The organism is Porphyromonas miyakawae, assembly GCF_045865415.1.
Classification (GTDB): domain Bacteria; phylum Bacteroidota; class Bacteroidia; order Bacteroidales; family Porphyromonadaceae; genus Porphyromonas; species Porphyromonas miyakawae.
In genome coordinates this window covers 115,344-173,014 of the sequence record NZ_BAAFSF010000004.1, presented here as the reverse complement: position 1 = coordinate 173,014, position 57,671 = coordinate 115,344, and the positions used below count along the sequence as shown (strand labels likewise).

The window sequence follows — 57,671 nt, the reverse complement described above, 5'->3', positions numbered from 1 at the left end:
TTGTTATTTATTCACATAGAAGTATTTGAGCCGTTCGCGCAGGCAAATAGAAAGAGGCGATATGTTGCTCTTGTCGTGTAGTCATAGAGCAGCAGGGATGCGTAAAGTGCTCGGCTGAAGCTATCCGACCATAGCCGCCAAACGCCTCTTTGTCGCTATCCAACAGCAAAGTGTATTTCCCGGGAGGTAGTGCAAGCTCAAAATGATCAAACGAACGGTTCGGAGAGAAGTTGAATAGCAAGAGGAGCCTTCCCCGTGAAAAAGCCAATATTTGTGTGTCTTGCGATGCGTAGTGACAGTAGGGAATACTCTTTAGCTCTACGGCATACGCTTTAAGTATTGTGATTAAGGCTTTGTCAAAGAGAGCTAATTGCTCATATCGTAGGAAAGGATTGTCGCGGAGCGACCATTGTCGGCGAGCGTATTGGTATGAGTTGCCATTTCCCTCTCGGGGAAAATCAATCCATTCGGGATGCCCGTACTCATTGCCCATAAAGGTCAGTATTCCCCCATTGGTAGAAGAAAAGGTAACTGTCTTAATCATATTGACTAAGGCCATAGCCCGCTCGACCGCCGGAGAAGGAGCGCCTTTGTTCATGTCTGAGTACATAGCAGCATCCGCCATGCGAAAGATAAGCGTCTTGTCGCCTACAAGGGCTTGATCATGGCTCTCTACATAGCTAATAACCTTCTCATTGTGACGGCGGTTTGTCATTTCGTAGAAGATATTTCCAGGGTCCCAAGTTTCGTCAGGAAGTTCTTTGACTGTCTTGATCCAATAATCAGGTTGATTCATAGCCAGCCTGTAGTCAAATCCATAGCCTCCCTGCTCAATCGGTAGTGCTATGCCGGGCATGCCGCTCACCTCTTCTGCTATACAAATTGCCTCCGGGCGAGTGCGATGTATGAGTTCATTGGCCAGCATTAGATAGCAACCGGCCTCTTCATGGTAGTTCGGGTTATAATAATCCGCATAGGAGGTAAAGCATCTGCCCAAGCCATGATCGTGATACAGCATAGAGGTTACGCCGTCAAAGCGAAATCCATCGAAGCCATACTCCTCAAGCCAGTAGCGGCAATTACTTAGAAGAAACTCTTTTACAAAACGTTTCCCATAATTGAAGCAAAGCGAGTCCCAAAGAGTATGCTCCCCTCTGCTATCGTCATAGAAGAAGAGGGAGCGCGTACCATCGAATGCCCCTAAGCCTTCTACCGCATTCTTGACTGCATGGGAGTGTACCAAGTCCATAATCACCCGCAATCCCATAGCATGCGCCTCATCAATCAATTGCTTCAACTCATCCGGTGTACCAAAGCGACCGGAGGGAGCAAAGAAGCCGGATACGTGGTACCCGAAGCTTCCATAATAGGGATGCTCCTGAATAGCCATCAGTTGTATGCAATTGTAGCCTGCCGATACAATGCGAGGCAGGATGTGCGCTCTGAAATAGTTGTATGAAGCTACATGAAGCTCCTCACTACTCATACCGATATGACACTCGTAAATAGTAGGAAACGTGCATTTCCCACTTGGTACGCTATGTCGGAATGTATAGGGCTTTTCAGGCTCCCAGATACGCTCTGTAAAGATGCCGGTGGAGGAGTCTTGCGTTACATAGCGAGCAAAGGGAGAGATTCTCTCTCCACACCCACCATCCCATTCAACCCAAAGCTTATAGGGAGCTAAGTGAGGTAATAACTTTTCGGTGATGCTGAGTTCCCAAATCCCCGCTTCACTTCCTTTGCTAAAAGCAAAATTCCTATTCGGCTGCCAAGCAGATGCGTCACACAGGAGATAGACAGCCGTTGCGTTTGGGGCATACTCGCAGAAGTGATGCGTATTCCCCTTTAAATGTCTACCGAAGCGCGCCTCTAAGTGCGTATTATACCCTTCTTTAAGAGCAAGATCAAACAGCGATTTCCGCCGCTCAATATCCTCTTTGTAGGGGAGTAGATAGGGGTCTTGTAGAATGTCAAGAGACTTCATTCAAATGGAATTGAAGTGGCCGGTATGCGGAGCGTATCTTCACTATTCCTAAGCTCCATAATGAGTGTTGAGGGAAGGTGCTCCAGTAACTGTGGGCATTCGCTGGTGAGTCGCTGCCACGTAGCATAAGAAATAAAGAGAAAATCACTTTTGTCAGGGAATTCATCTCCTATCTCCACAGGAATACCCAGTCCTCTACTTTCTGCATATACAGCGGGTAAGGGCGCTTGCTCACTATCTAATAGAGCGCTGAAACGAAATAGCGTGACCGAGCCTCCGTTGGTCTCTGCCATACGTTGGGCAAAGGGTAGGAGCGAGAATGTTTCCTCTTCACCTACGCCTACTAAAATCTTGCCGGGCTTTGTAAAGTCACGATTGACAAATACCCCTACACTACAATCCGCTTCTCTAAAGAAACGGCGGGTCTTATCATTGAATAGCTCTCCAGCCCTTAAGATTGAAGTGGGATGGCTGATTGAAAAGCGCTTCCACTTACGTTCCAGTTGCTTATGTTGTTTTATGATTTTGCGATCCTCATCCGACCCCGACAGCTCTAATCCGGCACCTACCAGTAAGAACTGATTGCCCTCTCGGTTTGCTTCATCCATAATGGTGTGCAGCACATCGTCTGTAACGTGGTAGATGGCTTCCATATCGATGCCCAAGCGCTCTCCTTCGTGCAGGAGTGGAGAGAAGTTTTCTTCGTAATACTCCTCTTCGTCGGTCAAGCTAAGCTCACTATTGATAGTGGTGTGGAGCAGAGCAACTCCCTCATCCAATAGAGGAGGCTCCATTATTTGTTTACTGAGTTGCAGTAGGAGGCTACCTGTATCGGGGCGTCCGAAAGAGATTAGGATGGGTTTGGTATGGGATATTGCTGAGGCTTTTGGCTTATTCTTCGTACGACGCTTGAATAGGGCATTCATGAGCTGTAGAAGTGGCTGGGTCATCAAGGTGGTGATCAGCGTCATCATTACCAAAAGCACAAATATAACCGGTGGTAATACGCCCAAATCCAACCCAATCTTTAGCACAACTAACTCCATCAGTCCGCGCGTATTCATAAAAGCGCCCAGGTAGAGGCTTTCCTTCTTTGATATATTGCATAGTCGTGCCGCAATATAGGTACCGCCTACTTTTCCCACAATAGCTACTACTACCAGAAGGGTAAGCAAAGCCCATAGAGCACCGCTATTGATCAATCCCAGCTCCGTTCTCAGTCCTGAAGAAACGAAGAATAGTGGCAAAAAAATACTGAGTGAGACATCTTCAACCTTCTCTGTGATCACGTGACGGAACTTGTTGTCATCCGGCATAATCAGACCTACCATAAATGCACCGAAGAGTGCGTGCATGCTCAGTAAATTAGTTAGATATGCACTTACGAGCACTAAGATAAAGATAACTGCTACAAGCGTCTTGTTGACCAACTCATTCTTGTTGTACACACTTCCCACCAAAGCAAATAGCGGTCGGATCACGCCAAAAAAGAGCGCTATGTAGAGGATGAGGAATAAGAAGTTGAATAGGGCACTCGTAATGCTACCACTTTGTATTATAGCCATTACAGCCGCCAGTAAAAGCCAAGCTGCTATATCTGCAACTGCGGCTGTATTAAGAGCCAGTGACCCTAAGTGTGTGCGACTCATTCCACGCTCCTGAATAATGCGTGCCAGCACCGGAAAGGCGGTAATGCTCATAGCAATCCCCATAAATAGGGCAAGCGGTAAATAGGGCACGTGGAAAGAAGTGGAATCGTACAGGAAGATAGTAAGCAGCATCCCTAAGATAAAAGGTATAAAGATGCCTGACTGACTGATTATGAAGGCTTTGCGAAATTGTGACTTTATCTCAGCCGGCCGCAGCTCCATTCCTATGGTAAACATGAAGAGAATCAGTCCAAATTCGCTCAGAATCTCTATGAATGCGATACTCTCCTCCGGAAAGAGAAACGCAAAAGCCTCCGGCCACAAAGCACCCAATATGCTGGGGCCCAATAGAATACCGGCTACAATTTCGCCTATGACCTGTGGTTGTCCGATGTGTCTGAATAATGCCCCCACAAGGCGAGCGACCGTAAGTATAACGATTATCTGTAGGAGAAGCAACCCAATGGTGGAGGTGCCGTGGTGAGCTACACTGTCGGTGAAGTTTTGCCAAGCGGAAGAGGGTACTATTGGGGCTGCCGATTGCGTATTTATGTGGTAATAGGTGGCCCCAATTCTTGCGGAGAGCCATACGACCCCAACGAATAGTAGTGTAAGTACAATAGAGAACACCATAGGTGCCCTTTGCTTGGGTTTTGTGGATGCTCTACGCTTCATATACCTATTAGAATATGGGCTTGGAGGTAACTTTCCCTCCCTTTGTTGCTTTGCAAAGATAGGTATTTCGGCTTATTTGTCTGATAGAATGGTGCTCACTTAGCAGAGGGATGGTGTCGCTTTTTAGAGTACTCGGTCGGCTTAAGAATAGCGCTACTTATAGTCTTGTCTATAGAACCTTTTACAGAGAATGCGAGAAAAAGCGTATCTTTGGCGATTAGTCAGGAAGATGAATTAGAAAAAAGGATGAGAGATCCTGCCACATTATCGCAATACATAGATAAGCCCCTCTTTCACATGATTGGCTCAGCTGCCGATGAGTTGGGGGTGGATGCCTATTTAGTGGGTGGTTATGTGCGTGACCTCTTATTGGGGCGTCCCACAAACGACATAGATGTAGTCTCAGTCGGACGCGGCATTGACTTAGCTAAGGCAGTACATGCCAAGTGGGGGAGACCTGCGCATCTGAGTGTCTTTGCCAATTTCGGTACCGCACAGGTAAAAAAAGGCGATATAGAGCTTGAGTTTGTAGGCGCTCGTCGCGAAAGCTATCATCGAGATAGTCGCAAGCCGATAGTGGAGGATGGCACCCTGGAGGAGGATCAGTCACGTCGCGACTTTACGATCAACGCGATGGCACTTTGCCTTAATGCAGGACGCTTTGGGCAGCTTCTGGATCCTTTCTACGGGTTGGCGGATTTGCAAGATTGTGTATTGCGCACCCCATTGGATCCGGATGTTACTTTTAGTGATGATCCTTTGCGTATGATGCGCGGTATTCGTTTCGCCTCTCAGTTGGGTTTCTATTTGGAGGAGTACACCTTTGATGGCATTGTGCATAATGCCAAGCGAATAGAGATTGTCTCCATGGAGCGAATTGCCACCGAGCTAAACAAAATCATGCTTTCTCCGCGACCCTCTGTAGGCTTAGAATTACTTGAGAAAACAGGGCTTATGAGCATTCTCTTGCCGGAGCTTTACGCCCTCAAGGGAACCGAAATAGTGGAGGGAAAAGGACATAAGGATAACCTCACCCATACCTATAGAGTAGTGGATAATGTGGCCAAGCAGACTGATAATCTCTACCTGCGTTGGGCTGCGCTGATGCACGATATAGCTAAGCCTGTAACTAAGCGATACGATCGAAAGACCGGGTGGACATTCCACAATCACGACTATATAGGGGCTAAAATGGTCAAAAAGATCTTTCATCGACTTAGGCTCCCTCTTGATCAACCCCGTAAATATGTAGAGAAAATGGTTAGCCTGCACATGCGTCCTGCTCGTTTGGCAGATGAAGGGGTGACAGACTCTGCCGTAAGGCGTTTGCTCTTTGATGCCGGTGATGATATAGATGATTTGATGCTCCTTGTGGAAGCAGACATTACGAGTAAGAACCCTGTCAAGGTGCGACGTTATTTGGACAACTACTCTGTGGTTCGTCGTAAGCTGATCGATATAGAGGAAAAGGATCGAATCCGTAATTTCTCCCCTCCGGTCTCCGGAACAGATATTATAGAGTACTTCAATCTCAAGCCTTCTCCGATCATTGGGGAGCTCAAAGAGGCAGTAAAAACAGCCATTTTGGATGGAGTAATCCCCAATGAGCATGATGCGGCTTGGAAGTTTGTACTACAAGAGGCGGAAAAGAAAGGTCTCAAACGCAATCCATCATGACACATAGTCATACACATGAGATGGGCGCTTCTGCGCTCGCACTTGCCTTTTGGCTCTCCCTTAGCTTTGCCCTTGTAGAGCTGATCGGTGGAGTTGTCACTTCCAGCCTGGCTTTGGTTACGGACAGTTGGCACGCTGTGGGCGATACGCTTTATGTAGGGCTTGCTTGGATTCTAGACAGAGTGAGCCGCCGCAAGGAAAATGCCCATTTTACTTTTGGCTACAAGCGGTTTTCGCTTTTAGGGGCACTTCTGATTTCTCTCTTACTGATAGTGGGGTCGGTGCGTATGTCCGTCCATGCTATTGAGCATCTTGCTGAAGCTACACACGCTACAGAAGCAAATCCTCTGGGGATGCTCATTGTGGCGGTAGTGGGTATTCTGCTAAAGGGATTCGCCGTGAAGCGGCTTAGTAAAGGGCATTCCTTGAATGAGCATGCCGTAATGCTGCATATCATGGTAGATCTTTTCGGGCTATTGGCAGTCGTGCTTTCGGGTATTGTCATGCTCTTTACGGAAATAAATGAATTGGACGTAATTCTCTCCCTACTGATTGCCCTTTGGATTCTTTGGAATGCACTCAAAACGCTTTGGAATACGCTCTATATATTCATAGAGGCCGTACCCAAAGAAATTAAGCATGAGGAGGTCAGTGCGCTCATTACCTCTTTGGACGGAGTAGAGCAGATAGAGTCTCTCTACCTTTGGACGTTAGATGGGGAACAGCATTTGATGGCACTCTCTGTAAAAGTCTCGCCTCAGTTGCTAAGCGATGCAGGCAGGTATGAAGCGCTTAAAGCACAAATCAGGGCAGCGGTAGCGGATAAAAGCATCAAAGTGATTGCCATTGAAGCAAACGCATAGGAGAAATTTATTCCTCCTCTATGGGGCTCGTATCCCATCTTTTTCTCGTCTACAAATCTATTTTAGGTATTGCCACATCGGATAGAAATATAGACCTTTCAATAAGGTCTATAATATATCTGTGTGTTTATTAAAGTGAGATCGGCAAGGTTATTAGCGGTAATGAGATATTAACAAAAAAGCTATACCTTTGTTGGAGTGAAATAGGATCGGACTGTACCGTCCGTTGAAGATATTGGACCATGACACGAATAAAACTCTTTTCCCTCATATTGGTAGCATCCCTTCTTACCGCCTGTGATAAGTCGAATGATGAGATACAAACGGAGCAGATCAAGATTGTACAGGCACCTTTCCTTCAAGATGGTAAAGTACCCGGGCAGCCGGTAATTTACTTTGATGCAACGGGGAATACTGTAGAGATAGATTTTAATTCTACAAGCCCTTGGAAAGCGGAAGCCAAAGACTCCTCATGGTGTGTCCTATCTACGACCGGAGGAAAGCCCGGTAGAATAAGACTTCGTGTGTCTGTCGCTGCCAATCCTTCTGATAAATTGCGACAGACTACACTCACATTGAGTAATCGAGTAGATAAGATGGATATTGCTATACAGCAAGCTGCTGTGATCAACGGAGTGCTTACCGAGTGAATTATATCGTGATTATCTACCCATCTTTAACTTTTAAGAAACACATTGCTTACTATGCTAAATAAAAAGATCACTTATATGGTTTTCTTATTGTCGCTTTGCGCTGCTCTATGGGCTTCGTGCGATAATTCAAAGAACCCTACGACCGGCAGCGATATAGCGCAATCACTCTCTTTTAGTGCCAACTCACTACGTATGACGGATAGTAAGTGGCAGAGTGGAGATGCTATCGGTGTATTCATGCTTCCTAATGGTGCCTCTCTTGCTGAGGGTACCCAAAGGGAGAGTAATGCATGTTTTCAGACGACAGAAGACAATACTCCCTCGGCGCTATTTACAGCACACAGCACAGCCGATCAGATTACGCTACCGGAAAGTGAGGCGGTTGACTTTGTGGCATACTATCCATTTGAGGCAGCTTTCGCAAGCCAAGTAAAAAAAGAGATTGAATACATTGCCGGCAGTCCGTTACCTGATTTTCTCTATTCGGCATCGGCAAAAAATATCACTCGGTCAGCTAACGCAGGAAAGGTTATCCCTCTTCAATTTCGTCATGTGATGAGCGAAGTGGTGGTGAATCTTTTCTATAAAGACAATACCCCCGTTCAGGCTGCGTCTGTACAGCTTACTGACCTGCAGCTTAATGGAAGTTTCTCTTTGGTGGATGGGGTTGTGGGCAGTCCTTCTGCTTCGGTTAAGCGTGGCGATATTGCTCTACAGAAAAAGGAAGGAACGACGAATAGTTATACCGCTATTCTTATTCCCACTGCAAAGGGTGAACAGACGCTCTTTAGCGTACAGATCAACGGGAAACGCTTTACCTATACTCCTCCCATTGAGAGCTACGAGGGCGGTAAACGCTATACCTTCAATTTAAAGCTCAATCAAGATCAGCAGTTGGGGCTGGTGCGTGGCGTAGAGGGTATCATACAGGATCGCGACACGGGAGAGTCTGTCTCCAATAATTTGTTCCCAGATCAGGAGAATGAGCATGATGATCGCCCTAATGCAGCCAATAATTGGAAAGGCGAGAGTGGAACCACTACTTCATCGGCCCATATCAAGCGCCTTGAAATGCCGCGTCCTACAGGTGGAGCTAACAATTGGTATGTCACGCACTCAGTAAATGGTACAGTTAATTACTCTTTGGAGTACGATGTAAATCACAAGGGGCCGCGCTTTGTAGCTTTCACGTTTGATGAGGTGAATAAGCAGAATAATACGCCGCGCACCAAGGCGTGGAGTTGGGATCCTTTTATTCCGCAGAAGTATGCAGCAGGCTCAAGCAGCAATAATTTTGGATATAAAGGCTCCGGCTATAGCCGCGGACATATGGTCGCTTCTGCCGATCGACTGAGCAGTGCAGCAGCCAATAAGCAGACCTTCTACTACACTAATATGAGCCCTCAGTTACAACCCTTCAACGGAGGAGTATGGGAGCAGCTGGAAAGCCTTGTACAAGATTGGGGGCATACCGCTACCGCCACCAAAATATATTACGTAGCTAAAGGCGCGGTGTTAGATGGCCCCACAGTGAAGGGCAAAACTACCTCCGGAATCACCATACCGAAATATTATTGGATGGCTATCCTAATAAGTGATGGTGCCAATTACTACTCCATAGCTTTCTTGATGGATCACGACAAGCCTGAAAGAGTGTCCAAGGGAGGTAGGTGGAGTTCCTATGCAATGTCGGTGAATGAGCTGGAAGAGTTCACTGGTGTAGACCTCTTTTTCAATCTACCGGACAGCATAGAGGAATCTATAGAAGGGCAGAACCCGGTCAACTACACCTCTGTATGGGGTAATATATTCTAATCCCTAGTCGCCTTTGGGAGGCTCATTCCCATGTGAAGCAGTAGGGTAGGTGTAGCGGCCTGCTACAGAATAAGCGAGATGTTCCTTTTCGGGCATCTCGCTTGTTTTTTCTTCCCTTTAGGTAGTGCCGATAGCGTTATCAGTTGAAAAACTTCAGGTGGATTGCTCGCGGAAGAAAAGGCAGCCTAAGCACCGCCAAATAGATCAGAACCTTTCATTCAAAAGATCTGTATCTTTTGAATGAAAGGTATCGATGTTTTGTACAATAGGTTTAGATGTTTTGAGGGAGGCTTTACCGTAGGTTACTCAACCTCAAGGGATGCCGCTTTGAGCAACTCGGGAAGCTCCTCTATTTCGAAGGCTTCGTCCAAGGTTAGGTCTCCTACGCGTGTACGCTTAAGCTCGGTTAGGTAGCCTCCACTATTCAATGCCTTGCCCAAATCTCGTGCTAAAGAGCGTATATAAGTACCGCGACTGCATACGATGCGAAGCTGCGCATAGGGAGGCTCATAGCTCAGAAGCTCCAGCTCCTTGAGTGTAATGCGCTTTGGCGGTAGCTCGTGCTCCACGCCCTTCCGCGCCAATTCATAAGCACGTTTCCCTTTTACGGAGATCGCAGAGAAGAGAGGAGGCACTTGCATTTGCTCCCCCTGCATTTGTTGCAATTGCTCCTGAATCAATACTTGCGTGATATGATCATACGGATAGGAGGCATCCTCCTCATGCTCTGTATCAAAAGAGGGAGTAGTAGCACCTAATTTAAGCTCGGCAACATACTCTTTGCTGCCTTCCATCAGACGTTCAATGCACTTTGTAGCCCGTCCGGTAGCTAATAGGAGTACTCCGGTAGCCTTGGGGTCTAAGGTGCCGGCATGGCCCACCTTTATTTTCTTGAGTCCTAACTGCTTGCGAACGGCAATACGAAAGAAACTCACTACATTAAAGCTCGTCCAATCCAGTGGCTTATTGACCGCTATTACCTGTCCTTCAAGTAGGCGAAAGGGCTTGCCGGCTACGAAGTCGGCATGGGTATAGAGGGGAAGGGGAGAAGGTAACTGCTGTTCCTCTTTCATCTATTCGGTAATTACATGGTTAGCGGCACATTTAGTGCCATGAGCAAAAGGATTAGTGAGCCAACTACGATTCGATAATAGCCGAATAGTTTGAAGCCGTACTTTGTGAGATAGCTGATAAAAAAGCGGATTGCCAGCATAGCTACTACAAAAGCGACTAAGTTACCCAGTAGAAGCGTGGTGGCGTTATTCCTAAAAATCTCCACCCCACCTGATTTAAATAGTTTGTAGGCTTTGAGTAATGTCGCCCCCAGCATAGTGGGTACCGCTAAGAAAAAGGAGTATTCGGCAGCTGCTTTACGCGATAGACCCTGCTGCATGCCCCCCACGATAGTAGCCATGGAGCGGCTCACACCCGGTATCATGGCGATTACTTGATAGCAACCAATGAAGAAGGCTTTTAGAAGTGTGGGATGCTCTTCCCCTTCCGATGAAAAGATACGGTCAATGAAAAGCATAAATACACCGCCCAAGAGCAATATCACAGCTACTACACTTACTTTGGAGAGAAGAAGGTCGATGTATTGCTCAAAGAGTAGCCCAATGACTGCTGCCGGCAAAATACCTACCACAAGCGTCAGATAGAAGAATCCCCAGCGCTGCCACTTATTTTCAAGCTTCTTACCTCTGAAAACAGCATTAGGTGCAGCTTTTGGAGAGAAGAAACGTTTCCAATACAGCACAATTACGGACAAAATAGCCCCAAACTGTATCATCACGGTAAAGGCACGCAGATACTCATCAGACTGCATTTGCATGATACCCTGTGCCAATATCATGTGCCCTGTAGACGAGACCGGCAGAAACTCAGTAAGCCCCTCTACTATTGCGAGTACAATAGCTTGAATAATGGTCATACGTTAGGTTGAGCGGAGTATTTACTTCTCTTTGTTCCTTTTGCTCTTGTGTGGAATCATAATGGCGAAGATCACCAAAATAAACCCGATAAAAGAGATTGCAGGAGCAACCCTTATTCTAAGTGGACTGAAGATCTCAGGGTTAAAGGAGATTACATCCGGAGACTTACCCCCTGCCATTAAAATAAAACCCGTTATAATGAGTACAAGGGCTATGATAAGTAAGATTAGATTAGTACGCCCAAAGAGGTGAACTTGCGGCTCATTCCGTTTCTGTTGCTCCATAGAAAAGCTGTTTTGTTTGGTAGTTATCCACAAAAATACTTTAAGAGAGTGCTATCTTACCACTATCCATTTTGATATATCGATTGGTGGCAAATACGGCACCAAGCCAAGAAAGTACTAAGCCCAGGAGAATGAGTGCACCGCCCACATATAGCATTGCCTCATTGGAGATATAGGCAAAGAAATCCTCTCCAATGTATCTACTCGCACCCCAAGCAGAGAGCGCCAGTAACAGCAGCGCCAGCAAGGAAGCCCAAAAGCCATTCCACATACTGCGACAGACAAAGGGGCGCCTTATCAGCCGGAAGGGTGCTCCCAGTAGGGTCATGGAGCGAATGAGAGAGCGTCTGGCGTAGATCATCATATGCGTCGTATTGTTGATTTGGATACCGGCAATTAGTAGAAAGACAATAAGTATGGCAAATAAGCCCCATGAAATATGCTCCATCTGCTTATTCATAGATTGCAGCATATCCTTTTGGTAAGTGAATTGCTTAACCCCACTGAGCGATTGTATCAGACTATCTACCATGGGTAAGCTGTCGGGTGATAAGTAGGTAGCCTTAAGATGTATATCAATCTCGGGGAATAGGGGATTGTAACCCAATACAACGGTAGGATCTTCGCCCAACTCTTTCTGTAGCTCTTTGGCGGCTTCTTCCACAGAGATATAGCGAGCCTGTGCTACTGCGGGATGCTTGAGCAGGGTCTCCACCATCTTAAGACCGGCTTCTTTATCCACTTTTTTGTCTAATTCGATCGTAAATGAGAAATCCTGTTTTACTTTGCGTTCAACGCCTTGTTGAATGGACCTGATCAGTCCCATCCATCCCAATACAAAAAGCGGTAGAGCAATGCTTACAATTGCGACTATGCGGTTACGCACAAGAGAGTGATGCCGAGGCTTAGGTTGTTTCTTTGCCATTATGATTGCTTAATATCAATTGTTTTCTAAAGACAAAGGTAACGTATTCGCTACACAAATAGTAATAGGCGTGCCATGCTTTCTCTTACAGCTTATATTATTTGGAGGGTGGAGCGTGTGTGGTGAGTTAGAAATATGTTTCTCTTTACAGACTGAAGTTTCAGTATGTCGTTATTAGTTGTCTATAGGAACAAAGTGTACACATTAGTAAAATAATTGTTTTATGGGTAGTAATTATTTCGATCATTTCATTACCTTTGCTTTGATGCAAAATAAATAAAACGAAAAACTGTAATAAGAACATAGAAAGAAATGAGAGGAAGAAAATCGCTTTTTATCACCCTTTTTGTCGTGTTAGGCGCACTTCTTGCCGGAGGTTACTCAGCCCTTGCACAGGAGGCCTTTGGAGGCACGCCACCCAGCTTTGCGGCTTCGACAAGTCTGCTGCGTAGTGGTCAGCTTACACCCAATGTCGTGAGGGTGCGTCCCGACTTTAATCCGGAAGACGCTAAGGCAACTGATATGTGGAGTAGTACGCACGGGGATATCTCCGTTAAGCCGCTTCAAATTGGTAGAGTAATCGATCAGGAAATAGACTTCATCAAAGCCGCACGTAAGAGTGAAGTGGATGGTCGTACCGTGTACACGCTCCGCATTGAGTCTGAGGGAGCCAAGGGTATGGTTCTCTACTACGATGACTTCTTCATTCCGGAAGGCAGTGGAGAGCTTTTTATCTATACGCCTGACAGAGTTGAAGTTTTGGGAGCTTATACCCATGCCACTCATGCAGAGCATGGTGCTTTTGCCAATGAGCCGCTACCCGGAGATGCTGTAATCATGGAGTTCGCTCCCTATTTGGGTGCTGACGACTCTTTGCTTCCCTCCATTAAAATCTCGGGAGTGGGGCATATCTATCGTGCTGCTACTTTAGGTAAGCTTCGTGCTCAGGAAGACCCCGGTGAAGATTCTTCCGATCCTACCTGCCAGATAGATATAAACTGTCCTGAAGGAAACAACTGGCAAACCCAGAAAGCTTCCGTTGCTCAAATGATCATGGTTATAGGTAAATCAATGGGGATCTGCACCGGCTCTTTGTTGAATAATACGAATGTCGACTTTAAGCCCTACATTCTTTCCGCAGCGCACTGTATCGGCTCATCTCGCGTTCCTCAGACCGATTTGGATCAATGGATGTTTACTTTCCATTATGAAAAACCCGGTTGTAGCAAAGCAGGGGTAGGGGTTACCCGTGGTCGTACCGCAGTAGGATGTAAGCTAAGAACATTCATCGACATCCAAGGCAAGAGCGATGGTTTGCTTCTCGAACTGAAAAATGAGGTACCGAAGGCTTTCCGCGTATATTATAGCGGTTGGGATCATTCTGCAAGGATCCCCTCTAAAGTAACCGGTATTCATCACCCTCACGGTGACGCTAAAAAGATCTCTTACTGTGATGGGTACATTAAAGTTGACCAGTGGAGTAGTAGGGATGGAGTTGGAGCACCTAACGCCCACTTTGGTTTCCAATATACAAAAGGGGATACCGAAGGGGGAAGTAGTGGCTCGCCGCTCTTCAACGAAAACGGACTAATCGTAGGCTCTCTTACAGGAGGTGCCCCCGGTTGCGGAACTTATGATGCATATGGTCGTCTGCATTATCATTGGAATAAGTTCAAACAGTCGGGAAGTACGCTCTATTCGATGGATACGTTCCTTGATCCGAAGAATACGGGTGAAGAAACGCTGCAAGGTACTTGGCGTGATAACTTGCGTCCTTTGGAGGCTGTCTCTGATCTGAAGGTAGGCCTCTCAGAAGATGCAAAGACCGTGAATGTAACTTGGAAGCCTGTTTCTACTGCTAACATTCCGTCGCATTGGACCGTGAAGTATCGTATCTATCGAAACGGTATGTATCTCGATGGAAAGGATGTGACCTCAGGTACCTCGTTCAGCGAAAGCGTAGAGGATGCCAGAAGCAATACGCGTGGCGAAGGACACGTAGTCTATGCTGTTCAGGCCCGCTATCTCTATGGTGGCGATAAACTGCCCGGTGATAGCTACAATAATGGCCGTGACTACACTTTCGGTGATGCCGATAAGGTACAGAAGGGCTTGTACTTAGGCGATGTAAAGCGAGTCATGCCTGCCACAGTGAGTGCAAAAGCAAATGGCGGCGTAAATATTAGCTGGAAGAAGCCGGGTAACCTGCAGGAAATCTCACTCTTCGGCTATCCTAATGTAGAGAAACCGATCAAACTGAATTTTAGACAAATCGATTTTGGTGGGTACACCGGTGTTCCTGCCCGTATGCAGCTATTCTCTAAGTTCCGTGCTGATGAGATGGTGAATACCGACAATTCACCCGTGTATATCTCTTCAGTAAGCGTGATTCCTACCGCTAAGACCGGTGCGCTGAAAGCGTTTATTATAAACGGAAGTCCCGCTTCTACGAAAAAGGAATTCCCCATTAATATGCCTGACAATTGGAAGGAGGGTGAGTGGGTTACTGTAGACCTTGCCAAGCCTTACAAGATCGATCCTAATCAGTATCTCTTTGCCGGTGTTTCGTATGACAATAAGTCTGAAAAACTTCCCGTAAAGATTTGTTACATGAGCGGTACAGCTGACGAGTTTTCTCCCTACAGAGGTGCTTTCTTAAGCTACATGATCGGAGGAGAATTTGGTTTCTTCCCCTTGTCGGCTGCCGGGGTTTATGCCAATGGCTACTTAGCTGTTCGTCTTACTTTGTCTCCCTCTGCCGTTAAGTATACCAACGATGCAGAGAAGAGCGTCTTTGTTCGTTCCAATACACCGGTTCCTTTCCCCGTGATCAAGGGATATCGGATCAAGAAGAATGGTGCTGTATTGAAGGAGGTAGACAAGAATGTCAACTTTATTACCGACAATGACGGCTCTTCTGACGATGCTTATGAAATAGAGGTATTGTACGAAGATCCCACAAATGCAGATGCACCGGAGCTCTCTCCTGCAGTGGCTCCCTCAGTATATCCCTCACAGCTTGCTGCAGATGGAGTACTTAATATAGCAAATGCAGAGCGTGTTCAGCGGATAGCAGTGTACACCGTAGATGGTAAGCAAGTATTCTCAATGGATCGCCCCGCGTCGCAAATTGTGTTGGGCCATCTTGCTGAGGGTGCGTACATAGTTGTACTTGCCACTGAGAATGGTAATATTACGGAGCGTGTATTCCGTTAAGCAACTCCGGTCACGGTGCTTTACGGCACCGTGCTGATAAAGCGAGGAAAGCCTCGGGGCAGTGCGTCCCGGGGCTTTCCTTTTTTTGTTATTCACAGTGAGTTATATCTAATACGCTTTACCTACCCTATGTAAATTATCGGGAGGAATTTGCAAAGGATAGGGGTTTATAAATTCGATGAAATAATATATCTTTGTATTCCATGGAAGCGTTCACGCTGCATATATTAGGTGTTGGCAGTGCATTGCCCACCTTGCGTCACAACCCATCGGCTCAGGCTCTCAGTATGAGAGGTAAGATCTTCATCATCGATTGTGGAGAGGGGTGTCAGTTGTCGCTGCGGCGGAGTCGTCTTAGCTTGTCTCGTATCAGGGCAATCTTTATATCTCATCTTCACGGCGATCATGTATTCGGCCTACCCGGCCTTCTTTCTACGCTCTCTCTCTTGGGGCGTAATGGCAGCTTGGCTATCCATGGCCCTGTGGGTATAAAACACTTTGTGGAGTGTATGGGGCAAATTTTTTGGCCCGACAATCCCTATCAGATTGAGGTCTATGAGCATGAGTCCACTACGAGTCAGATGATTTATGAGGATGCCTCGCTTCGCGTTACCACGCTTCCACTACGTCACCGCCTACCGACTACGGGCTATCTCTTTGAAGAGAAGCGCCCATTGAGGCATTTGGATAAAGCAGCCGTTGATTTCTACCATGTACCTATAGCCGCTTATCGCTCCATCTTGGAAGGGGAGCCTTATACAACGGAAGAGGGTACCCATATTCCAAATTCACGACTTACGAAACCGGGCGAGCCCGCCAGAAAGTACGCTTACGTAAGCGATACAGCCTATCACGAGGCCCTTGTCCCTTTATTGCAGGGAGTGGATTTGTTGTATCATGAAGCTACCTATATGCAGCAGGATGCATCTCGAGCCGCAGAAACGTGGCACTCGACTGCAGTGGATGCTGCTACGATAGCCCGAAAGGCAGCCGTACATAAGCTCTTACTGGGGCATTATTCGGCTCGCTACGACGATCATACCCCTTTGCTCAAAGAGGCCAGGGAGGTATTTCCTAATACTGAGTTGGCGTCGGAAGGCGACAACTTCGAATTGTAGACCATTAGTTAATAGCCTATGGATTGTAAGAACAAATTAATGCAACTAAAAAGGGTACGCTTTATACTTCCTTTATGCCTGTTGCTCTTAGTACAGGCCTGTGGGGTGAAAGCACATCCGATTAAACCGGAAGTAAAGCACTCAACCCATCATTCAAAGGCCGTTTATAATGAGAAGGGTTTATTTATGCCCCACCCCGACTGTATAGCTTATGCTGAGTTAAATGTAACCCCTTCCGGGGATATGATTGAAGATTTAATCAACCTCGGAAAGCGTTATTTAGGCAAGCCATACCGTTGGCGCGGAGCTTCCTCACGACCCTTCGATTGCTCCGGCTTTGTACGCTTCTTGTTCGGCAGCTTTGATATTGAGCTACCGGCCTCTTCGTCAGCAATGTATAATGCCACTACCCCCATTAAAGATGTGCAGCCGGGTGACTTAGTCTTCTTTTCAGGATCGAGAAGAGGAGGAAGGATCGGGCATGTGGGTATAGCCATTGCGGTTGATAAGCGGGGTATTACTATGTTGCACAGCTCCACAAGTCGCGGAATTGTGATAGAGCGGATCGACGATAGTGCGTATTTTCGTTCTCGCTATGCGGGAGCGAGACGTATCCCTAAGTTGCATCGCTACTTTGATGCCAAGAATGCCCCCTCTACCGATGCGGTCATTCCGCCTCTTTTCATTTGTGATACTCAGGTGCCTACTTGCTTGGCTACACCTCAGATTCCTTGTGTAGAGGGTTAGCCACTCGTTCATGACTTTTTCTTTGGAGAGGGTACGTAGTTCCTTTTACGTTCTCTCTCCTTTTTTATAGGAGCCTTCTGTGCCTCCTTGTATCCTTTCTATTGATCATTTATTTGTATCTTTGAAGCGAGGGGAAGTTCGCTCACAGTATGATGAGAGAATAAGGGTAACCCCTTGAAAAAATACAATAGACCGAACTAAAATGAATATATTGAGTTATCCGTCACCAAAGGAGGTGGCACAGAAGTTAGCAGAGCGTATAGCTGAGGAAGTGGAAAAGAAGCCCGTGTATCACTTAGCTATAACCGGAGGTGAAGATGCCCCAATGGTGTATCAAGCCTTAGCAGCGGCAAATATCAATTGGCAGAAGGTGCGTCTTTATTTTGTCAGTGAGGTGATTAGTGGTACGCAAGCCGGGATTAACTACGATGTAGCGCGGCACCACTTAATAACGAAAGTACCTATCAGAGAAGAGCAGGTGTATAGGATTCCCATTGATGCGGATAGTGCCGCTCAGGCCGCGCAGAGCTATCAGCAGCAAGTGACCGGTGAAGTGCCTCTATTGAATGGATATCCTCTCTTTGATGCAGTACTCCTTGCGCTACATGAAGATGGTCATGTGGCAGAAATACATCCCGGGCAGGAAGAGCTTTATTATAAGGAGGACGTATATTTAGTCAATAAGCGACCGGAGAGTGGAGAAGAGACCGTAACCCTCTCCTTTCAAGCACTGAGCGAGGTTAAAAAAATCTTTCTATATGCATTTGGCGACGATATCCGCTTCGTGATAGGAAATATGGTTAATCTGATGCCTGAGGCAAAGGCCTATCCGGCGAACGTGCTTACAGCACTCAACCCGTGGAGTACGCTCTATGCAGATGCAGCTGCCATGAGGGAGAAAAGCTACGCAATATATTGATAACGACATTTTAATCACTGTAACGAACAGGCGACAATATGGCAAAGAAAATCAATTGGGAATCGATGCTTTCCTTAGCATTGAAGAATAATTTGGCGCGGATCAATCGGAATCGCTTTTTGGCAACTTCCTTAGCTCCCTTTTGCACACCCGAAGATTTGAATAAAATAGCTTTCCTCCGCCCGGAGAGCCTTGTGGAGGTGCAAGTGCTGGATCATTTAGGTAAAGAGATAGTAGAAAAGCACTTAAATCAAGCGGCTTTAATCTCTGGTGGAGCAGGCTTGCTGGGTGCCTCCGCGATGTGGCTAAGTGTGCCCGGCGATACACTCCAGTTTGTGACGCAGCTCGTTATTATGACGCAGAAGCTCGCTTACTTATATGGTTGGGATGATTTCTTCTTCAATGAAGAGCCCACCGATGAGACGATAGCTCGCCTTTCGTTAATCCTTGGGTATGGAGTTGGCGTGCATGAGGCCAAAGGGGTGATCATGTCAGTCGCCAATGATATGATGCCGAATCTGAATGAGGCTATGGCACAGGAGCAGATTGATAAGAATCATCCTATTGTAAAGAAGACAGTGTCGGCACTTTCAGAGCAGTTGCTGCGAACAGCTGTGAGTGGAGGGCTTGCCAAAGTGCTCCCGATCGTGGGAGCTGCCGCATCCGGTATATGGAGCTATAAATCGTTCCGGCCTATTGCAGAGCGCATTCGTTTGTTGCTTAGCGAAATAATGTACACGAGGTTGGGACATCAGCTTTCGCAAAAATAGAGGCATTCGTTCTCTTTAAGGAGAGTAAGGCGAGTACAAATGCTCGTTAATTGTCTATCTTTGCAGCGAACTTTTGATTAACGAAGAGATGAATAGCTGGTACGAGTGTAAGGTAAGATACCAAAAGATAACGGATGAGGGTGCTATTAAAAGTAGCCAAGAGTGCTACCTTATAGATGCCTATACGGTTACAGAGGCAGAAGCAAGGCTAATAGAGGAGATAACCCCCTTTACGTCCAATGGGGAATTTACGGTTTCATCCATTAAGAAAGAGAAGCTGACCGATCTTTTTCTTAGTGAGGACCCTGATGCTACCTATTTGTATAGGTGTAAGGTAAACTTCATCTCTATAGATGAGAAAAAGGGCGTAGAGAAGCGAGTGCCCGCTACTATGATAGTAAAAGCATCCTCTGTGTTGGAAGCTGCCAAACGTATAGAGAAGGAGATGGCTTCAAGTATCAGTGAATGGCAAATAGCCTCTGTGTCGGAAACAAATATAGTAGATATCCTCTGGGCCGATGGTCAGGGGGCAGCAAAGAGTAATGAGTAAAATTGGTGATAACATACAGGCGATCCAAAAGGCTCTTCCGGAGTCTGTTCGCTTAATAGTGGTCACTAAGTTTCATCCCGAAGAGGCTTTGATGGAGGCCTATGAAGCCGGGGCAAGGGATTTCGGGGAGAATCATGTGCAGGAGCTTGTGCCTAAGGCTGAGCACTTGCCTAAAGATATTCGTTGGCATTTTGTGGGTAATCTGCAACGTAATAAGGTGAAGCGGATCATTCCCTTTGTGTCGCTGATCCATAGTGTAGACAGCAAGCGTCTTTTTGATGAGGTACTCAAGCGGGCAGAGGAGGCGCAGCGTGTGGTGGATATCCTTTTGGAGGTACATATAGGTGGAGAAGAAACCAAAGAGGGAATAGCTCCGAGTGAGCTGGATGAGCTTACAAAGGAGTGTGTAGAAGCGATCAAAGAGCGTCCTTTTGTTCGTATTCGTGGACTAATGGGAATGGCTTCCCATACAGATGATAAGGAGCAGATCAGACGCGAGTTTGCACGCCTAAAGCGACTTTTTGAGCAGCAGAAATCGCATTACTTCACCTCAGAAGAGTCCCTCTTCGATACCCTTTCCATGGGGATGAGTAACGATTGGCCTATAGCGGTAGAGGAGGGTAGTACCATGATTCGAGTCGGTACGGCAATTATGGGCGAACGCAACTATTAAGCCCTCTTGATTGTTAACAAGGAAGAATAAGGAAATTAAAAATAAATACACATAAAAGAGCATGAAGGAGCTAACATCAAACTACGCCGGACTTATACTGCGTAACCCTGTTGTAGCCGCCAGTAGCGGCCTCACTTCGTCGGCCGCTAAAGTAAAAGCGTTAGTTGACGCCGGATGTGCAGCTGTAGTGATCAAATCACTTTTTGAGGAGCAAATCGACACTCTTTCTCAGAATGTAGTGAGTGGGGGTGAGTATTATCCGGAAGCCTTTGATTATGTAAATCATTATATCAAAGGGCATGAGGTACAGAAGCATCTTGATCTGATAAAGCAGGTTAAGGATGAAAATGAGGTGCCTATTATAGCAAGTATCAACTGCTATCACAAAGGGGATTGGGCCGAGTTCGCCAAGAATATGGAAGCGGCAGGAGCCGATGCTATAGAAGTAAATATTATGCGCCTTGAGGCCTCCTTGACGGCAGATCCGGCTGTAGTAGTCGAAGAGTACGTAAATATTGTGCGTAGTATAACGACTGCCGTGTCGCTTCCTGTGCAGGTGAAGATCTCAAAAGAGTTCTCTTGTCCTATAGCATTGATTGCCCGCTTAAAGCAAGCCGGAGCAAAGGGAGTTACTCTTTTTAATCGCTCCTATCGGATGGATATAGATGTACAAAGAGAAGAAATTACCTCCGGAAAGGTGTTTACTGAGCCGAGCGATATATCGGATACGCTTCGCTACACCGGTATTGTAGCCGCTGAGCTGAGTGATTTCCCTGTGTCGGCTTCTACCGGTATCCATGGTTCTGTATGTGCTTTGAAAGCACTCCTCGCAGGTGCTCAGACAGTGCAGATGTGTTCTGCCCTTTATCAGAATGGTGTGGAACAAGTAACCAAGACCCTTGAGGGTATTGAAGCGTGGATGGAAAACAAACAGTACCGAGCTATTGATGAGTTCCGCGGTAAGCTGAAAGCGACTGAAACAGACCATGCCCTCTATAGCCGCATGCAATTCATGCGCTATTTTGGAAATAAGGAGTAGTTTGTTCCTAAGCCTTCGAAAGAAGGCTGACAATTGGGACTATAATGGGCAAGACACACATAGCAGGGTTACGAATGACAGCTTTAGTATGGGTGTCTTGCGTTGTCTTATGCCTTGTAGGACTATCATGTAAGGGGCGTTCTGTAAGTGCTCAGCGACCTTTAGCAGTGGATACCCTCTATCGCGCTTATGTCCCCCCTTTACCTCCTCGGACGCTTGCTGATGCAGAGGCTCGAGCTTTATGGTATGTGAAGCACTATTGGGATGATTGCAATTTCTACGATTCTCAGGCGTTACTTGCGCACAAAGAGTTGCTTAGGAAGAATGTGGAGGACTTGGTCTTCGCTGCCATACAGTTGCCGGTCGACAGTGTGGCGGAATCTCTTGTTAAGCCATTAAAGGCTAGTGACGGAGATCTACTAATCTTCTTTGCTGATGCCATGGGCGAATTGCTTTATGCAGAGGGACGAGCCCCTAAGCGTTATGAGCCGTATTATCTTCCTATACTGAAGGAGCTGAGCGTCTCTGCTAAAGTGGATCTGGCGCGTTCTGAACGAGCTAAGTTTCTCTATAAAATGCTTTCACGTAATTCTCTCGGAAGTCATGCAGAAGGCTTTTTGTCGGTTGATACACTGGGGCAGATGCGTAGCTTGAAGAGTTTTGAGGGAAAACCTGCACTAATGATCTTTTTTGCCCCCGGCTGCGAGCATTGTCGTAAGATGACTAAGAAGATAGAGCGGAGTCGTATTATTAGACAGCTTGTAACCTCCGGTGAGCTTGCTCTCTTGTATGTATATCCTTTCCCCTATGAAGATATATTTCTTTCCGGTGTGGAAGAATTGCCCTCTTTTACTACCTATTATGGATACAATAAAGATGGACGAATATTAAGGGAGAATTTGTACAATATTGAAGAAACACCTGTTCTTTATATGTTAAATAAAGAAGGAGTTGTGTTGTTGAAGAATGCCTCTTTCGAGGAATTGGAGCAATTTTTAAAAAATGACTTCAAGGCACATATCTCTTTGTAGTTTAGTTGCTTAGAGGTGTATATGATGTTATGTAGTAGCCCATCTGAAAGTAAAAAAATCAAACAACAGCCACTGAAAGAACGCTTTCAAGTGAACAAAATAGGGTAAAAGTGGTTTCTATATCAGTCCTTTTATCTACCTTTGTGTAGTAGAGCAGTGATAGGATCACTGAAATTGACTAAAAACGAAAAAGAAAAGCCGGCTAGAGAACCGGCCGAGATAATTGAAAAAGAAGAAATAAAAAAATAGAAGTAACGCTAACAGTATGATTATTAAACGTATGAAGGTAAAGTACTTATTGCTCTCTCTTATGGGAGCTTTGGCACTCACAGCAAGTGCCCAGCAGCCTGAGGCAACGGAATCCCAACTGCCTGCCAACCGGACTGCTTTTGAACATAGCAAGGGTCATTGGTTTATCAGTGTACAAGGCGGTGTAGCCTCTCAGTTCGGTGGATATAACCCCGGTGAGAAGAATGGTATCAATTTCAGTACCTATATGGAAGACTGCCTTAAGGAAGGTGGTAACATTGTACCGGCTCTTTCTTTGGGTAAGTGGCATAATCCTTACTTTGCAACTCGCTTGCAGTTACAAGGTGCTTACATGCCTACTCCCTATCTGGAACAAATGGGTGGTAAATACCAGTACTTCAAAACAGCATTTGTAGGTGCTCATTTCGATTTTATGTTTGATGTAGTAAACTATTTCGCTGCATACAAGCCTAATCGTGTATTCCACTTCATTCCTTTCATGGGTCTTGGTTATCAGTTCAAGTTCTATGAAGATTTCAAGGAACCCTATCGTCATTCGGCAACTGCAAACGCAGGTCTTATCTTCTCATTCCGTTTGGCTAAGCGCGTAGATCTCTTCTTGGAAGCTCAGGCTATTTATAGTAACCTCAACTTCACAAAGCGCGATGCTATATTTGATGGAGAAAATTTGACACCGTATTTGAAGGGTACTGATGCATACAATGGTTTTGCAGCGGTAGCATCTCTCGGTCTTAACTTCAACCTCGGTCAAACAGAGTGGAACGAAGTAACCCCGATGGATTACGAGCTTATCAACGACCTCAATCGTCAGATCAACTCTTTGAAGGCTGAAAACGCTGAATTGAGCAAGCGTCCTGTAAGCTGTCCTGAATGTCCTGAAGTAGCTCCTGCAAAGGAAGTTGTTGCTTCTACAGTGATCTCTGATAAGGCTATTATCTTCGCTTTCGATAGCGATGTAATCGCTCCTAATCAGGAAATCCAAATGAGTGAAATCGCTCGTTTGATCAAAGAAAACAATACTTCCGTGCTTGTAATTGGTTATGCTGATACAACAGGCTCTTCTGAGTACAATATGGGTCTTTCTGAGCGTCGTGCTAAGGCAGTTGCTGATGCTCTTGTAAATACTTATGGAGTTGACTCTAGCTTGGTAACCACTGAATGGCAAGGTGCAACCGATCAGTTCTCACCGAAGGGCTTGAATCGCGTTGTTATCGTACGCTCTAAGTAAGTAAGGAGGAATCATTTAATTCGTAAAAAAGACAATTAGATATGAAAGCAAAAGTTTTAATGCTCACCCTGATGGGTGCATGCGCACTGACTTTCGGCGCAAAAGCGCAAGAAGAAGCTCCTGCTTCACAGCAGCTTCCCGCTCACAAGACTGTATTCAATAAGGATAAGGCCGGTGACCATTGGTTCATGGATATCCAAGGTGGTGCTGTTATGATGCCACTCAGCGAAGCTAATAACGATGCTAAGTTTGGTGATCGCATCGGTTGGGGTATGCCTAACCTCGCATTTGGTAAGTGGATCTCTCCTTACTATGCAAATCGTGTTCACTTCTATGGATGGGGTGTTCCCGGATTTGAAAGTGTACCTAATACGATCGCTAAGGATGCCGCTCTTAAGCAGTACACCAACTATTTCGTAGCTGCACAGTACGAATTTATGTTCGATGTAGTAAACTACTTCGCTGTGTACAATCCTAAGAGAGTATTCCACTTCATTCCTTTCGTAGGTGTAGGTGTAGGATGCAAGCTCCAAACTAGCGAAGGCAAGATCTTCGATAATACGGATGCTTTGGATGAGTTTACTAAGAATGACTTCTCAGGAGCTATCAATGCAGGTTTGATCTTCAAGTTCCGTTTGGGCCGTCGTGTAGACCTCAATTTGGAAGCACAGGTAATGGCTATGAAGAATAACTTCGCTGGCAGCACCTCTTCTACTCAGATGGATGTTTTGGGAAAGAGTGTTCCTGTAAGTGCTAAGGCTAGCGCAGATCTTCTCGCTATGTTAACAGCAGGTTTCTCATTCAACTTAGGTACTCCTGAATTTACTGAAGTGGTTCCTATGGACTGGGCTATGGTTAATGATCTTAACTCACAGATCAGCGACTTGCGCGCTCAGAATGCAGAACTCAGCAAGCGTCCTGTAAGCTGTCCTGAATGTCCTGAGGCTCCTGAAGCACAGGTTGTTACTAAGACAATTCTCAATAATATTGTTTACTTCCGTATCGGTAGTGCAAAGGTTGACCAGAACCAATTGATCAACATCTACAACACAGCTGAATACGCTAAGAATAACAATGAAAAGATCTATGTAACAGGTTATGCTGACGAAAAGACCGGTAGTGCTAACTGGAACCAGCGTCTCTCTGAGCTTCGTGCTAATGCTGTAAAGGATATCCTTGTTAAGCAGTATGGTGTAGATGAAAGTCGCATCGTAGTTGATTCTAAGGGTTGCACTGAACAGCCGTTCGAACGCAATGAGTGGAACCGCGTAGTAATCATGACTGCTGAATAAGTCAGTGTACTCGGTTTAAACGCTTCGTTTACACGTAGCGTTACCTAAAGAAGGCAGCTTCCTCAATATGAGGGAGCTGCTCTTTTTTTGGTATGACAGGCATGTTATACATCTGTGGTGAAAGTCCACTCGGGGCGTAGTTGCCAACGAACCCCATAGCGGCTTGCATGTTTCAAGGAGCGACCCTTGTGAGAGAAGAAGCAATAGCAAATTCGTGGTCTGACGAACAGAAACCTATTACTAAGGCGTATCAAGCGTGCAAGCTGGCCAAAGGCAGTGAAGCTCCAAAAGGCAACCCTAACCTTGATACGTAGATTAGGCAGGTAAACGATGAAAAAAGTATGTTCCACCTGTGAGGCCTTGGCAAGTCCTCAAGTATAGTAACAGCAAATGCCGAGGAGTCAGCAGAGGTCAAAGTAGCCGTTCTCGTGCAGAACAAGGCGAAGAACCGAATAATTCACAACGACAATCAAGAATGTATGTTCCGATGTCTTTTTTGCTGACGAGTGGCAACGGTCAAAACGTCAATGCGATCAACCACATATAGCTAAGCACGCAATCATCGTAAGCGGAAATTAAGAAAGAGGGAAGAAGAAGCTAATTTAACATGATTATTCACTCTTTGAATAGGAATTAGACCGCCGTATGCCAAACGGCACATACGGTGGTGTGAGAGGAAAGGAAACGAAAGTAGGTCAGAAAACTCTCGTTCCCCGACCTACTCGATGTATATCAGCTGCACTTAGCACTTCCACGGCGCGGTAAACGCACCGTAGATCGTGCTATTCGGTTATCGTTGGATGAGGAGGCGGTGCGACGCTACTTCCACCTCTCCGACTAATACTCAAGATTACGTACCCCACACCTCTAAAATACCTACATAAACTGATTTTCTAGAGAGATAGTTGATCCTACCTTTGCACTAGTATTTTCAACCATAATACGAAAAGAATATGAATCAACTTACTACCAGTTTGTTACGGAGGAGCCTATTCCTCACACTCATCATGATGCTCCTAGGAAGCATCACTCTTACATCTGCTCAAGACGGAAGTAATACGTCCGAGAGCAAAGAGTCCATCACATTTCACACGACGAGTAAAGTCGGTACTAAAGTTCGGCTCAGCGTTAAGGCAAAGACTCCTGTAAAGGCCGATGGACTAAAAGAGTCTATCGTAGCGGACGGAGCTCTTCACCAGTACACCCTCACGAAAGATAAGGTGTCCGTCAACGGAGATATCACCAACTTCACTTGCACTTTTAATGAGATCGATCAGCTTGATATCACCAAGGCTTCCTCTCTTGATACGCTCTCTTGTGGGAAAAACATCTTGACCACTCTAGATATCTCCAAGAGTAGCTCTCTGACGAACCTAGACTGTTGGAACAATAAGATTACAGCTCTAGACTTAGCATCATGTCCTCAGCTTGCAGTCGTACACTGTGCTAGAAACAATATCTCAGAGCTTGATCTATCGAAGAGCTCCAGTCTAGAGTTCCTAGACTGTGCACGCAATCAAATATCCCGTCTAGACTTCTCCAAGACACCCAAGATCCGATTCATATACTGTGCCTGCAATAAGATCAAAGCGACCGTTATGGGTCGTCTCATCTATAGTCTACCCGACCGGTCCCAAGAGAAGAAAAAAGGAGAGATACACGTTATAGACAGCTTTTTCGCCAAGAAGTTTGGGGACAACGTATGTCTCAAGAAAGATGCCCTTGAGGCTAAGCAACGTGGCTTTAAAGTCTTTGACTTCAACGCTCCCAATCCCAAGAAATACGAAGGCAGTGATCCTGTATACCCCGCTGGAGAGACCACCCTTGCGACAGCTCTCAAAGTAGGAGACAAAGTTTCTCTCAGTATGTCGGGCGAGGACAATGACGACATCATGCTAGAGGGGCTACGGGAGCCTTTTGATCCAGGAACTAAGGAGTACACCGTTGAGAATGCAACCATCACAATCCACGGCAAGCTTACCGAGCTAGACTGTAGCAAAAAGAAAGTCTCAAGCATCTCTGTATCTGCAGACCACTCCTTGCTCAAGCTAAACTGTAGCTCCAACGAACTTACTACTCTAGATCTAACCAAGGCCCCTCGACTACTCACTCTAGAGTGTCAGGGAAATAAAATTAGCGAGATTAAGATAGCTACTGCATCAAAGCTTGAGAAGCTCAGCATCTACAACAATGCCATCCACGAAAAAGCTATGAGCGAACTCATACAGGCACTTCCAGACCGCAAGGGTCAGACCGCAGGTCTACTCTATGCCATCAGCAAGACAAGCACTACCGAGCTCAACAAGTGCCCAGACGAACTTATCAAAGTAGCTAAAGACAAAAACTGGGAGCTGAAGAGCACGGACAATGTATCTGTAGAGACACCCTCTACGCTTGCTCTACGAGTCTATCCCAACCCAGCTAAGGAGTATGTCCACGTAGCAGGGCTAAGTCGTGGTGAGGTCGTAGCACTCTACTCTTCTCAGGGCGAGCTCCTACAGCGTGTCCCGGCTAATGACCTAGGGAGTGTAGAGCTAGATCTACACAGTCTGCCCGATGGAGCGTATATCCTCAAGAGCTCCTCTGAGAGCACAGTCCTACTAGTCAAGTAAGGAGCTAGACCTCGAGAGCCTGGAGGCACTGCGCAAGCAGATCACCTGCGATGAGGAGGTGGTGGTGGTGCGACGCTACTGCCATCTCTCCGACTAATCACGGTCCAAACGACCTAACTCAAGGGGCTGTATCGCGACGCTGCGGTATAGCCCCTTCATTTGTATGACGGGCATGTCATACATCTGTGGTGAAAGTCCACCCGGGGCGTAGTTGCCAACGAACCCCATAGCGACTTGCAAGTTTCAAGGGGTGAGCCTTGGGTGAGAAGAAGCAATAGCGAATGCGTGGCATGACGCCTCGAACCCTACTACTAAGGCGTATCAAGCGGACAAGCTGGCAAACGGCAGTGAAGTTCCCAAAGGCAACCGTAGCCTTGATGCGTAAATTAGGCAGGTAAACGATGAAAGATGTATGGCTTATCCCGTGAGACCTCGACAGTCCTCAAGGATAGTAACAACGAATGTCGAGGAGTCAGCAGAGGTCGAAGTAGCCGTTCTCGTGCAGAACAAGGCGAAGAACCGAATAATTCACAACGACAATCATGAATGTATGTTCCGATGTCTTTGCTGACAAGTGGCAACGGTCAAAACGTCAGAGCAATTGACCACATAGAGCTAAGCACGCGAGTATTGGAAGCGGAAATTAAGAAAGAGGGAAGAAGAAACTAATCGAACATGATTAGAGACTATTTGAAAGCGGATTAAACCGCCGTATACCGAATGGCATGTACGGTGGTGTGAGAGGTTAGGAATCGCTTATTCTTCTTCTTGACCTTGAGAATGAAGATAGCTTGCCGGTAGGCTATTTAGTTGATATACAGTAGCTGCTTTAATCGTTGGACGCGCGCAGTATTGCTATTTCTAAAGCTATATGTGCGTTTTTTTGTTTTGCTTTAGTACTCCATTACGGCCTGTTTTCCTATCTTTGTGCTATATGCCGGCAGTGGCTGATTTTTTTGAAAGGAAGGAAAAATGGATAAGAAAAAGCCCCTTGTATTAGTTTGTTTGGATACAGTAGACGAGCTATATCCAATGTTAGAGAAGCACTTTGAGGTAATTCGCCCACCGAAGGGAAGAGATTTTACCAAAGCGGAGATTATAGATCGCATCGGAGAGGTTGATGCACTCTGTAGCGTTTTCGATATCCCTATTGATAGAGAGATAATAGATGCCGGTAGAAATCTTCGTTTGATTTCTAACTATGCGGTCGGATTTAATAACATAGATATTGAGTATTCTCGCGCGAAGGGGATAGCTGTAACCAATACCCCTCAAGCCGTAATTGCGCCTACGGCAGAGCTTGCTTTTGCGCTTATGCTAAGTGCCACGCGTCGACTAGCTGAGTTGGATCGTTTGTTGAGAAAGGAGCAAAGTAATTTGCAACTCAGCCGATTGGATCGTATGGGTGTGGATGTATTTGGCAAAACCCTAGGAATAGCCGGTTTTGGCAATATAGGAAGGGCAGTGGCTATGCGTGCTCAGGCCTTTGGTATGCACATTCTCTATTATAAAAGACACCGCTTGGACACTGCCGAGGAGCAGACCTTGGGGGTGCGTTATGCGACTATAGAGGATCTATTTAGTGAAAGCGACATTCTGTCGCTGCACATGCCATATAATAAGGATTCGCATCATTTTGTAGATGCACAGAGGCTACGCATGATGAAGCCGGAGGCTATTCTGATCAATACTGCACGTGGTGCTGTGGTCGATGAAAATGCTTTGGTAGAGGCTCTTCAGAAGAGCGTAATAGCCGGAGCGGCACTGGATGTTTTTGAGGATAATGATCGACCCGACAAGCGACTATACGATTTAGATAATGTAGTAATGACTCCGCATGTGGGTACGCAAACCTACGATGCAAGGGTTGGAATGGCACGAGAGCTGTGCAACGCTATGGAGGGCTTTTTCTTCCGTAATGGAGAAGGCGTTCCCTTCGTTGTAAGGCCTTAAAATATAGATGAAGCAAGCTGTTCTCTCGTTATTCCTTTGCGGGCTCGCTCTTCTTGGGCTCTTAGGCTGTGCGCAAGAGCGTATCGTCACGGGTGCTCATCATTTGAGTTTCTCGGTTGATACCCTCCGGTTGGATACTCTTTACACACGTATATCTTCCTCAACATCAAGGTTGATAGTGTATAATACCTCTTCCGAGCAGATGCTTTTGGAGCATGTCGCTTTAGTGCAGTCGTCCAATTTCTTTAGAGCTAATGTGGATGGTAGGGCCGGTGCGCAATTTAGTGATATACTAATACCGGCGAAGGACAGCATATTTGTATTTGTAGAGGCAACTTTCCCCGAAGGGGCTTCTGATTTGCCCGAAGAAGAAATAGCGACGCTTCGTTTCCAAAGTGGTAGTCTTGTAGATACCATTCGCATTGAGGCATGGCGAATGAATACGGATCATGCTACTGCGCTGCAAATTGAGCGAGATACACTTTTCACGGGAGGACGCCCTCTCTACTTGCGTGATAGCTTAGTGGTGAAGGAAGGAGTCACTCTTCGTATGGCTGCCGGTACACACATTTTGATGGCTAATAGTGCGCACATTGAGGTGTATGGACGCATAGAGGCTCTGGGTACTCCGGAAAATCCTATAATGATTGAAGGGGTGAGAAGGGATAATCTTGTAAAAGATGTGAATTATCGCCTCATTCCCGGTCAATGGGAGGCACTTCGCTTCTACCCTTCAAGTAGGGATAATCTCCTGCAAAATACAATTGTGCGCAATGGGAGAGGGGGCGTTATTGTAGAAGGGGCTACAATACGCCTTGAAGGGTGTCAAATAACCAATATGAAAGGGGGTGCCGTCTCTGTCGTGCGTGGAGGAAAGGCAGCTTTGGTCAATTGTGAACTCTCAAATACGCTGAGTCATTCCCTTCGATTGGAGGGAGCTTCATGTAATATGTGCTATACAACGATCTGTAATTGGTATCCCTTTGACCTGCGCCAAGGAGAAGCCGTCAGTATAGTGGCTGACTCAACCGGTAAGGAAAGCGAACTCCATGCAGAGGCTTCAGTCGTAGATGGCTCTATGGCGAACGAGGTGCATTGTGATGAAGCTAGTTTAATGCAATTTAATCAGTGCTATATACGCGGTAAAGGACTCGGAGAGGGATCTATAGAAGCAAAGTTGGCGGCAGATTCTACTTATACACACGTTGGACGTAACTTAGAAAAGAACGAATATGACTTCATTTATGATTATCGTCCTTTGCCCAAGGCTCCCTTCGTAGCCCGTCCAACTACTGACCAAACCCCTTTGCATGACCGCTTCGGGGTGCCTCGTACAGCCTCTGCTGCCTGGGGTGCTTATGAGCCGTCTGAAGCGAAGGAGCCCAAAAGAAATAGGAGATGATGCGCATTAGGGAAGCTTCATTTATACTTTCTCTATTCGTGGTGTCGCTTTTCGCGCTGCGTCTCGATATGCGTGCAGGTGACTTCTTCCCCATTCGCATGTTAGATGCTCGAATGGCTACTTTATCTGTGTCCGTAGAAGGTGAGAATGGTACACTTCATAGGCCCTTCCCCTATTATTCACCTACAAAAGGGGAAAAGTTGCTCATTTCATTTGATTTGTTGGATGCTATGCCGGAGGAGATTGGCTATACACTTTCCTATTGTGACGAGTCTTGGCACCCTGTATCAGTGCCGCATGGATTAGCAGTAGTAGGCTTTGCTGAGGGGCTTTTGGCGGCTTCACAACCTTCTGTAATGACTCAGGTGCTGTATCGTCATTATTCGCTCTGTATAGATGCTTCTTCAGAGACAAGGCCTATTCTTCCGGGCAATTGGTTGCTACGCCTTCATTTGCGAAGCGATCCGTCAATCCCTATTGCTGAAGTGGGATTTGCGCTTCTTAAGAATCATTGCGCACTATCAGCCCGAGTGACTCCTTATACCCCCAAAGGCAATTACTCCTCTTACCAAGCGGTGGAGAGTAAAGTATACTTTGACGAAAGGCAAGCATTGCTTGAGAATGGCCCCTATAAGCTTGTAGTGGGACAGAACGGACGTCGCGACAATGTACAAGTGCTGGAAACACCCTCCTTCTTTTCTCCGGAAGAACTTTTTTTTGAGCGAAACGAGGCGGCTGTCTTTGAAGCCGGCAATGAGTATCATTCATTTGAGATGCTGTCAAAAGAGCATAGCAATATGGGCGTGCAGTCACTTCTACCGGGTGTGCCTGAGCAGGCTATACTCTATCCTCAGCACAATAGGAGTGCCCTATCTTATATAGAGGAAAAAGATGCTGATGGGCTTTTTGTAGTGCGCGCTCCCCGAGCTTCTTATGAAGCAGATCTAACAGCGGATTATTATGAGGTGGACTTTCGCTTTTCCTCTGAGCGATTGAAGGATAATGTACTTCTTGTGGGCGAAGCTTTTGAAGCACTTCCTAATGAGGAACGAGTACTTCAGTATAGCACTGAGCGGGGATGCTATGAAGCTACCTTACTACTCAAAGCAGGTTACTACTCCTTCCTTTATGCCTCTGCAGGTGAGCATGGGGCACTAACTACCCGTCTTACAGAAGGCAATCATTACCAAACACAAAATAGTTATACCATTTTGCTCTATCGGGGCGAAATATATCCTTTTTCTCACATGGCTCTTATAGGGGCTTACGAGTGTAGTGATATGAAGAAATAGTGCGTAATAGAACATGGATCGTATTACCCAAACCATTTATCAGGCAATGAGCTATCGCTTGAGAGCGATTGAAAAATATGCCACAAAGGCGGAATCAATACAGGCTGAGCAGTTGAATAGACTGATCGGACGCTTTAATCGCACGCGTTACGGAGAGCAGTTTGCACTTCCGGAGTGTGCCGGCTATACGGAGTGGCAGCGTCAGGTGCCCATTGTTGCCTACGAGGATATTCGCAAACACGTAGAGGAAATGACCCGAGGACAAGAGAATGAGTTGGTGCCGGGCAGTTGCTTGCGCTTTGCCGTGTCAAGTGGAACATCAGGAGGACGCAGTAAATATATACCGGTCAATTCCTTGCATCTTAATAAGTGCCACTTCCGAGGAGCCTCTGATACACTTTGGCTGTACTTGTCGACTCGCCCTGATAGTCGTTTTTTTAGAACAAAGGGGCTGGTATTAGGCGGTAGCCAAAAGCCTGTCGCTTTGACTTCTAAGGTCCGGGTTGGTGATTTAAGCTCTATCCTTGTGGAGAAAATGCCGCTATTGGGCAATCTTTCTCGAGTTCCTAAACGCAGCACACTACAAATGACCGAGTGGAATAGCAAAATAGAGGCTATAATTCATGAGGTGAAGGATGCCAATGTAGGTAGTCTGTCCGGAGTGCCCTCTTGGATGCTCGTGCTTATTAAGCGACTCCTTGAAGCCACCGGTAAAGAGACGCTCTCGGAAATATGGCCTAATTTGGAGGTCTTCTTCCACGGGGGAATCAGTTTTGCGCCCTATAGGGAAGAGTATAGGCGCTTGATCCCTTCAAATAGAATGCAATATAGAGAGACGTACAATGCTTCGGAAGGCTTCTTTGGTATACAGGACGACCCCTCAGATCCCGCGCTTTTGCTTATGCTCGATTATGGGGTTTTCTATGAGTTTATCCCTTTGGATAGCCTTGATAAGGGAAATCTTGAGGCAATTCCGCTGCAAGCAGTAGAAACAGGTAAAACGTATGCCATGCTGATTAGTACGCTGGGAGGGCTTTATCGATATATGATCGGCGATACGGTGCGCTTTACCTCTACGAATCCTTATAAAATAATCATTGCGGGTCGTACCTCTGCCTATATCAATGCCTTTGGTGAGGAGCTTATGGTATTCAATACAGACAAGGCTATAGAGGTGGTTGCTAAGGAGTGTGGCGCATTGGTAAAGGAATATACGGCAGCTCCATGCTTTTTGCCTCAGCAGGGAAAGGGTAGACATGAGTGGGTGGTGGAATTCTCCGTACAACCGGATAATTTAGCTTACTTTGCTCAGCGTCTGGATGAGGAACTTCGCAAGCTGAATAGTGATTACGATGCTAAGCGTTACGATGATATGACGCTACTTCCACTCAAGCTCCATGTCGCCGATACGGGACTATTCGAGCGCTATTTGAGTGATACAAGTCGATTAGGCGGACAGATTAAGATACCCCGTCTTAGAAATGATCGCACTATTGTAGACAAACTTTTGTCCTACGGGTGTACTACAGAGATCAGTCCGAATAAAATAGCACAGGGAGAAATTCCTCCTCTCCGAGATTAATTTAGTTATTGATTTAGTTTGTAAGGAAAAGTGGATAGAACGCCTGTTTGGTGTACAGAGCAACTCTGCCTATTCCTTCTCCTATAGTATAGCAGCATGAATCCTCTTGCTCCCCAAATAAAAGAAGAAGAGATAAATCAGCTCTTCGCTTTTGCAGCACAGCATCCTAAGATTAGGCTTTTAAAGAAGCTGAAGGAAGAGCACAAAGCGCCTTTTTCCTGCAGTGCCACAGGACTGACGGGAAGTAGCGATGCGGTCCTACTGGCTATGCTATCTCAAGCGATGCCCATTATTGCAGTGGCGGAGGACGAGGAGCATGCAGGCTATCTATACTCAGACCTGTCGCAGATCCTTGGTACGGAGTCGCTCTATTTCTTCCCATCTGCCTATCGGCGTCATATTAAATACGGGCATACAGACGAGGCAAATGAGGTAATGCGTACTGAGCTTCTGGCTCAATTGTCTACCGGTAAGAAACCTCATATTGTAACCTATGGAGCTGCATTGGCAGAGCGATTACCGGATGTTACTTTTTTTCAGCAACAATTACTTACCGTGCGAAAAGGGGAGCAGTTGGATACACAGTCGCTCCGCAAATGGTTAGTAGCAGAGGGCTTTACAATAGTTGATTATGTGTACTCTCCGGGCGAGGCGGCTTTTAGGGGGAGTATAATAGATATTTTTGGTTACGGTGGGGAAGAGCCCATACGTATTGATCTCTTTGGAGAAGTAATAGAGAGTGTACGTCGCTTCGCTGTACGGGATCAGCTCTCACTCGGTAGCGTAGACGAGGCAGTTATAGCCGGAAAAAGTAATCGGACCCCCTCTGACGAACATTCTCTTTTACATCGTTTGGCAGCGGAATATCTGGTTTATTTTAGGGATAGGGAGCTTTCTGTAGGGCAGCTTAGACAGCTGAACGCTGAGGAGGCAGTTATTGTAGAGGGCGAGGGCTTTTCTTCCAATGCAGAGATGCAGAGGTTGCTTCTTCCTGCAGAAACTGTGGTTGGCGATGCAGCAGCTTGTTGGCAACTGCTCTCAGCAAGTAGTGATAAAGGGGGTACCTGCATAAGCTTCTTTACTAAACCGCAGCCGGCTTACAATAAGAATTTTGACCTTTTTGTAAAGGCGTTAAAGACCTATTATGAAGAGGGACGAAAAGTTTTCTTCCTTACGGAGAGTGCTTCGCAGGCTGAGCGCCTGAAGGAAATAGTAATGGATATCGGAGGTCCTGAGTATGTGCCGGGGGTGCTTCCCATTACGCTGCATGAGGGATTTGAGGATAGTGAATCCGGTTTAGTATTCATCACAGACCATCAGCTTTTCGAGCGTTATCATAAATACAATATACATGCCGAGAAGATCCGAGGGAATAAGGTTGCCCTTACTTTGGAGGAGCTACAGCGCTTTGCACCGGGTGATTATATAGTACACTATGATCACGGGATAGGCCAGTTTGCCGGTCTATTCAAAACAAAAACCGGTGATGTGGAGCAGGAGGTGATTAAGATAATATACCGAGATAACGACTATATATACGTCAATCTGCACAGCCTGCATAAGCTATCGAAGTATAGAGGTAAAGAGGATGTACCGCCGGAGTTGAGCCGTTTAGGCGGAGGGGCTTGGCAGCGTCTGAAGGATCGTACCAAGAAAAAAGTAAAAGACATAGCGCGCGACTTGATCAAACTTTATGCAGCGCGTAAAGAGTCTGAAGGCTTTGCATTTAGTCCGGATAGTTACCTGCAGCATGAATTAGAAGCCTCTTTTATTTATGAAGAAACTCCCGATCAGCTTGCAGCTATGGAGGCTGTGCGGGCTGATATGGAGAGCGCACGCCCTATGGATCGTCTGATTTGTGGAGATGTGGGCTTTGGTAAGACGGAAGTGGCGATGCGGGCAGCTTTCAAGGCGGTGGCAGATAGCAAACAGGTTGCTGTATTGGTACCCACTACTATTTTAGCCTATCAGCATTATCGTACTTTTGCGGAGCGGTTCAAAGATTTTCCGGTAAATGTGGCTTACTATTCTCGAGCTAAGGGTACTAAAGAGTCAAAGGCCATTTTGGAGGATCTTAAGGCGGGGCGTGTTGATATTATTATTGGAACGCATCGTCTCGTTGGTAAAGAGGTCGTTTTTAAGGATCTTGGCTTATTGATTATAGACGAGGAACAAAAGTTTGGAGTCGCAGTAAAAGAGAAATTGCGGAAGCTTCAGGTCAATGTGGATACGCTTACCATGAGTGCCACACCGATACCCCGTACACTGCAATTCTCACTGATGGGTACGCGTGACCTTTCTAACATAATGACCCCTCCGCGCAATCGCTATCCGGTGACTACTGAGCGGGTGCGTTTTTCCATTCCTCAGATTAAGGAGGCTATTAACTATGAGCTGAGTCGCAACGGGCAGGTCTATTTTGTACATAACCGAATAGGAGATATTGAGGAGGTAGCACGGCAGATCAAGGAGGCAGTGCCGGATGCTCGCATCGCTGTAGGGCATGGACAGATCAATCAAGCAGACTTAGAGAAATTAATCTTAGACTTCTCACGCCATGAATATGATGTATTGGTCGCTACAACGATTATAGAAAATGGTATCGATGTACCGAATGCCAATACCATTTTTATTGATGGAGCAGAGCGCTATGGATTGAGCGATCTGCACCAATTGCGCGGACGTGTGGGACGTAGTAATAAGAAAGCTTTTTGTTACTTGATAACGCCTCCGCCTGAGATGCTAAGCAGTGTGGCGAGACGACGTATTAAGGCGATAGAAACCTATTCGGATTTGGGAAGTGGTATGCGTATCGCGCTGCAAGATCTGGATATACGTGGGGCGGGAAATATTTTTGGAAGCGAGCAGAGTGGCTTTATAGCCGATCTAGGCTTCGATGCGTACCACAAGCTCTTTGATGAAGCTGTACGCGAGGTCAAGGTGGAAGAGTTTCCGGACTTATTTAAGGATGAGGTGGACAAAGCTGTAAATGAAGGGGGTGAAACGCTCTTTGAAAGCGACTTGTTGCTCTCTTTTCCCCCTGAGTATGTCCCTGATGATGGCGAGCGAATTGAGCTGTATCGCCGTTTAGACACCTTGAATGAGAAAGAAGAAATAGAGCAGTTTAAGCGTGAACTTCGCGATCGCTTCGGACCCCCTCCGCAAAGTGCCAATCAGTTAATAGCGGTTCCTCGTGTGCGTACTATAGCCCGGTCATTAGGTTTCAGCAGAGTAGTGCTAAGAGAAGGAATGCTACGTCTCTTCTTACCGGATGACAAGGAGAGCCCTTACTACCATTCGCAAAACTTTGATCGAGTGATTACCTACGCCACTATACATACCGAGCGGTGCCACTTGGAAGAAAATAGGCGGGGAAATCGCTTGCTTCGAATAGAAAAAGTAATGGGGGTATCCGACGCATTGGATACGCTTCGTGCTATTGCTGCCTCAGCGCCTTCTCGTTAGTGAGAAAAACAACCCTCTCTGAGCGCATCGGCAAAGTGCCCTTTGATGAAGATGAAGCGTATAAATGAAGATTTTTTATTACCTTTGCAGCCAGTCTGCCAGCAGTAATAGCTGTAGCAGTACAGTAGTTTGATTAAGTAATAAGAAAAGAACATGTATTTAGATTCTGAAAAGAAAAAGGAAATCTTTGCTAAGTATGGTGCCAATCCGGAGGATACGGGTAGTGCAGAGAGTCAAATAGCTCTATTTAGCTATCGCATTGATCATCTTACAGAGCACCTTAAGCAAAACCCCAAGGACTATGCTACCGCTCGTAGCCTTAAGATGTTAGTAGGTAAGCGTCGTAGACTCCTTGATTATGTAGCTAAGCAAGACATCCAGCGTTACCGCGACTTGATCGCTAAGTTGGGTCTTCGTCGCTAAGCACAAGAGCTTTATCATAGCTCTATAAAAGAGCCTTTCCACATACGTGGGAAGGCTCTTTCTTTTTCTGTTATATATACACTTGTGTGCTAAGTGTTGTCTATATTCTATTAATTTGTTACTTTTGGTGATGAGGTAAATGTCTTTTCGTATCTTTTATTTATTAAAAGGCGTTGTTAAGGTCAATTAAGTTATCCTCGTATGTCCCATGTGACAGAGCATTTGAGTACAAATTATAAATAGAATAAGCCTATGAAAGTTAGTAAGAATGCACAGCACTACATAGATTTAGAAGCTCGCTACGGTGCGCATAATTACCATCCGCTGCAGGTCGTTCTCAGTAAAGGAAGGGGAGCTAAGGTATGGGATGTAGATGGGAAAGAGTATTTTGATTTCCTTTCTTCTTATAGCGCCGTTAATCAGGGGCATTGCCATCCCAAGATTGTTCAAGCACTCAAAGATCAGGCAGATAGGATTTGCCTCACCTCTCGAGCTTTCTACAACGATGCTTTAGGTGAGTGGGAAGAATTCATGCACCGTTACTTTGGTTATGACAAACTTCTTCCCATGAATACAGGAGCCGAAGCAGTAGAAACAGGGCTAAAGCTTGCCCGTCGCTGGGGGTACCGAGTGAAGGGAATCCCGGAAAATGAATCTATCATAGTAGTATGTGAAGGCAACTTCCATGGGCGTACCATTAGTATCGTATCGATGAGTAGCGATCCGGATAGCTATACGGACTACGGACCTTTCACACCGGGGTTTGTAAAAATCCCCTATAACGATGTGTCTGCCCTTGAAAAAGTACTTGAAGAAAAGGGGGATCGCGTAGCCGGCTTCATTGCTGAGCCCATACAGGGCGAAGCCGGGGTAAAAGTCCCCGATGAAGGCTATCTGAAGCGCTGCTACGAATTATGCCATAAGCATCATGCGCTTTTCATTGCCGATGAAGTGCAGACCGGTATAGCGCGTACCGGACGTCGTTTGGCTTGTGACCACGAAAATGTGCGCCCCGACATAGTAATTCTCGGAAAAGCTATCTCAGGCGGTGTACTGCCCGTGAGCTGTGTACTGGCTGATGACGAGATTATGCTTACGATTGCACCGGGAGAGCATGGCTCTACTTATGGAGGCTTCCCATTAGCTGCAAAAGTGTCGATGGCTGCTCTGCAGGTAGTTGAGGAGGAGCATTTGGCTGAGCATGCGGAAAAGTTGGGTGTAATCTTCAGAAAGGAATTGGAGGAATTCCAAACTCCTTTCATTGAGTTGGTACGAGGAAAGGGATTACTCAATGCCATTGTTATTAAACCTCATAATGGCAAAGAGGCATGGGATGTGTGTGAGGCAATGGCGGAAAACGGCCTCCTGGCAAAGCCAACCCATCGCCATATTATTCGTTTGGCTCCCCCTCTCGTTATTACGGAGACTGAGCTGTATGAGGCTCTCGATATTATCAAGAGTACTTTACTATTGCTTGAGTAGAATCGTATGATACAGAGACGTCAGAATACAGGCCGGGTGCTTATGGTGCGCCCGGCATTCTTCGGCTTTAACGAAGATACCGCCTCTAATAACCATTTCCAGCAACGCCCGCTCTCTTCCGATGACCTTACGCACAAAGCGCAAGAGGAGTTTGATGCTTATGTATCTCTGCTCCGTAATGCCGGTGTGGAGGTAATTGTGGTACAGGACAACAATGAGCCACCCACCCCCGATGCGGTCTTTCCAAACAATTGGTTCTCCACCCACGTAACCGGTGAGTTGGTATTGTATCCCATGTTTGCACCCAATAGACAGTTAGAGCGTAAGCAGCAAATATTGCTTACGATCGGCATGATGCCGGGTATCACTAAGATCTTTAATCTTAGTGGCTTTGAAAAAGAGCATCTCTTCCTTGAGGGAACAGGCAGTATGTGCTTAGACCGGGTAAATAGAGTAGTCTATTGCTGTGCATCCGAGCGCTCTGCGGCTCCCGTATTAAAGGAGTTTTGTGACGAAATGGAATACCAAACCGTGTTCTTTCATGCCTCCGACAACGAGGGAAGCCCGATTTACCATACCAACGTAATGATGAGTGTAGCCCGAGATTATGCGGTGGTCTGTATGGAGAGCATACGCAACGCAGAAGAGCGTGAAAGAGTAAGTGCCGCCTTTGCGGCAACCGGTCACGATCTGCTCCCTATATCAGTGGAGCAAATGAATCACTTTGCCGGCAATATGATAGAGCTTGTCAATCAATCCGGTGAGCGGCTCATGGTCATGTCACAAAGTGCTGAGCAGAGCCTTACCGATGAACAGAAAAGCTTTATTCTCTCAAAAGGCAGAATTATTGCGCCCAATCTACATACCATTGAAACGATCGGCGGCGGCAGTGCGCGCTGTATGATTGCTGAAATATTTGTTTGAAATAAGAAAAAGAAATATAGTATGAATAACTCCGTATATCTATTTGAAAAACCCCACAATGAGCCGGTCTATAGTTATGCACCGGGTACTCCTGAACGTAAGAAATTGCAAGAGGCACTCGCTGAATTAGCCTCTCAAAAGCAAGAGATAATGCCTATTATAGGCGGAAAGGAGATCTCCACCGGTAACATGGGTACTGTGGTGATGCCGCATGACCACCACCATGTATTGGCTAACTACCATAAGGTAGGGGAGAAGGAAGTGACTTTAGCCCTTGAGGCAGCACGTAAAGCGCATCACGACTGGAGCAATCTCCCTTGGACGGAGCGCGCTTCCGTGATGATGCGTATCGCACGCCTTATCGCTACTAAGTATCGCTATCAACTGGCTGCTGCGCTTATGCTTGGGCAAAGTAAAAATCCCATGCAGGCAGAGATAGATGCTCCCTGTGAGCTAATCGATTTCCTTACTTTCAGCACCTATTATGCAGGAAAGATTTACAGCGATCAGCCCGTGAGTGACCTGACCATGCTTAACCGAATGGAGTATCGCTCTCTGGAGGGCTTTGTATTGGCCGTTACGCCTTTCAACTTTACCAGTATTGCTTCCAACCTCAACTTAGCTCCCGCTATGATGGGGAATGTAACCGTATGGAAACCCTCTACCACCTCCCTGCTAAGTAATTGGTTACTGATGAAGATTTACAAGGAGGCCGGTCTTCCCGATGGGGTAGTTAACTTCCTACCCGGGCAGGGTGCTCTTATTGGTAGGATCACCACAGCGGCTTCGGACTTGGCCGGCTTCCACTTTACCGGCTCTACGGCTACCTTCAATAGTATTTGGAAAAGCATCGCCGGTAATATTGATCACTATCATACTTATCCACGTATTGTGGGCGAAACCGGGGGAAAGAACTTTGTGATGGTGCACCCTTCAGCTTGTCCCGAAGAAGTCGCTTGCGCTTTGGTTAGAGGCGCCTTTGAGTATCAGGGACAGAAGTGCTCAGCCGCAAGCCGTGCTTATATACCGAGGAGTCTGTGGTCTAAGGTAAAGGAGGTGATGTGCGACATGATCAAGACCATTAAGATGGGTGATGTGTGTGACTTCTCCAATTTTGTAAATGCCGTAATTGATGAAGCCTCTTTCGATAATCTGGCTGCCTACATCAATCGAGCAAAGCAAAGCACCGATGCCGAGATCCTTATCGGAGGAAATTGCGATAAGTCGGTAGGCTACTTTGTGGAGCCTACGGTGATTGTAGAGAACAAACCGGATTATGAAACCATGTGCGATGAGCTGTTTGGGCCTGTGCTAAGTGTATTTGTATATGAGGATAAGGATTACACCGATACACTTCGTTTGGTCGATAAAACATCCCCCTACGGACTTACCGGCTCTATCTTCTCCTACGATCGCTATGCCACGGAAGAGGCGCTTGCTCTCTTGCAACATGCAGCAGGTAACTTCTATATCAATGACAAGCCTACGGGAGCGGTAGTCGGGCAGCAACCTTTCGGTGGCTCGCGTGCCAGTGGAACCAACGACAAGGCCGGTGGTCCCATTAATCTGCTCAAGTGGTGCTCGCCGCGTTGTATCAAAGAAACTTATACGCCGCCTACAGATTATAGGTATCCATTCTTGGGTTAATAGTAACTTTGAAGCGACAAGAAGAAATGATGATGAAAACAGTAAAATCTTTATTACTCCTTTCCTTGCTTAGTCTGCTCCTTTGGGGAACAAAAGGCCAAAGTTTTGCCCAAAGCTCCAGAAAAGTAACGAGAGAAGTACCCATTAGCCAAGTGCGCCAAATAGAAGTAAGTGACAATATTATAGTCGATTTGACGCAAGGAAGTACCGAAAGCGCTGTCATATATACAACCGATAAATTGCTGGGATATGTAGAAGTTAAGCAGGAGGGCGACAAGCTCAGTATACGATTGAAGGAGAGCAATCCCCTGAGACGAATTCGTAAGGAACAATGCGTATTGGTATCCCTTACGCTTCCCTCCCTCAATTCTATTACTCTTACCGGTGCTGCTGAAGTGCGCAGCAAGGGAGATTTTGAGGCTGACAAATTGATCCTCTCTCTCTCCGGAGGTAGTGAACTAAAAGGGCTTAGGGTACTAACGAAAACAACGATTATCTCCCTTTCCGGAGCCTCTGAGCTGGATGGCTCTATAGTAGGAACAGTAAGCTTAGTAGCCTCTGGAAATAGTGAGGGCAATATACACATCGGCAGTGCCCCCATGGTTGTACTCAGTGTTTCGGGGAATAGTGAGATTGAACTCTCCGGAGCGGCTAACCAAACAGAGATTGTGGCCAGTGGAGCTTCGGAAATAGATGCTGATAAGTTTCGTACCGCAGAGGCCGACGTAGTGGCTTCGGGATCTTCCGAGGTGGCTATTGCCGTCTCTCGTAAGCTCGACTATACCCTCTCCGGATCAAGTGAGCTGGAAGTATATGGCAGACCTCAAATCTCGCGCGCCCAACAGACGGGAATGTCGGAATTTATGCTAAAGTAGTACAGCGCATTAGCAGCTCAGAATGCAAGAGTGTGCAAGTAGATAAACGGCTTGCACACTCTTTTTTTTTACGCCTGAGGAGGATAACCCATACGTTCTGATCTTTTCTGTCAAATATCTGTACCATTCAAGCAAAACATCTGTATCTTTCAAACGAAACATCTGTATCTTTTCCCTTCCCGATTAAATGGGGTTGCCACACAACCGGTTTGGGGAAAGAGAAGGCACGTATGCCCGGCTTTATTCGTTTATATCTATTCCATTGATACTACCGAAGTACGCCGAATTAGATCCGAATGAAAAATTTTTTTGTACCGGATGAAAAAATTTTTTCTTCGCCAACAAAAATATTTTTCTTCGTGATGAGATTTTCGTTTGCTCGTGGTGCTTTTTCTAAAGGATGGCTTACGCTGAATTATTTATAGGGATATAAAAAATGACCCTACTTCTCGTAGGAGAAATAGGGTCGTATAAAGTTTCTTTATTGACTCAACAAAGGGAGCTTAGTGAGCGCGCTCTAATTCAACGGTGAAGTGGCGCATTACAGGAAGCTCCTTAGTGATAACGAAACCGCGCGTAATGGACTCGCGACGATCGTACACATTCTTCATGGCAGCTGCAATCACATCCATGTGGTTATTGGTGTATGTACGTCTCGGAATAGCCAAACGGAGCAACTCGAGCCTCGGATAGCGGTTCTCACGGGTTACGGGATCGCGGTCTGCAAGTATCGTTCCAATTTCAACCCCACGAATGCCGGCTTCTAAGTACAATTCAATAGCTAAGGTTTGTGCAATGAACTCCTCTTTGGGGGTATGCGTAAGTACCTTCTTTGCGTCAATGAAGATAGCGTGTCCTCCGGCAGGTCGCTGGTAAGGAACTCCGTATTCGTCTAACTTAGCAGCAAGATATTCCACCTGCTTAATACGTGTTTCAAGCGTGTCGAACTCTGTACCCTCATCTAAACCTTGCGCAAGCGCATTCATATCGCGCCCCGACATACCTCCGTAAGTGATAAAGCCTTCGTTCATCACGCAGAACATCTGACATTTGCGCCAGAGAGCTTCGTCGCGGAAAGCTACGAATCCACCCATATTCACGATGGCATCCTTCTTGCTGCTCATCGTCATAATGTCTGCATACGAGAGCATTTCTTTCGTGATCTCCTTGATTGTCTTGTCCTTATACTCCGGCTCGCGCGTTTTGATGAAGTAAGCATTTTCAGCGAAACGAGCACCGTCAATCTGCACTAGAACGCCATACTTGTGGCAAAGCGCACTTGTTTCGCGTATGTTCTTCATGCTCACGGGCTGACCTCCGGCTGTGTTATTGGTGATTGTCAAAACAACGCAAGGAATATCCTTCTTGTCGCGTGACTTAAGGGCAGCCTCTAATTTGTTGAGATCCATTTCGCCCTTGAAAGGAATTTCGAGCTGTGTGTCGGCAGCTGCATCTATGGTGCAGTCCAAAGCAATAGCCTTACGGAACTCAATATGACCCTTCGTGGTGTCGAAGTGTGAGTTGCCGGGCACCAAATCACCCTCTTTCAGAATAGATGAATAGAGTACATTCTCTGCCGCACGACCTTGGTGTGTAGGCAAGAAGTAGTCAAAGCCTAAGATATTTTTGATGGCATCCTTCATCTTGTAGTATGAAGAGGCACCGGCATAGCTCTCATCGCCTAACATAATGGCTCCCCACTGCTTGTCGCTCATAGCACCTGTGCCGGAGTCGGTGAGTAGGTCGATATAAACCTGTTCGCTCTTTAAATTGAAGAGGTTGTACTTAGCCTCCTTGATCCACTTTTCACGCTCTTGGCGTGTGCTGCGCCTAATAGGCTCAACCATCTTTATACGATAGGATTCTGCAAAAGGTAATTCCATATAATTTATGACTTAATAGTTTATTGTTTCGTTTGTAGTTTTCTTATAGGTTGTTGCTCTGCTCTTGCAAAAATACGGAAAATAAAGCACAACAATGTGATAATGCCGTTGTAAGTGGATATTTGAAAAGAAGTGGATTGAGCGAAAAGGCATCCTTCTTTCACTTATACATTGCCCAAAGCCTTTGACATAAGGCTGTAGCATGGGGCTAAGTGAAGTCGTAATTGCCGGAGATCCAAGCCCGGTAGAGGATAGTAATCCTAAGATAAGGGCATTACATCGCTTTTCTTCCGTTGGTGACAGGGGATAAAAACTTAGGGAGGAGTCGCGACTTTTCGTCTCGGCTCCTCCCTAATAGAATTTTAAATTTCCAATATTACTTGGAAAGTGGGCAGTTTTTACTTCTTCTCTTCAGGAGCAGGAGTTTCTGCAGCTGTTACCTTAACTGTAAGGTCGGTAGCAGCTTCTATATTGCGATCAGCATCGTAAAGTACAGCCTTGATGGTACAAGAACCTTCCTTGAGACCCTTCACTACGAGTGTTCTCGTATTGATGTCAGCTATAGCCTTGTCTGAAACGAACCATTTAATATCCCTTACCTTTTGTTCGGGTTCGATTTTCACTTCAAGAGGTTCACTAGACTTTCCTGCAACGATAGTCAGTTCAGAAGGTGTGATCTTGATAGTCTTCGTATAGGTGGGTTGTTCATCAGACTTACAAGAAGTAGCAAACAAAGCTACCATAGCAAGCGAGGCAAATGCAATAAATAATCTTTTCATACTCATTAGTTGATTTGTTGTGATAAATCTTTTTTTTGCTTTTCTAAGTTTCTCTTACTTGTAGAAATGTACGCAGTGTAAATTTCTGCAGATAGAAAAAATTACTTTTTTACAAGCACTTTGATACCACAGGTCTTATCACCGGCCTTAATAACTATATCCGCTTCTCCCGGGCCTACAGCTGTAATTACAAGCCCTTCTACGGTAGCCACTTCAGTATTGCTGCTCTCCAATACAGGATCTGCGGCACCTAAGGGAACAACCTCAATATCGTTAGCTGTATGTGTTCTACCAACCCTCAGGCTTACAAAGGCCCTTTGTACAGATACGCTTTGTACATCTATTTTAGGCCATTTTGTCTTTGGTTCGCATGAGGTGGCGAGAAGTAAAAAGCCGAAAGAGAGCACTAATGCACTCGCAAATAGTTTCTTCATTGTTATATTCTATTCCTTATCATTAACTTCAAACCTTAAGCACCTTTCGCTCTTTTCAGAAAGAGGGGTACGCGCTTCAATGTACAGCAAAGATAAAGAAACTATTTTATATGACAAGAGCAAAGATTAATATATTTGCGTTACCGTGCCTATTGTATCTACTTCAATATGCTAAAGCAGAGGCATTGTTTTGCATTATTATGAAATATTGAAGGGTGCGAGGGAATGCGTTCTGTAGCCTTTCTGTTTCCATATTTTGGTAAAGAATTTGTTCTTTGCCAGCTCTCTTGTGGCGCAAGTTTTGTTATTCGGAGGTTACATAAGGAAGAAAAGGAAGCCTTGAATAGTGGTTTCTACCACAAATTATTTGTTACCTTTGTGAAAACAATTGTGAAACTAATATTTACACAGGAAACCTGAAACCCAACATTTATGAAAAGAAACGTATTGAAAGTATGGAATGTGGTACTATCATTAGGTGCCATGACGCTTCTACTCGCCTCTTGTTCATCTAAGGAGCAAGCTAATATAGAGGCCGATATTCTAAAGGTACAAGTAAGCGGAGTAAAGCTAATCCGTGAAGCTGTGATAACTAACGATGCCGTAACAATGGTTGCTGCACCGGGTGAAGATGTGACGGCTGTAGTACCTACCTTTATTTTAAGTGAAGGCGCAACGATTACTCCTGCCAATGGAGCCGCTCAGGACTTCACCAATCCGGTTATCTATACCGTAACTGCTGAGGACAAAGTGACGCAGAAGAAATATACGGTTTCGATTAATGTACTCCCCCAAGAGAAGAAAGAGAAGATTGTGACTTATAGCTTTGAGGATATTCGTTTACAGAAGGATACTTATCAGGTATTTCTCATCAAGGGAGAGAATGGAGCTCCCGATAGCGAATGGGGTAGTAGTAACTTGGGCTATGCGCTTACAGGAATGGCTAAAACACCGGAAGACTTCCCTGCTACACAAGCTGCAGACGGATATAAGGGAAAATGTCTGAAGTTGACAACTAAGGATACGGGAGAGGCCGGTAAAATGTTTGGAGCTCCTTTGGCAGCCGGAAGTTTATTCTTGGGCGTTTTGGATGCGAAAAATATTGCTACGGACCCTCTTAAGGCAACCCAATTTGGTATACCTGTAACCCAAGTTCCTACCAAGCTAACCGGTTACTATAAGTACACTGCAGGCAAGAAGTACATGGAAAATGGAAAGGAGGCTGCTGGTAAGAAGGATCACTTTGATATTTATGGTATCTTCTACGAGGTTACTCCGGAAGTGCCTATGCTGGATGGTACAAATGCCAAGACAAGCCCCAATATAGTATTGATGGCTCAGATAGAGAGTACCGGTGAACCTACAGAGTGGACTGCCTTTGAGATCCCCTTCAAGGTAATGAATGGTAAAAAGGTGGATGCACAGAAGTTAGCAGAAGGTAAATATAACTTCTCTATAATCATTAGCTCCAGTGCAAACGGTGCTTCATACTCAGGTGCCGTAGAGAGTACTCTCTTGATGGACGAGTTGTCTGTACACTATACGGCAGAGTAATAAAATACTGTAATGATGCGTACCTGTAGGCTACTTATTGCCTTATTGCTTCTTTCCCTTCCCACATTGGTACAAGCAAATCCGTTTGATCGGATGCGTGAGAAGGGTTGGACCTTTGAATTGCGTGCCGGGTGTAATCTGGGGGGAGTGACACCTATACCCTTACCCGCTGAAGTACGTAAGATTGAGCACTTCAATCCTCGGTTTAATGCACAGTTGGAGCTTACGGCTACTAACTGGATGCAGGAGCATATAGGGCTTTCTTTAGGATTGCGTTTTGAGCAGATGGGCATGGAAACAAAGGCCCAAGTGAAGAACTATAAGATGGAGCTGATCAATGAGGGCGCAGTAATGACAGGTGTGTGGACCGGTTGTGTACAGACTACCTTCTCTGCCGCCTATCTGACTCTGCCCTTACAGATGGTCTACCGCTTTAACGATGCAATCAAGTTCAGCGCAGGTACCTACTTTTCTTGGCGATTCGATGGAGACTTCCACGGGGTCGTCTCGGATGGTCACTTCCGTCGCGGATCTTCCACAGGTGAGAAAATAGTATTTGATGAGGATACGAAAAGCCCCTATACGTTTAAGGATTACCTTTCTCCCATCTCTGTAGGAATTCAGTTGGGAGGGAGTGCCCGTGTCTACAAGAACTTATTGTTCTTCGCGGATATGAAGTATGGGCTCAATGGTATCTTCAAGAAGAACTTTAAAACGCTCTCATTTGCCATGCATCCCTTCTATTTGGGTACGGGGTTTGCGTATAGGTTTTGAGTGAGCGTGCACATTTCTATGAGCAGACGAGGGGTACTGAGGTTGTACCCCTCGTTTCTTATTTAGCTTGGTTAGTCGCTTGAAAGTATCTTAATGCGGTAAAATAGTATTTCACTAACTTTGCGGTCGCAAGGCTCAAAAAAGAAGATATGAAACCGACATTGCTAATCATGGCCGCCGGTATGGGTAACCGATATGGCGGATTGAAACAATTGGATCGATTGGGTCCTACCGGTGAGACAATACCGGACTACTCCGTTTATAATGCGCTACAAGGGGGTTTTGGCAAGGTGGTATTTGTAATTCGTCATAGTTTTGAAGCAGAATTTCGAAGTGCTGTACTCTCTCGCTACGAGGGCAAGATAGCTACAGATGTGGTTTATCAGGAGCTGGATGCCTTGCCCGATGGCTTTACTGTACCTGATGGGCGTACCCGTCCATGGGGCACCGGGCACGCAATGCTTATGGCTAAAGAGCTGATCAAGGAACCTTTTTGCGTAATCAACGCAGATGATTACTATGGGGCAGAGGCCTTTCGCATTATGGCAGCAGCGCTTTCTGCGCTTCCGAAGGGGAGTGTCGGCAGCTATTTCACAGCAGGATACCGTTTGGGGCTTACTTTGAGTGAGAGCGGTTCGGTTTCGCGCGGTATCTGCACAGTGAGTGATAAGGGATTGCTTACAAGGATTGAAGAGCATAAGGAGCTTTTACGACAGGGCGAGCAGATAGTGGATCTGCCTACAGCGCACACCTTCTCACCCGATACCTTTGTGTCGATGAATTTTTGGGGATTTACTCCCGATTTATTTGAGCACACAGAGCAACTCTTCAGGCAGTTCTTGATGGAGCACGCTAAGGAGGAGAAAAGTGAATTCTATATACCTACAGTGGTGGATTATCTGATTAAGTCAGGTAAGGGTACCTTCAAAGTACTCCCTACTGAGGAGAGCTGGTTCGGCGTTACTTATAGTGCTGACCGTCCAATGGTTGTAGAGCGCCTTCGTCAGTTGCATGAGAAGGGCGTCTATCCAACCCCTTTGATGAGTAAATAATAAGAGAATATCCTTTCGTTAGGATAATAGTAGAAAAGATTATATGAAACTGAAAATGTTATTAATTCTGACATCCGTAGCCGGTCTTACGTTAGTAAGCTGCAACGGTAAGGGAGGTAATGGCAAGGGTACTGAAGAAGCAGTACCGGCTATAGACCTCACCGCAATGGATACCACCATTAATCCCGGAGATGACTTTTATCTCTACGCCAACAAAGGTTGGATGGACGCCAATCCTTTGAAGCCTGCGTATAGCCGTTTTGGTGCGTTTGATCAACTGCGCGACCTCTCAATTGAGCGTGTTCATGGCATTGTAGAGTCTCTCGCAGGGGCTGAGTTGCCTAAGAAAGGGACTAACGAATACCGTGTGGCTGTACTTTATAAGCAGGCAATGGATAGCACAAAGCGTAATGAACTCGGAGCACAGCCTGTAAAGCCTTTTATAGATGAAATTGCAGCAGTTTCATCAAAAGAAGAACTCCTTGAGTTGGCTGCCAAGAAGGATAATCGTGGTGAGGCAACGCTATTCGCTACTTATGTGTATGCAGATGATATGAATAGCGACATGAACATCATGCATGTGTTGCAGCCCTCTTTAGCGCTTCCCAATAGAGACTACTATTTGGCAACCGATGAAGCCGGGCAGAAGATTCTTAAGGAATACAACGACCATGTGCTTCGTATGCTTGCTCTTGCCGGTTATAATGAAGCTGATGCAAAGCGCCTTGCTGACAATAATATGAAGATCTCTAAGCAGATCGCCGAAATGAGCTACTCACCGGTTGAGCTTCGTGATAGCAGAGCTAACTATCATATGCTTGAGGTAAAGAAGTTTGCCGCTGATAATAAGGGATTTGATTGGAATCGCTATATCCAACTCCGTAACTTAGACAAGTTGGAGAAGTGGGATGTGTCTCAGATCAAGTTCTTCGAAAAGTTTGATAAGTGGTATCCCACAGCAGATCTGGAAGCCATCAAAGACTTCTTGACTGTAGCAGAGATTGAGGGTGCTTCAGGCTACTTGAGTGATGCTTTTGTAGAAGAGAACTTTAACTTCTATGGTAAGGTACTCAGCGGTCGCAAAGAGATGCATCCCCGTTGGCGTCGTAGTGTTAATCTGATTGACGATGTACTCGGCGAAGCTTTGGGACAGATCTATGTAGAAAAGTACTTCCCTGCAGAAGCTAAGGAGCGTATGGAAAGCCTTGTCAAGAACCTCCAGGATGCTCTTTCTGAGCGTATTGCAGGACTGGAATGGATGAGCGATGAGACGAAGGCAAAGGCTCAAGAAAAGCTAAAGAACTTTACCGTAAAGATTGGCTATCCTGATAAGTGGAAAGACTACTCAAAGATGAGTATCGACGCTGATAAGTCGTTCTTTGAAAACCTTCTCGAGGTAACTCGCTTTGAGCACCAGCGCAATATGGATGACTTGGGAAAACCAGTAGATCGTACACGTTGGCTCATGAACCCGCAGGAAGTAAATGCATACTACATGCCTACTACCAATGAAATATGCTTCCCGGCAGGTATCCTCCAACCGCCTTTCTTCAATATCAATGCAGATGATGCAGTGAATTATGGTGCTATCGGTGTGGTAATTGGACATGAAATGACCCACGGATTTGATGATCAAGGGCGAGAATTTGACAAGGATGGCAATATGAACAACTGGTGGACCGAAGAAGATAGCCAGAAGTTTAAAGCCGCTACGGCTAAGCTGGTAGACCAGTTCAACCAAATCAAGATCACCGATGAACTGAATGCAAATGGTGAGCTTACCTTAGGTGAGAACATCGCTGACCAAGGCGGTCTCCTCATTGCTCGTCTTGCCCTCGAAAAGGCTTTGGGTGGAAAGGAACCTGAACCTATTGATGGCTTCACTGCAGCACAACGCTTCTATATTGCTTATGCACGTGTTTGGGGGCAGAATATCACCGAACAGGAAAGAGTTCGTCTGACTAAAGAGGATCCGCATAGCTTAGGTGAGTGGCGTGTAAACCAAACTCTTCGCAATATTGATGACTTCTACAAGGCTTTCAATATAACAGAAGGTAACAAAATGTACATCGCTCCTGAGAATCGTGTACTCGTTTGGTAAAGCACACTGAGTAAAAGTCAATAACAAAAAGGGGTAAGTGTCGTATGACGCTTACCCCTTTTCTTATGAAAGGTTTGCTTCTACTTTAATGCAGTCTCTGTTACCGCACTAATACTTTCGTTGCTTTGTTGCCTTGGCACTTGATGTATACGCCCGGAGCCTGTGGTTCTTCAATGCGCTTGCCTTCAAGGGTTAGGTAGTAGGGAGCGCTCTCTTCAGTGTCGGTAGCATCAGGGGCAGTGATGCCATCCAAAAGAATGGATTCAATAGAAATATTGTCGATGTACACATTTGTGATAGGTCCATCGTGACGGACAGCATCAAGCCTAATTTGTGCCACCTTTACTTTCTTGTCAAACGTGATATTTTGTTTTACCTCTTCCCAGAGTGGACGACCTTCCTTAGTAGGCTGTGAGATCCAAACTTCTTTGAAGGGCGCATTGTCTTCGGATATGGAGATGCGAAGTTGATTAGAGAAAGCCTCGGCAGTTGCATTCCAAAGGAATAACTTGACCTGAATTTCTTTCACACCGGCTACAGATAGGTGCGGAGTGATAAGGCTTTCAGTCTGCCCATCAGGTGAGTAGGAGTAGAATTTGCAAGAGGCAAAGCCATTGTCTTCGTCCTGAGGCTTCAGCTTTATGATTTCATCATTGGGCAAGAAGTACATGGTTCCTGAGCTGACATACTCCCAAGCTTCGTAGGTATAGTTGGGGTCATTCTGTGTAGAGGCTGTTTGCCAACCATGATGCGACATAGCTTGATTGGCAAAGGATTCCGTGAAGGGAAGTGTGCAGGGCTCCCCAATTAGCTGCGCTTCAGACCGAGCCGGGGTCAATGATTTACCTGCCGTATTCTCTGCAATGAGCGTATAGACTACGTTCTTTTCTTCTTTAAAGTTCGGGGTGTCTACATATTTTGTTGCCTTAATGCCTTTAGCTACTTCCTCACTTGACTTATCCGGGTAGACACGTGTAAGGGTATAAGTGAGGTTTTCCGGGTCACAACAGCCTCCTCTGCCTCCTCGTAGTGGAGCTTCCCAAGTAAGCGTGCACGCTGTTTCGGTAGCGTTGGTAGTAAGGTTCATGGGTGTATCCGGGTAATCCAAGCCCACAAAAGTAGAGGACTCTTTTCCTTCACCTACTCCGGTGCTCCCGATTCTTGCCACAGCTCTATAGTGGTAGGATTTATCCATTTTAAGGTCGGTGTGCTGATAGGTGCACTTTTGACCCGGTTGCACGTTTTCGATAGAGTGAAGGGTTGTCCAGTTAAAGTCTTCGTACAGCTGTATATCAATGAACATTGTACCTGTCAGATCTTTACCGGAAACGCTTTTTGCGGGGGCGGTTACAGCGAGATCCACTATATTGGTTTTGTGGTCTTTTGTCGTTGCCGTAAACTCTGTAATGGCTCCCGGAGTAACACCTGTATAAGTCGATACATAGGCATAACTACCCCGTGTGGCGTCTACATAGCAAGAGAGACGATACTCATACTTTTGATCAGGCGATACGTTTTTATCCACAAAAGTAAACTCCTCACCGGGCTTAGGGGATGCAACTCGACCGCACTCCTCTGTAGGCCATTCGGTGCTGGGCGCATGACGTTCAATCAAAATATATGAGATGTAGGGCAAATCGAACTGTTCGTAAGTGTCCCAGTCATATTCTGTTTTGCTTGGGGCCGTTGCTTTAATGGTTACGGTATTAGCTGCTTCATCGTAGGTAGCCTCTTGATTCCGAGGGCTCTCGGCAGTGTAAGTCTTTTGTGCTTGTGCGCTCAGAGGCAGCAACAGAAGAGCGAACTGTGAAATAATAAGTAGTACTTTTTTACTCATAAAAATGCATTCTCTATAATTAGCGTTCTCATTTTGTAAGGCAAATTTACAGAAATGGAATGGGATAAATGATACATTTTGCTTATATCGACTGAGTATCCCCTTATGGTTAACTTGCATTTCTGACATCCAATAAAGAGCTTATGGGTGAATAGAGTACATTAATTAAACAAATAGGTAGCCATTACAACCCTGTATTTGCCTAAGAGCTCACTATCTTTCGTTACCTTTGGCAAGAAAATGATTGATTTGTTACACACAATGAGGATGAACCATAATATGAAACGCACTTTACGATCGCTTCTGTTACTCTCTTCGCTTCTTTTGTTGACTGCCTCCTGTCAGGGGGGAAAAAAGACGGGTGGCACTTTTTCGACAGATACGCCACAGGAGGGAGCCTATGAGCAGGCTGTGCTTACGGTAGAGGATGCCCGATTATTCAGCATTGAGAATTTGGAAGTGGGCCATCGTGCTTGTGTATTTACTCCTTCGGGTGATACATTAGCTCGTTATCTGTTGTTGCCTAAGGAGGCAGCTTCGGAGTATACCGCAGCAGCCAACGAAAAGGTGATCATAGTACCCCTTCAGCGTATGGCGCTATTGAGTGATACGTTCATAGGGGCAGCAGAGCTGTTGGAGGCTATGGAGCAGGTAGTCGCTACGAGTGATACGAGTACGCTTTATAATGAGGTAGCATGTAGTAGAGCGCGCAGCGGACAGTTGCAAGGCGTATCACCTGCGGGCATTACCAATGCAGAGCAACTGGTGGCTTTGAGTCCGGATGGCATTATGATGAACTATTTTGAGGGAAGTGATCATAGTCTCTCTCTCCCGGCCAGTAGTCAAATCCCTATTATTTATAACAATGATTGGCAGGAATCAACTCCATTGGGACGTGCCGAGTGGATTAAGTTCATAGGTCTTCTTTTCGGAAAAGGAGAAACCTCCTCCAAAATTTATCAGGAGACAAAGAATAGATACGAAGCGCTGCGGCAGAAAGTGCTTCAACAAAGAAAAAGCCCTGCTCCTCGGGTACTTTTCGGACAAGCCTATAAGGGGGTGTGGTATCTCCCTGCAGAGGATAGTTACGTGGCTTCCTTTTTACGCGACGCAGGGGCAGCTTTTAAGGGGTCTGCAGTTGGCGCTCCGGGGGTGCCGATCTCTTTTGAGCAAGTTTTTTTGGACCATGCAGAAGATGACGTATGGTTGGCGTGGCATTCAGCGGATATTCGCTCTTACGACGATTTCCTAAAGCAGGATAAGCGCTATAGTCGTTTCAAGCCTTTTAAGGAGCGATGCATTTGGCTAAACAGCAAACGGGTAAGAGGGGCAGCGAATGACTATTTCGAACAAGGCCCCTATAAGCCGGATGTCATACTGGGTGATCTTGTTTACATATTTCATCCCGCATTAATGCCGAGCGATTTTATCCCCTCTTATTGGCAAAGACTTGAATAGTACAAATGCGTAACACGTTGGTATTTATCATACTGCTGCTCCTCACAATAGTGGCTTTTTGTCTGGATATTGCTTTGGGAAGTGTGTCTATTCCTTGGGAGGTGCTGAAGGGAGCTATATTTGATCCCTCTTCGCAGCCGGAGGAGTTGCGCTATATCATATGGCATATGCGTTTGCCGAATGCTTTGGCTGCGGCTATGGTGGGAGGCGGCTTAGCAGTAGCGGGCTTAGCTATGCAAACCCTCTTTAGAAATCCTCTTGCCGATGCTTCTGTATTGGGGGTTTCGGGAGGTGCTTCTCTGGGGGTCGCATTCTTTATGATGGGAGGTGTGCTGGTATCAGGTGGAGCAATGAGCAATCCCTCTCTTTGGCAGACGGCCGGTATGTTGCTCTCCTCAATTGTGGGAGCGGCTTTTATTCTGCTGCTTATTGCTTTGATGGCACGTTCTATGAAGGACATGGTGTCCATACTAATTGTGGGGGTGATGATTAGCTTTATTTCGGGCGCTATGGTAAGCCTCCTGCAATACTATGCTCCGGCGGAAGTGGTAAAGAGTTTTCAGGTGTGGAGCTTTGGTAGTTTGGAAGGAAATGATGCAGAGAGTGTGCTGTTGATGGCGTGTACATTGCTGCCGGCCTCTTTACTCTTTTTGTTACTCGCCAAGCAGCTCAATGCTTTGCTTATAGGTGAGCAGTATGCACTCACGGTTGGAGTGTCAATTAAGCGGGTAAGGCTCTTTGTAATCCTCCTTGCCGGTATTGTGGTAGGGGTATGTACAGCCTTTACCGGTCCGATTGCTTTTGTCGGAATAGCAGTACCCCATGTAGTGCGCTTCCTATTCGGCAAGAGCAACCATCGTGTCTTGATCCCGATGACTTTGCTTGTGGGTGCTTGTTTTATGTTGTGTTGCCACATGCTTACTCACGTGATTAAGAGTGGAGTTGTATTACCCATCAACATTGTAACGGGTATTATAGGTGCGCCTATACTGATCTCAATTATCTTACGAAAGGAACAGCGCTCATGGAGATGACAAAAGAGGCACTAACTCTGGACAACCTGACTACCGGGTACATAGGCAAAACGGTTAGTAGAGGGATCTCATGGCAGATTCCTTATGGAAAGCTTGTATCGCTTTTAGGCGCAAATGGCAGTGGAAAATCAACTCTATTACGAGCTATCTCTTTAGGCAATGAGGTTCGTGGGGGTAAGGTGCTGATTGATGGTGAGGATTTATCGCAAAAGAGCATTTCCGCACGCTCCCGAATGGTCTCAGTGGTATTGAATGACCAGAGCTATGAACGAAGATTGACCGTAGAGGAGCTGGTCGCTATCGGACGTATCCCCTATACGGGATTTATGGGCGTCTTGCAGCGGGCGGATAAGGTGGCAATTCACGAAGCTATAGTGCAGTGTAGGCTTCGCGGATATGAGCATAGACGCCTCTCTACATTGAGCGATGGAGAGCGGCAGCGTGCTTTTGTGGCACGAGCAATTGCCCAAGAAACCCCCTTGATTTTGTTGGATGAGCCTACAGCGCATCTCGACATGGCGCACCGACTTTCTCTCTATCAGCTGCTGCGTGATATGGCGCATCACTCGCGAAGGGTGATCGTTGTATCCAGCCATGAACTGCAGTTAGCCTTTAATACGAGTGATGAGATAGGTATTTTGACTCAAGACGGCGGTTTAATACATGGTTTGCCGGAGCAACTGGCACTACAGCATTCGTATGAGCAACTGTTTCCTGATGAAAATTTCACTTATGATCCAATAAAAGGAATAATTAGAGAGGATGCAGGTGTGCGTCGGGCGATACAGCTTGTAGGTGAGCCCTCTTGCGATAGAATGCTCTGTACCGAAGCGCTACTTCGCCGCTTGGGCTATGCTCCGACGAAAGAGCCAATTGATGAAATGAGATTAGAGGTTACAGAGAGCGGGTGGACGCTTATTAGTGAAGGTCGCGAATATGCTTATGCAACTCTTACAGAGATAGCCGATCATTTAGGAAAAGCAACTATTAGATAAAACGAAATATGCGTAGTATGAAACATTTGATGAAGACTCTATTGTGTGGTGCACTTGTAGTATTCTTCTTTTGGCAGCAGGCAATAGCACTATCTGCACAGCAAGCGGAAAGAATTACTATCAGGGGTATAGTTCTGGATGAAAAAATGTTGCCGCTTCCTTTTGCTACCATTGAGGTGACACCGATTAGTGGCGAGGAAAAGGGTGACCCCATACAGCAGGTGACTGACGATGCAGGACGATTCGTTTTATCGCTTCCTCAGGCGGAGCAATACGTGATTGTGGCCTCTTATGTGGGCTATTCTATGGACCCTATGACAGAGAGTTACAGCTCACTAAAGAAGAAAGCCATGCTTCGTGTGAAAATGAAAGAAGACGCACAGGAGCTGGGGGAGGTAACGGTAGCCGCAAAGCGCCCCTTGGTACGTATAGACGTGGATAAGCTGGCCTACAATGTGGCAGAGGATCCACTGAGCAAGAATCAGAGTTTGAGAGAACTCCTAAGAAGAGTACCTTTGGTTACGGTAGATGGAGAAGGAAATGTACAGGTAAAGGGCTCTTCCAACTTCAAAATATATCTTAACGGCAAGCCTTCATCTATGCTGCAAGCAAATCCAAAAGATATCTTGCAAAGCATACCCGCAGGATCTATCAAAAAAGTGGAGGTGATCACCGATCCGGGAGTGAAATACGATGCGGAAGGGGTGGTTGCGATACTGAATATAGTGACAGAAGCAGGTGCCTCTTTGGAGGGTATAACGGGTACTGTCTATGGATCAGTCCTTTATCCCCTTTATCTCG

45 protein-coding genes (1 of these 45 only partly in view) are annotated in these 57,671 nt (G+C 46.0%); 34 read left to right on the top strand and 11 right to left on the bottom strand.

The window, feature by feature from the left end; translation table 11 throughout:
• Nucleotides 1–7: 7 nt before the first annotated feature.
• Both ACLWMH_RS06310 and ACLWMH_RS06305 read right to left on the bottom strand, forming a co-directional pair.
• Entirely contained in the window at nt 8–1,987 is a 1,980-nt protein-coding gene (locus ACLWMH_RS06310; protein ID WP_411915859.1) for an alpha amylase C-terminal domain-containing protein, read from the bottom strand.
• A complete protein-coding gene (locus tag ACLWMH_RS06305; RefSeq protein WP_411915858.1) occupies nt 1,984–4,311 on the bottom strand; it encodes a cation:proton antiporter in 2,328 nt (775 codons plus the stop codon). Before ACLWMH_RS06305 ends, ACLWMH_RS06310 begins: the two co-directional genes overlap by 4 nt.
• A 246-nt stretch (nt 4,312–4,557) precedes the next feature.
• Here ACLWMH_RS06305 and ACLWMH_RS06300 point away from each other — a divergent pair, with 246 nt between their 5' ends.
• The 4 genes from ACLWMH_RS06300 to ACLWMH_RS06285 all read left to right on the top strand — a co-directional run bounded on the left by ACLWMH_RS06300 (nt 4,558) and on the right by ACLWMH_RS06285 (nt 9,319).
• Nucleotides 4,558–5,988 carry a CCA tRNA nucleotidyltransferase gene (locus tag ACLWMH_RS06300; RefSeq protein ID WP_411916237.1) on the top strand — a complete coding sequence of 477 codons (1,431 nt, stop codon included), beginning with the start codon at nt 4,558–4,560 and terminating at the stop codon, nt 5,986–5,988.
• Nucleotides 5,985–6,851 carry a cation diffusion facilitator family transporter gene (locus ACLWMH_RS06295; protein WP_411915857.1) on the top strand — a complete coding sequence of 289 codons (867 nt, stop codon included), beginning with the start codon at nt 5,985–5,987 and terminating at the stop codon, nt 6,849–6,851. Before ACLWMH_RS06300 ends, ACLWMH_RS06295 begins: the two co-directional genes overlap by 4 nt.
• Nucleotides 6,852–7,093: 242 nt before the next feature.
• Entirely contained in the window at nt 7,094–7,501 is a 408-nt protein-coding gene (locus ACLWMH_RS06290; RefSeq protein ID WP_411915856.1) for a BACON domain-containing protein, read from the top strand.
• 54 nt (nt 7,502–7,555) lie between these two features.
• Nucleotides 7,556–9,319 carry a DNA/RNA non-specific endonuclease gene (locus ACLWMH_RS06285; RefSeq protein WP_411915855.1) on the top strand — a complete coding sequence of 588 codons (1,764 nt, stop codon included), beginning with the start codon at nt 7,556–7,558 and terminating at the stop codon, nt 9,317–9,319.
• A 302-nt stretch (nt 9,320–9,621) separates the two neighbouring features.
• On the opposite strand, the gene truB is transcribed toward ACLWMH_RS06285, so the two are convergent.
• Genes truB through ACLWMH_RS06265 form a run of 4 tightly spaced genes read right to left on the bottom strand, consistent with a single transcriptional unit; the run spans nt 9,622 to nt 12,459 of the window.
• Nucleotides 9,622–10,392: a tRNA pseudouridine(55) synthase TruB gene (gene truB / locus ACLWMH_RS06280; protein WP_411915854.1), complete on the bottom strand. Its 771-nt coding sequence runs from the start codon at nt 10,390–10,392 to the stop codon at nt 9,622–9,624.
• A gap of 11 nt (nt 10,393–10,403) precedes the next feature.
• Complete coding sequence (locus tag ACLWMH_RS06275; protein ID WP_411915853.1) at nt 10,404–11,249, bottom strand: undecaprenyl-diphosphate phosphatase; 846 nt, start codon at nt 11,247–11,249, stop codon at nt 10,404–10,406.
• Between the two features lie 21 nt (nt 11,250–11,270).
• Nucleotides 11,271–11,534: a DUF3098 domain-containing protein gene (locus tag ACLWMH_RS06270; protein ID WP_411915852.1), complete on the bottom strand. Its 264-nt coding sequence runs from the start codon at nt 11,532–11,534 to the stop codon at nt 11,271–11,273.
• A gap of 40 nt (nt 11,535–11,574) precedes the next feature.
• Complete coding sequence (locus ACLWMH_RS06265; RefSeq protein ID WP_411915851.1) at nt 11,575–12,459, bottom strand: cell division protein FtsX; 885 nt, start codon at nt 12,457–12,459, stop codon at nt 11,575–11,577.
• A 312-nt stretch (nt 12,460–12,771) separates the two neighbouring features.
• On the opposite strand from ACLWMH_RS06265, the gene ACLWMH_RS06260 reads away from it, so the two are divergent.
• From ACLWMH_RS06260 to ACLWMH_RS06210, 11 genes are all read left to right on the top strand, one after another.
• Complete coding sequence (locus ACLWMH_RS06260) at nt 12,772–15,675, top strand: trypsin-like serine protease (protein WP_411915850.1); 2,904 nt, start codon at nt 12,772–12,774, stop codon at nt 15,673–15,675.
• Nucleotides 15,676–15,878: 203 nt separating this feature from the next.
• Nucleotides 15,879–16,793 carry a ribonuclease Z gene (locus ACLWMH_RS06255; protein WP_411915849.1) on the top strand — a complete coding sequence of 305 codons (915 nt, stop codon included), beginning with the start codon at nt 15,879–15,881 and terminating at the stop codon, nt 16,791–16,793.
• 18 nt (nt 16,794–16,811) lie between these two features.
• Complete coding sequence (locus ACLWMH_RS06250) at nt 16,812–17,540, top strand: C40 family peptidase (protein WP_411915848.1); 729 nt, start codon at nt 16,812–16,814, stop codon at nt 17,538–17,540.
• 202 nt (nt 17,541–17,742) lie between these two features.
• Nucleotides 17,743–18,459 (top strand): 6-phosphogluconolactonase, encoded by a 717-nt coding sequence (locus ACLWMH_RS06245; RefSeq protein WP_411915847.1) that lies wholly within the window; start codon nt 17,743–17,745, stop codon nt 18,457–18,459.
• 38 nt (nt 18,460–18,497) lie between these two features.
• On the top strand, nt 18,498–19,229 hold the full coding sequence (locus tag ACLWMH_RS06240) for a hypothetical protein (RefSeq protein ID WP_411915846.1): 732 nt from the start codon (nt 18,498–18,500) through the stop codon (nt 19,227–19,229).
• An 88-nt stretch (nt 19,230–19,317) separates the two neighbouring features.
• Nucleotides 19,318–19,779 (top strand): DUF4494 domain-containing protein, encoded by a 462-nt coding sequence (locus ACLWMH_RS06235; protein WP_411915845.1) that lies wholly within the window; start codon nt 19,318–19,320, stop codon nt 19,777–19,779.
• Nucleotides 19,772–20,452 (top strand): YggS family pyridoxal phosphate-dependent enzyme, encoded by a 681-nt coding sequence (locus ACLWMH_RS06230; protein ID WP_411915844.1) that lies wholly within the window; start codon nt 19,772–19,774, stop codon nt 20,450–20,452. The genes ACLWMH_RS06235 and ACLWMH_RS06230 overlap by 8 nt, the downstream gene beginning before the upstream one ends.
• 61 nt (nt 20,453–20,513) lie before the next feature.
• Nucleotides 20,514–21,491, top strand: a complete 978-nt coding sequence (locus ACLWMH_RS06225) for a dihydroorotate dehydrogenase-like protein (RefSeq protein ID WP_411915843.1) — start codon at nt 20,514–20,516, stop codon at nt 21,489–21,491.
• Between the two features lie 44 nt (nt 21,492–21,535).
• Nucleotides 21,536–22,522, top strand: a complete 987-nt coding sequence (locus tag ACLWMH_RS06220; RefSeq protein ID WP_411915842.1) for a DUF5106 domain-containing protein — start codon at nt 21,536–21,538, stop codon at nt 22,520–22,522.
• A gap of 265 nt (nt 22,523–22,787) precedes the next feature.
• Complete coding sequence (locus ACLWMH_RS06215; RefSeq protein WP_411915841.1) at nt 22,788–24,020, top strand: OmpA family protein; 1,233 nt, start codon at nt 22,788–22,790, stop codon at nt 24,018–24,020.
• A gap of 41 nt (nt 24,021–24,061) precedes the next feature.
• Nucleotides 24,062–25,312: an OmpA family protein gene (locus ACLWMH_RS06210; protein ID WP_411915840.1), complete on the top strand. Its 1,251-nt coding sequence runs from the start codon at nt 24,062–24,064 to the stop codon at nt 25,310–25,312.
• A gap of 104 nt (nt 25,313–25,416) precedes the next feature.
• Here the strand turns inward: ACLWMH_RS06210 and ACLWMH_RS06205 are convergent, their stop codons facing one another.
• Nucleotides 25,417–25,662, bottom strand: coding sequence for a hypothetical protein (locus ACLWMH_RS06205; protein WP_411915839.1), 246 nt, complete (start codon nt 25,660–25,662; stop codon nt 25,417–25,419).
• A 603-nt stretch (nt 25,663–26,265) separates the two neighbouring features.
• Between ACLWMH_RS06205 and ACLWMH_RS06200 the strand changes: the two genes are divergently transcribed.
• The 11 genes from ACLWMH_RS06200 to ACLWMH_RS06150 all read left to right on the top strand — a co-directional run bounded on the left by ACLWMH_RS06200 (nt 26,266) and on the right by ACLWMH_RS06150 (nt 42,969).
• Nucleotides 26,266–27,924 carry a T9SS type A sorting domain-containing protein gene (locus ACLWMH_RS06200; RefSeq protein ID WP_411915838.1) on the top strand — a complete coding sequence of 553 codons (1,659 nt, stop codon included), beginning with the start codon at nt 26,266–26,268 and terminating at the stop codon, nt 27,922–27,924.
• A 972-nt stretch (nt 27,925–28,896) separates the two neighbouring features.
• Nucleotides 28,897–29,877 (top strand): NAD(P)-dependent oxidoreductase, encoded by a 981-nt coding sequence (locus ACLWMH_RS06195; protein WP_411915837.1) that lies wholly within the window; start codon nt 28,897–28,899, stop codon nt 29,875–29,877.
• Nucleotides 29,878–29,884: 7 nt separating this feature from the next.
• On the top strand, nt 29,885–31,279 hold the full coding sequence (locus ACLWMH_RS06190) for a right-handed parallel beta-helix repeat-containing protein (protein WP_411915836.1): 1,395 nt from the start codon (nt 29,885–29,887) through the stop codon (nt 31,277–31,279).
• Nucleotides 31,276–32,571, top strand: a complete 1,296-nt coding sequence (locus ACLWMH_RS06185) for a type IX secretion system plug protein (RefSeq protein ID WP_411915835.1) — start codon at nt 31,276–31,278, stop codon at nt 32,569–32,571. The genes ACLWMH_RS06190 and ACLWMH_RS06185 overlap by 4 nt, the downstream gene beginning before the upstream one ends.
• A 13-nt stretch (nt 32,572–32,584) precedes the next feature.
• Nucleotides 32,585–34,153 carry a GH3 auxin-responsive promoter family protein gene (locus ACLWMH_RS06180; protein WP_411915834.1) on the top strand — a complete coding sequence of 523 codons (1,569 nt, stop codon included), beginning with the start codon at nt 32,585–32,587 and terminating at the stop codon, nt 34,151–34,153.
• Nucleotides 34,154–34,249: 96 nt separating this feature from the next.
• The gene (gene mfd, locus ACLWMH_RS06175; RefSeq protein ID WP_411915833.1) at nt 34,250–37,618 is read left to right on the top strand and encodes a transcription-repair coupling factor; all 3,369 of its coding nucleotides are present in this window, start codon (nt 34,250–34,252) and stop codon (nt 37,616–37,618) included.
• Nucleotides 37,619–37,771: 153 nt separating this feature from the next.
• Nucleotides 37,772–38,041 (top strand): 30S ribosomal protein S15, encoded by a 270-nt coding sequence (gene rpsO / locus ACLWMH_RS06170; RefSeq protein ID WP_411915832.1) that lies wholly within the window; start codon nt 37,772–37,774, stop codon nt 38,039–38,041.
• Between the two features lie 252 nt (nt 38,042–38,293).
• On the top strand, nt 38,294–39,523 hold the full coding sequence (gene rocD, locus ACLWMH_RS06165) for an ornithine--oxo-acid transaminase (RefSeq protein ID WP_411915831.1): 1,230 nt from the start codon (nt 38,294–38,296) through the stop codon (nt 39,521–39,523).
• A 6-nt stretch (nt 39,524–39,529) separates the two neighbouring features.
• Complete coding sequence (gene ctlX, locus ACLWMH_RS06160) at nt 39,530–40,447, top strand: citrulline utilization hydrolase CtlX (RefSeq protein WP_411915830.1); 918 nt, start codon at nt 39,530–39,532, stop codon at nt 40,445–40,447.
• 21 nt (nt 40,448–40,468) lie between these two features.
• The gene (gene pruA / locus ACLWMH_RS06155; protein ID WP_411915829.1) at nt 40,469–42,094 is read left to right on the top strand and encodes an L-glutamate gamma-semialdehyde dehydrogenase; all 1,626 of its coding nucleotides are present in this window, start codon (nt 40,469–40,471) and stop codon (nt 42,092–42,094) included.
• 8 nt (nt 42,095–42,102) lie between these two features.
• Nucleotides 42,103–42,969: a head GIN domain-containing protein gene (locus tag ACLWMH_RS06150; RefSeq protein ID WP_411915828.1), complete on the top strand. Its 867-nt coding sequence runs from the start codon at nt 42,103–42,105 to the stop codon at nt 42,967–42,969.
• A gap of 503 nt (nt 42,970–43,472) precedes the next feature.
• Here ACLWMH_RS06150 and ACLWMH_RS06145 read toward each other — a convergent pair.
• The 3 genes from ACLWMH_RS06145 to ACLWMH_RS06135 all read right to left on the bottom strand — a co-directional run bounded on the left by ACLWMH_RS06145 (nt 43,473) and on the right by ACLWMH_RS06135 (nt 46,065).
• Nucleotides 43,473–44,852 carry a tryptophanase gene (locus ACLWMH_RS06145; RefSeq protein WP_411915827.1) on the bottom strand — a complete coding sequence of 460 codons (1,380 nt, stop codon included), beginning with the start codon at nt 44,850–44,852 and terminating at the stop codon, nt 43,473–43,475.
• A 398-nt stretch (nt 44,853–45,250) separates the two neighbouring features.
• Nucleotides 45,251–45,631 (bottom strand): Ig-like domain-containing protein, encoded by a 381-nt coding sequence (locus tag ACLWMH_RS06140; RefSeq protein ID WP_411915826.1) that lies wholly within the window; start codon nt 45,629–45,631, stop codon nt 45,251–45,253.
• 101 nt (nt 45,632–45,732) lie between these two features.
• A complete protein-coding gene (locus tag ACLWMH_RS06135; protein WP_411915825.1) occupies nt 45,733–46,065 on the bottom strand; it encodes an Ig-like domain-containing protein in 333 nt (110 codons plus the stop codon).
• Nucleotides 46,066–46,497: 432 nt separating this feature from the next.
• Between ACLWMH_RS06135 and ACLWMH_RS06130 the strand changes: the two genes are divergently transcribed.
• From ACLWMH_RS06130 to ACLWMH_RS06115, 4 genes are all read left to right on the top strand, one after another.
• Nucleotides 46,498–47,619, top strand: coding sequence for a PCMD domain-containing protein (locus tag ACLWMH_RS06130; protein ID WP_411915824.1), 1,122 nt, complete (start codon nt 46,498–46,500; stop codon nt 47,617–47,619).
• A 12-nt stretch (nt 47,620–47,631) separates the two neighbouring features.
• Complete coding sequence (locus tag ACLWMH_RS06125; RefSeq protein ID WP_411915823.1) at nt 47,632–48,393, top strand: porin family protein; 762 nt, start codon at nt 47,632–47,634, stop codon at nt 48,391–48,393.
• Between the two features lie 149 nt (nt 48,394–48,542).
• Entirely contained in the window at nt 48,543–49,445 is a 903-nt protein-coding gene (locus ACLWMH_RS06120; RefSeq protein WP_411915822.1) for a glycosyltransferase family protein, read from the top strand.
• A gap of 43 nt (nt 49,446–49,488) precedes the next feature.
• Nucleotides 49,489–51,546 (top strand): M13 family metallopeptidase, encoded by a 2,058-nt coding sequence (locus ACLWMH_RS06115; RefSeq protein ID WP_411915821.1) that lies wholly within the window; start codon nt 49,489–49,491, stop codon nt 51,544–51,546.
• 100 nt (nt 51,547–51,646) lie between these two features.
• Here ACLWMH_RS06115 and ACLWMH_RS06110 read toward each other — a convergent pair whose 3' ends face one another.
• Nucleotides 51,647–53,383, bottom strand: coding sequence for a fibronectin type III domain-containing protein (locus ACLWMH_RS06110; RefSeq protein WP_411915820.1), 1,737 nt, complete (start codon nt 53,381–53,383; stop codon nt 51,647–51,649).
• A gap of 279 nt (nt 53,384–53,662) precedes the next feature.
• Here ACLWMH_RS06110 and ACLWMH_RS06105 point away from each other — a divergent pair, with 279 nt between their 5' ends.
• The 4 genes in view from ACLWMH_RS06105 to ACLWMH_RS06090 are tightly spaced (at most 17 nt apart) and all read left to right on the top strand, a layout consistent with a single transcriptional unit that may run on beyond the window.
• Entirely contained in the window at nt 53,663–54,841 is a 1,179-nt protein-coding gene (locus tag ACLWMH_RS06105; protein WP_411915819.1) for an ABC transporter substrate-binding protein, read from the top strand.
• 5 nt (nt 54,842–54,846) lie between these two features.
• Nucleotides 54,847–55,875: a FecCD family ABC transporter permease gene (locus tag ACLWMH_RS06100; RefSeq protein WP_411915818.1), complete on the top strand. Its 1,029-nt coding sequence runs from the start codon at nt 54,847–54,849 to the stop codon at nt 55,873–55,875.
• Entirely contained in the window at nt 55,866–56,870 is a 1,005-nt protein-coding gene (locus ACLWMH_RS06095) for an ABC transporter ATP-binding protein (RefSeq protein ID WP_411915817.1), read from the top strand. The genes ACLWMH_RS06100 and ACLWMH_RS06095 overlap by 10 nt, the downstream gene beginning before the upstream one ends.
• 17 nt (nt 56,871–56,887) lie before the next feature.
• A protein-coding gene (locus ACLWMH_RS06090) for a TonB-dependent receptor (protein ID WP_411915816.1) crosses the window boundary here: on the top strand, nt 56,888–57,671 show its 5' end (the start). 1,787 nt of this gene lie beyond the right edge of the window; only the first 784 of its 2,571 coding nucleotides appear in the window; it begins with the start codon at nt 56,888–56,890; the stop codon falls past the right edge of the window.

Bases quoted from the DNA above. Each gene is read 5' to 3' on its own strand.
- ACLWMH_RS06200 (WP_411915838.1), top strand. From the start codon at position 26,266: ATGAATCAACTTACTACCAGTTTGTTACGGAGGAGCCTATTCCTCACA.
- pruA (WP_411915829.1), top strand. From the start codon at position 40,469: ATGAATAACTCCGTATATCTATTTGAAAAACCCCACAATGAGCCGGTC.
- ACLWMH_RS06095 (WP_411915817.1), top strand. From the start codon at position 55,866: ATGGAGATGACAAAAGAGGCACTAACTCTGGACAACCTGACTACCGGG.
- ACLWMH_RS06245 (WP_411915847.1), top strand. From the start codon at position 17,743: ATGAATATATTGAGTTATCCGTCACCAAAGGAGGTGGCACAGAAGTTA.
- ACLWMH_RS06225 (WP_411915843.1), top strand. From the start codon at position 20,514: ATGAAGGAGCTAACATCAAACTACGCCGGACTTATACTGCGTAACCCT.
- ctlX (WP_411915830.1), top strand. From the start codon at position 39,530: ATGATACAGAGACGTCAGAATACAGGCCGGGTGCTTATGGTGCGCCCG.
- ACLWMH_RS06135 (WP_411915825.1), bottom strand. From the start codon at position 46,065: ATGAAGAAACTATTTGCGAGTGCATTAGTGCTCTCTTTCGGCTTTTTA.
- ACLWMH_RS06300 (WP_411916237.1), top strand. From the start codon at position 4,558: ATGAGAGATCCTGCCACATTATCGCAATACATAGATAAGCCCCTCTTT.
- ACLWMH_RS06145 (WP_411915827.1), bottom strand. From the start codon at position 44,852: ATGGAATTACCTTTTGCAGAATCCTATCGTATAAAGATGGTTGAGCCT.
- ACLWMH_RS06230 (WP_411915844.1), top strand. From the start codon at position 19,772: ATGAGTAAAATTGGTGATAACATACAGGCGATCCAAAAGGCTCTTCCG.
- ACLWMH_RS06195 (WP_411915837.1), top strand. From the start codon at position 28,897: ATGGATAAGAAAAAGCCCCTTGTATTAGTTTGTTTGGATACAGTAGAC.
- ACLWMH_RS06220 (WP_411915842.1), top strand. From the start codon at position 21,536: ATGGGCAAGACACACATAGCAGGGTTACGAATGACAGCTTTAGTATGG.
- ACLWMH_RS06255 (WP_411915849.1), top strand. From the start codon at position 15,879: ATGGAAGCGTTCACGCTGCATATATTAGGTGTTGGCAGTGCATTGCCC.
- rocD (WP_411915831.1), top strand. From the start codon at position 38,294: ATGAAAGTTAGTAAGAATGCACAGCACTACATAGATTTAGAAGCTCGC.
- ACLWMH_RS06140 (WP_411915826.1), bottom strand. From the start codon at position 45,631: ATGAAAAGATTATTTATTGCATTTGCCTCGCTTGCTATGGTAGCTTTG.
- ACLWMH_RS06290 (WP_411915856.1), top strand. From the start codon at position 7,094: ATGACACGAATAAAACTCTTTTCCCTCATATTGGTAGCATCCCTTCTT.
- ACLWMH_RS06270 (WP_411915852.1), bottom strand. From the start codon at position 11,534: ATGGAGCAACAGAAACGGAATGAGCCGCAAGTTCACCTCTTTGGGCGT.
- mfd (WP_411915833.1), top strand. From the start codon at position 34,250: ATGAATCCTCTTGCTCCCCAAATAAAAGAAGAAGAGATAAATCAGCTC.
- ACLWMH_RS06130 (WP_411915824.1), top strand. From the start codon at position 46,498: ATGAAAAGAAACGTATTGAAAGTATGGAATGTGGTACTATCATTAGGT.
- ACLWMH_RS06275 (WP_411915853.1), bottom strand. From the start codon at position 11,249: ATGACCATTATTCAAGCTATTGTACTCGCAATAGTAGAGGGGCTTACT.
- ACLWMH_RS06190 (WP_411915836.1), top strand. From the start codon at position 29,885: ATGAAGCAAGCTGTTCTCTCGTTATTCCTTTGCGGGCTCGCTCTTCTT.
- ACLWMH_RS06235 (WP_411915845.1), top strand. From the start codon at position 19,318: ATGAATAGCTGGTACGAGTGTAAGGTAAGATACCAAAAGATAACGGAT.
- ACLWMH_RS06260 (WP_411915850.1), top strand. From the start codon at position 12,772: ATGAGAGGAAGAAAATCGCTTTTTATCACCCTTTTTGTCGTGTTAGGC.
- ACLWMH_RS06215 (WP_411915841.1), top strand. From the start codon at position 22,788: ATGATTATTAAACGTATGAAGGTAAAGTACTTATTGCTCTCTCTTATG.
- ACLWMH_RS06180 (WP_411915834.1), top strand. From the start codon at position 32,585: ATGGATCGTATTACCCAAACCATTTATCAGGCAATGAGCTATCGCTTG.
- ACLWMH_RS06265 (WP_411915851.1), bottom strand. From the start codon at position 12,459: ATGGCAAAGAAACAACCTAAGCCTCGGCATCACTCTCTTGTGCGTAAC.
- ACLWMH_RS06295 (WP_411915857.1), top strand. From the start codon at position 5,985: ATGACACATAGTCATACACATGAGATGGGCGCTTCTGCGCTCGCACTT.
- ACLWMH_RS06285 (WP_411915855.1), top strand. From the start codon at position 7,556: ATGCTAAATAAAAAGATCACTTATATGGTTTTCTTATTGTCGCTTTGC.
- ACLWMH_RS06115 (WP_411915821.1), top strand. From the start codon at position 49,489: ATGAAACTGAAAATGTTATTAATTCTGACATCCGTAGCCGGTCTTACG.
- ACLWMH_RS06310 (WP_411915859.1), bottom strand. From the start codon at position 1,987: ATGAAGTCTCTTGACATTCTACAAGACCCCTATCTACTCCCCTACAAA.
- ACLWMH_RS06125 (WP_411915823.1), top strand. From the start codon at position 47,632: ATGATGCGTACCTGTAGGCTACTTATTGCCTTATTGCTTCTTTCCCTT.
- truB (WP_411915854.1), bottom strand. From the start codon at position 10,392: ATGAAAGAGGAACAGCAGTTACCTTCTCCCCTTCCCCTCTATACCCAT.
- ACLWMH_RS06105 (WP_411915819.1), top strand. From the start codon at position 53,663: ATGAAACGCACTTTACGATCGCTTCTGTTACTCTCTTCGCTTCTTTTG.
- ACLWMH_RS06240 (WP_411915846.1), top strand. From the start codon at position 18,498: ATGGCAAAGAAAATCAATTGGGAATCGATGCTTTCCTTAGCATTGAAG.
- rpsO (WP_411915832.1), top strand. From the start codon at position 37,772: ATGTATTTAGATTCTGAAAAGAAAAAGGAAATCTTTGCTAAGTATGGT.
- ACLWMH_RS06185 (WP_411915835.1), top strand. From the start codon at position 31,276: ATGATGCGCATTAGGGAAGCTTCATTTATACTTTCTCTATTCGTGGTG.
- ACLWMH_RS06250 (WP_411915848.1), top strand. From the start codon at position 16,812: ATGGATTGTAAGAACAAATTAATGCAACTAAAAAGGGTACGCTTTATA.
- ACLWMH_RS06110 (WP_411915820.1), bottom strand. From the start codon at position 53,383: ATGAGTAAAAAAGTACTACTTATTATTTCACAGTTCGCTCTTCTGTTG.
- ACLWMH_RS06305 (WP_411915858.1), bottom strand. From the start codon at position 4,311: ATGAAGCGTAGAGCATCCACAAAACCCAAGCAAAGGGCACCTATGGTG.
- ACLWMH_RS06120 (WP_411915822.1), top strand. From the start codon at position 48,543: ATGAAACCGACATTGCTAATCATGGCCGCCGGTATGGGTAACCGATAT.
- ACLWMH_RS06100 (WP_411915818.1), top strand. From the start codon at position 54,847: ATGCGTAACACGTTGGTATTTATCATACTGCTGCTCCTCACAATAGTG.
- ACLWMH_RS06210 (WP_411915840.1), top strand. From the start codon at position 24,062: ATGAAAGCAAAAGTTTTAATGCTCACCCTGATGGGTGCATGCGCACTG.